This is a genomic window from Halomonas sp. 328, assembly GCF_015645095.1.
GTDB lineage: Bacteria > Pseudomonadota > Gammaproteobacteria > Pseudomonadales > Halomonadaceae > Bisbaumannia.
In genome coordinates, this window is sequence record NZ_JADOTW010000017.1 from 1 (window position 1) to 54,132 (window position 54,132).

56 protein-coding genes are annotated in these 54,132 nt (G+C 68.6%); 39 read left to right on the plus strand and 17 right to left on the minus strand.

Annotation, left to right across the window (positions count from 1 at the left end):
• Positions 1 to 2,603, minus strand: a 2,603-nt coding sequence (gene rne, locus IHD13_RS10020; protein ID WP_195860908.1) for a ribonuclease E, incomplete at its 3' end; no start/stop codon positions are given.
• A 572-nt stretch (positions 2,604 to 3,175) separates the two neighbouring features.
• On the opposite strand from rne, the gene rluC reads away from it, so the two are divergent.
• From rluC to sppA, 3 genes are read left to right on the plus strand one after another with little or no spacing between them, the layout of a single operon-like run.
• Complete coding sequence (gene rluC / locus IHD13_RS10025) at positions 3,176 to 4,123, plus strand: 23S rRNA pseudouridine(955/2504/2580) synthase RluC (protein ID WP_195860909.1); 948 nt, start codon at positions 3,176 to 3,178, stop codon at positions 4,121 to 4,123.
• A 12-nt stretch (positions 4,124 to 4,135) separates the two neighbouring features.
• Positions 4,136 to 4,786 (plus strand): HAD family hydrolase, encoded by a 651-nt coding sequence (locus tag IHD13_RS10030; RefSeq protein ID WP_195860910.1) that lies wholly within the window; start codon positions 4,136 to 4,138, stop codon positions 4,784 to 4,786.
• Positions 4,787 to 4,811: 25 nt separating this feature from the next.
• Entirely contained in the window at positions 4,812 to 5,888 is a 1,077-nt protein-coding gene (gene sppA / locus IHD13_RS10035) for a signal peptide peptidase SppA (RefSeq protein ID WP_195860911.1), read from the plus strand.
• A 122-nt stretch (positions 5,889 to 6,010) separates the two neighbouring features.
• Here the strand turns inward: sppA and IHD13_RS10040 are convergent, their stop codons facing one another.
• On the minus strand, positions 6,011 to 6,592 hold the full coding sequence (locus IHD13_RS10040; protein WP_195860912.1) for a Maf family protein: 582 nt from the start codon (positions 6,590 to 6,592) through the stop codon (positions 6,011 to 6,013).
• Between the two features lie 115 nt (positions 6,593 to 6,707).
• Here IHD13_RS10040 and IHD13_RS10045 point away from each other — a divergent pair, with 115 nt between their 5' ends.
• The 16 genes from IHD13_RS10045 to IHD13_RS10120 all read left to right on the plus strand — a co-directional run bounded on the left by IHD13_RS10045 (position 6,708) and on the right by IHD13_RS10120 (position 20,553).
• On the plus strand, positions 6,708 to 7,235 hold the full coding sequence (locus tag IHD13_RS10045) for a YceD family protein (RefSeq protein ID WP_195860913.1): 528 nt from the start codon (positions 6,708 to 6,710) through the stop codon (positions 7,233 to 7,235).
• A 34-nt stretch (positions 7,236 to 7,269) separates the two neighbouring features.
• Entirely contained in the window at positions 7,270 to 7,440 is a 171-nt protein-coding gene (gene rpmF, locus IHD13_RS10050; RefSeq protein WP_023005526.1) for a 50S ribosomal protein L32, read from the plus strand.
• A gap of 36 nt (positions 7,441 to 7,476) precedes the next feature.
• Positions 7,477 to 8,493, plus strand: coding sequence for a phosphate acyltransferase PlsX (gene plsX, locus IHD13_RS10055; RefSeq protein ID WP_195860914.1), 1,017 nt, complete (start codon positions 7,477 to 7,479; stop codon positions 8,491 to 8,493).
• Between the two features lie 106 nt (positions 8,494 to 8,599).
• The gene (fabD, locus tag IHD13_RS10060; RefSeq protein ID WP_195860915.1) at positions 8,600 to 9,550 is read left to right on the plus strand and encodes an ACP S-malonyltransferase; all 951 of its coding nucleotides are present in this window, start codon (positions 8,600 to 8,602) and stop codon (positions 9,548 to 9,550) included.
• Positions 9,551 to 9,591: 41 nt separating this feature from the next.
• A complete protein-coding gene (fabG, locus tag IHD13_RS10065) occupies positions 9,592 to 10,335 on the plus strand; it encodes a 3-oxoacyl-ACP reductase FabG (RefSeq protein ID WP_195860916.1) in 744 nt (247 codons plus the stop codon).
• 123 nt (positions 10,336 to 10,458) lie between these two features.
• Complete coding sequence (gene acpP / locus IHD13_RS10070) at positions 10,459 to 10,692, plus strand: acyl carrier protein (RefSeq protein WP_016414620.1); 234 nt, start codon at positions 10,459 to 10,461, stop codon at positions 10,690 to 10,692.
• Between the two features lie 228 nt (positions 10,693 to 10,920).
• Positions 10,921 to 12,159 (plus strand): beta-ketoacyl-ACP synthase II, encoded by a 1,239-nt coding sequence (fabF, locus tag IHD13_RS10075; RefSeq protein ID WP_195860917.1) that lies wholly within the window; start codon positions 10,921 to 10,923, stop codon positions 12,157 to 12,159.
• A gap of 8 nt (positions 12,160 to 12,167) precedes the next feature.
• Complete coding sequence (gene pabC / locus IHD13_RS10080) at positions 12,168 to 12,968, plus strand: aminodeoxychorismate lyase (protein WP_195860918.1); 801 nt, start codon at positions 12,168 to 12,170, stop codon at positions 12,966 to 12,968.
• A 29-nt stretch (positions 12,969 to 12,997) separates the two neighbouring features.
• Entirely contained in the window at positions 12,998 to 13,999 is a 1,002-nt protein-coding gene (gene mltG, locus IHD13_RS10085) for an endolytic transglycosylase MltG (protein ID WP_195860919.1), read from the plus strand.
• A gap of 29 nt (positions 14,000 to 14,028) precedes the next feature.
• Positions 14,029 to 14,682, plus strand: coding sequence for a dTMP kinase (gene tmk, locus IHD13_RS10090; protein WP_195860920.1), 654 nt, complete (start codon positions 14,029 to 14,031; stop codon positions 14,680 to 14,682).
• Complete coding sequence (locus tag IHD13_RS10095) at positions 14,673 to 15,662, plus strand: DNA polymerase III subunit delta' (RefSeq protein WP_195860921.1); 990 nt, start codon at positions 14,673 to 14,675, stop codon at positions 15,660 to 15,662. The genes tmk and IHD13_RS10095 overlap by 10 nt, the downstream gene beginning before the upstream one ends.
• Before the next feature lie 25 nt (positions 15,663 to 15,687).
• A complete protein-coding gene (locus IHD13_RS10100; protein WP_195860922.1) occupies positions 15,688 to 16,023 on the plus strand; it encodes a PilZ domain-containing protein in 336 nt (111 codons plus the stop codon).
• A gap of 93 nt (positions 16,024 to 16,116) precedes the next feature.
• The gene (locus IHD13_RS10105; RefSeq protein WP_195860923.1) at positions 16,117 to 16,962 is read left to right on the plus strand and encodes a TatD family hydrolase; all 846 of its coding nucleotides are present in this window, start codon (positions 16,117 to 16,119) and stop codon (positions 16,960 to 16,962) included.
• 11 nt (positions 16,963 to 16,973) lie between these two features.
• Positions 16,974 to 17,540, plus strand: coding sequence for a DUF1285 domain-containing protein (locus IHD13_RS10110; protein ID WP_195860924.1), 567 nt, complete (start codon positions 16,974 to 16,976; stop codon positions 17,538 to 17,540).
• Entirely contained in the window at positions 17,531 to 19,735 is a 2,205-nt protein-coding gene (locus IHD13_RS10115; protein ID WP_195860925.1) for an ATP-dependent helicase, read from the plus strand. The genes IHD13_RS10110 and IHD13_RS10115 overlap by 10 nt, the downstream gene beginning before the upstream one ends.
• Positions 19,732 to 20,553: a sulfurtransferase gene (locus IHD13_RS10120; RefSeq protein WP_195860926.1), complete on the plus strand. Its 822-nt coding sequence runs from the start codon at positions 19,732 to 19,734 to the stop codon at positions 20,551 to 20,553. Before IHD13_RS10115 ends, IHD13_RS10120 begins: the two co-directional genes overlap by 4 nt.
• 275 nt (positions 20,554 to 20,828) lie before the next feature.
• On the opposite strand, the gene IHD13_RS10125 is transcribed toward IHD13_RS10120, so the two are convergent.
• Positions 20,829 to 22,493 carry an electron transfer flavoprotein-ubiquinone oxidoreductase gene (locus IHD13_RS10125; protein WP_195860927.1) on the minus strand — a complete coding sequence of 555 codons (1,665 nt, stop codon included), beginning with the start codon at positions 22,491 to 22,493 and terminating at the stop codon, positions 20,829 to 20,831.
• 462 nt (positions 22,494 to 22,955) lie between these two features.
• Here IHD13_RS10125 and IHD13_RS10130 point away from each other — a divergent pair, with 462 nt between their 5' ends.
• From IHD13_RS10130 to IHD13_RS10165, 8 genes are all read left to right on the plus strand, one after another.
• Entirely contained in the window at positions 22,956 to 23,708 is a 753-nt protein-coding gene (locus IHD13_RS10130) for an electron transfer flavoprotein subunit beta/FixA family protein (protein WP_195860928.1), read from the plus strand.
• On the plus strand, positions 23,705 to 24,631 hold the full coding sequence (locus tag IHD13_RS10135) for an electron transfer flavoprotein subunit alpha/FixB family protein (RefSeq protein WP_195860929.1): 927 nt from the start codon (positions 23,705 to 23,707) through the stop codon (positions 24,629 to 24,631). Before IHD13_RS10130 ends, IHD13_RS10135 begins: the two co-directional genes overlap by 4 nt.
• A 155-nt stretch (positions 24,632 to 24,786) precedes the next feature.
• Positions 24,787 to 25,572, plus strand: coding sequence for a DUF3450 domain-containing protein (locus IHD13_RS10140; protein WP_195860930.1), 786 nt, complete (start codon positions 24,787 to 24,789; stop codon positions 25,570 to 25,572).
• The gene (locus tag IHD13_RS10145; RefSeq protein WP_195860931.1) at positions 25,569 to 26,969 is read left to right on the plus strand and encodes a MotA/TolQ/ExbB proton channel family protein; all 1,401 of its coding nucleotides are present in this window, start codon (positions 25,569 to 25,571) and stop codon (positions 26,967 to 26,969) included. Before IHD13_RS10140 ends, IHD13_RS10145 begins: the two co-directional genes overlap by 4 nt.
• Positions 26,953 to 27,486, plus strand: a complete 534-nt coding sequence (locus IHD13_RS10150) for a MotA/TolQ/ExbB proton channel family protein (RefSeq protein WP_195860932.1) — start codon at positions 26,953 to 26,955, stop codon at positions 27,484 to 27,486. Before IHD13_RS10145 ends, IHD13_RS10150 begins: the two co-directional genes overlap by 17 nt.
• Positions 27,479 to 27,886, plus strand: coding sequence for an ExbD/TolR family protein (locus IHD13_RS10155; RefSeq protein WP_195860933.1), 408 nt, complete (start codon positions 27,479 to 27,481; stop codon positions 27,884 to 27,886). Before IHD13_RS10150 ends, IHD13_RS10155 begins: the two co-directional genes overlap by 8 nt.
• On the plus strand, positions 27,883 to 28,620 hold the full coding sequence (locus IHD13_RS10160) for an energy transducer TonB (RefSeq protein ID WP_195860934.1): 738 nt from the start codon (positions 27,883 to 27,885) through the stop codon (positions 28,618 to 28,620). The genes IHD13_RS10155 and IHD13_RS10160 overlap by 4 nt, the downstream gene beginning before the upstream one ends.
• A gap of 93 nt (positions 28,621 to 28,713) precedes the next feature.
• Positions 28,714 to 29,799 (plus strand): hypothetical protein, encoded by a 1,086-nt coding sequence (locus tag IHD13_RS10165; RefSeq protein ID WP_195860935.1) that lies wholly within the window; start codon positions 28,714 to 28,716, stop codon positions 29,797 to 29,799.
• Between the two features lie 63 nt (positions 29,800 to 29,862).
• Here IHD13_RS10165 and xthA read toward each other — a convergent pair whose 3' ends face one another.
• Together xthA and IHD13_RS10175 are read right to left on the minus strand one after the other, a co-directional pair.
• The gene (xthA, locus tag IHD13_RS10170) at positions 29,863 to 30,690 is read right to left on the minus strand and encodes an exodeoxyribonuclease III (RefSeq protein ID WP_195860996.1); all 828 of its coding nucleotides are present in this window, start codon (positions 30,688 to 30,690) and stop codon (positions 29,863 to 29,865) included.
• A complete protein-coding gene (locus tag IHD13_RS10175) occupies positions 30,690 to 30,926 on the minus strand; it encodes a hypothetical protein (RefSeq protein ID WP_195860936.1) in 237 nt (78 codons plus the stop codon). Before IHD13_RS10175 ends, xthA begins: the two co-directional genes overlap by 1 nt.
• A 169-nt stretch (positions 30,927 to 31,095) precedes the next feature.
• Between IHD13_RS10175 and rhlB the strand changes: the two genes are divergently transcribed.
• Positions 31,096 to 32,382, plus strand: a complete 1,287-nt coding sequence (gene rhlB / locus IHD13_RS10180) for an ATP-dependent RNA helicase RhlB (RefSeq protein WP_195860937.1) — start codon at positions 31,096 to 31,098, stop codon at positions 32,380 to 32,382.
• A 140-nt stretch (positions 32,383 to 32,522) separates the two neighbouring features.
• Positions 32,523 to 34,655, plus strand: a complete 2,133-nt coding sequence (gene dinG, locus IHD13_RS10185; RefSeq protein ID WP_195860938.1) for an ATP-dependent DNA helicase DinG — start codon at positions 32,523 to 32,525, stop codon at positions 34,653 to 34,655.
• A 74-nt stretch (positions 34,656 to 34,729) separates the two neighbouring features.
• On the opposite strand, the gene IHD13_RS10190 is transcribed toward dinG, so the two are convergent.
• Positions 34,730 to 35,806: a 3-deoxy-7-phosphoheptulonate synthase gene (locus IHD13_RS10190; RefSeq protein WP_195860939.1), complete on the minus strand. Its 1,077-nt coding sequence runs from the start codon at positions 35,804 to 35,806 to the stop codon at positions 34,730 to 34,732.
• Positions 35,807 to 36,112: 306 nt separating this feature from the next.
• Between IHD13_RS10190 and rpoE the strand changes: the two genes are divergently transcribed.
• The 10 genes from rpoE (at position 36,113) to recO (ending at position 45,728) form a co-directional block, all read left to right on the plus strand.
• Positions 36,113 to 36,718: an RNA polymerase sigma factor RpoE gene (gene rpoE, locus IHD13_RS10195; RefSeq protein ID WP_195860940.1), complete on the plus strand. Its 606-nt coding sequence runs from the start codon at positions 36,113 to 36,115 to the stop codon at positions 36,716 to 36,718.
• Between the two features lie 181 nt (positions 36,719 to 36,899).
• On the plus strand, positions 36,900 to 37,559 hold the full coding sequence (locus IHD13_RS10200; RefSeq protein ID WP_195860941.1) for a sigma-E factor negative regulatory protein: 660 nt from the start codon (positions 36,900 to 36,902) through the stop codon (positions 37,557 to 37,559).
• Positions 37,559 to 38,527 (plus strand): MucB/RseB C-terminal domain-containing protein, encoded by a 969-nt coding sequence (locus IHD13_RS10205; RefSeq protein WP_230086243.1) that lies wholly within the window; start codon positions 37,559 to 37,561, stop codon positions 38,525 to 38,527. Before IHD13_RS10200 ends, IHD13_RS10205 begins: the two co-directional genes overlap by 1 nt.
• Before the next feature lies 1 nt (position 38,528).
• A complete protein-coding gene (locus IHD13_RS10210) occupies positions 38,529 to 38,975 on the plus strand; it encodes a SoxR reducing system RseC family protein (RefSeq protein WP_195860942.1) in 447 nt (148 codons plus the stop codon).
• A gap of 59 nt (positions 38,976 to 39,034) precedes the next feature.
• Positions 39,035 to 40,450 carry a DegQ family serine endoprotease gene (locus IHD13_RS10215; RefSeq protein ID WP_195860943.1) on the plus strand — a complete coding sequence of 472 codons (1,416 nt, stop codon included), beginning with the start codon at positions 39,035 to 39,037 and terminating at the stop codon, positions 40,448 to 40,450.
• 171 nt (positions 40,451 to 40,621) lie between these two features.
• Positions 40,622 to 42,439 carry a translation elongation factor 4 gene (lepA, locus tag IHD13_RS10220; protein WP_195860944.1) on the plus strand — a complete coding sequence of 606 codons (1,818 nt, stop codon included), beginning with the start codon at positions 40,622 to 40,624 and terminating at the stop codon, positions 42,437 to 42,439.
• Positions 42,440 to 42,449: 10 nt separating this feature from the next.
• Complete coding sequence (gene lepB / locus IHD13_RS10225) at positions 42,450 to 43,253, plus strand: signal peptidase I (RefSeq protein ID WP_195860945.1); 804 nt, start codon at positions 42,450 to 42,452, stop codon at positions 43,251 to 43,253.
• A gap of 71 nt (positions 43,254 to 43,324) precedes the next feature.
• Positions 43,325 to 44,014 carry a ribonuclease III gene (gene rnc, locus IHD13_RS10230; RefSeq protein WP_195860946.1) on the plus strand — a complete coding sequence of 230 codons (690 nt, stop codon included), beginning with the start codon at positions 43,325 to 43,327 and terminating at the stop codon, positions 44,012 to 44,014.
• Complete coding sequence (gene era, locus IHD13_RS10235) at positions 44,011 to 44,910, plus strand: GTPase Era (RefSeq protein ID WP_195860947.1); 900 nt, start codon at positions 44,011 to 44,013, stop codon at positions 44,908 to 44,910. The genes rnc and era overlap by 4 nt, the downstream gene beginning before the upstream one ends.
• 113 nt (positions 44,911 to 45,023) lie before the next feature.
• Positions 45,024 to 45,728: a DNA repair protein RecO gene (gene recO / locus IHD13_RS10240; protein WP_195860948.1), complete on the plus strand. Its 705-nt coding sequence runs from the start codon at positions 45,024 to 45,026 to the stop codon at positions 45,726 to 45,728.
• Positions 45,729 to 45,850: 122 nt separating this feature from the next.
• Here the strand turns inward: recO and IHD13_RS10245 are convergent, their stop codons facing one another.
• The 11 genes from IHD13_RS10245 to IHD13_RS10295 all read right to left on the minus strand — a co-directional run bounded on the left by IHD13_RS10245 (position 45,851) and on the right by IHD13_RS10295 (position 54,068).
• Positions 45,851 to 46,120 carry an HPr family phosphocarrier protein gene (locus tag IHD13_RS10245; protein ID WP_195860949.1) on the minus strand — a complete coding sequence of 90 codons (270 nt, stop codon included), beginning with the start codon at positions 46,118 to 46,120 and terminating at the stop codon, positions 45,851 to 45,853.
• Entirely contained in the window at positions 46,107 to 47,030 is a 924-nt protein-coding gene (gene rapZ, locus IHD13_RS10250) for an RNase adapter RapZ (RefSeq protein WP_195860950.1), read from the minus strand. Before rapZ ends, IHD13_RS10245 begins: the two co-directional genes overlap by 14 nt.
• Positions 47,031 to 47,068: 38 nt before the next feature.
• A complete protein-coding gene (locus IHD13_RS10255; protein ID WP_195860951.1) occupies positions 47,069 to 47,557 on the minus strand; it encodes a PTS sugar transporter subunit IIA in 489 nt (162 codons plus the stop codon).
• A 6-nt stretch (positions 47,558 to 47,563) separates the two neighbouring features.
• Positions 47,564 to 47,872, minus strand: coding sequence for a ribosome hibernation-promoting factor, HPF/YfiA family (hpf, locus tag IHD13_RS10260; protein WP_146802330.1), 309 nt, complete (start codon positions 47,870 to 47,872; stop codon positions 47,564 to 47,566).
• A 165-nt stretch (positions 47,873 to 48,037) separates the two neighbouring features.
• Positions 48,038 to 49,456 carry an RNA polymerase factor sigma-54 gene (locus IHD13_RS10265; protein ID WP_195860952.1) on the minus strand — a complete coding sequence of 473 codons (1,419 nt, stop codon included), beginning with the start codon at positions 49,454 to 49,456 and terminating at the stop codon, positions 48,038 to 48,040.
• A 178-nt stretch (positions 49,457 to 49,634) separates the two neighbouring features.
• Positions 49,635 to 50,360 (minus strand): LPS export ABC transporter ATP-binding protein, encoded by a 726-nt coding sequence (gene lptB / locus IHD13_RS10270; RefSeq protein ID WP_195860953.1) that lies wholly within the window; start codon positions 50,358 to 50,360, stop codon positions 49,635 to 49,637.
• An 8-nt stretch (positions 50,361 to 50,368) separates the two neighbouring features.
• Positions 50,369 to 50,875 (minus strand): lipopolysaccharide transport periplasmic protein LptA, encoded by a 507-nt coding sequence (gene lptA / locus IHD13_RS10275; RefSeq protein ID WP_195860954.1) that lies wholly within the window; start codon positions 50,873 to 50,875, stop codon positions 50,369 to 50,371.
• Positions 50,876 to 50,912: 37 nt separating this feature from the next.
• Complete coding sequence (gene lptC, locus IHD13_RS10280) at positions 50,913 to 51,491, minus strand: LPS export ABC transporter periplasmic protein LptC (protein WP_195860955.1); 579 nt, start codon at positions 51,489 to 51,491, stop codon at positions 50,913 to 50,915.
• Positions 51,478 to 52,047, minus strand: a complete 570-nt coding sequence (locus IHD13_RS10285; protein WP_195860956.1) for a KdsC family phosphatase — start codon at positions 52,045 to 52,047, stop codon at positions 51,478 to 51,480. The genes lptC and IHD13_RS10285 overlap by 14 nt, the downstream gene beginning before the upstream one ends.
• Before the next feature lie 70 nt (positions 52,048 to 52,117).
• On the minus strand, positions 52,118 to 53,098 hold the full coding sequence (locus IHD13_RS10290) for a KpsF/GutQ family sugar-phosphate isomerase (RefSeq protein WP_195860957.1): 981 nt from the start codon (positions 53,096 to 53,098) through the stop codon (positions 52,118 to 52,120).
• Between the two features lie 31 nt (positions 53,099 to 53,129).
• Positions 53,130 to 54,068: a calcium/sodium antiporter gene (locus IHD13_RS10295; protein ID WP_195860958.1), complete on the minus strand. Its 939-nt coding sequence runs from the start codon at positions 54,066 to 54,068 to the stop codon at positions 53,130 to 53,132.
• Between the last annotated feature and the right edge of the window lie 64 nt (positions 54,069 to 54,132).

Consider the following 54,132-nt stretch of genomic DNA (forward strand, 5'->3'; position numbering starts at 1 on the left):
GCCTTCACGTCTTGGGCCTTGGCCTCCGGCTTGGCTTCTTGCTTCGCCTCGGGCTGCTTGGGCGCTTCGGCCTTCACATCTTGGGCCTTGGCCTCCGGCTTAGGCTCTTGCTTCGCCTCGGGCTGCTTGGGCGCCTCGGCCTTCACATCTTGGGCCTTGGCCTCCGGCTTGACGTCTTGCTTCGGCGCCTCGGGCTTGGGTTCGGCCTGCTCGCCTTCCTGTTGCGCCTGGGCCAGCAGTTTCTGCTGCTCGGCCTCGGCCTGGGGGTTGATGGCGTGCTGGCGGGAGCGCTGGCGTGGGTTGTTGCGGATACGCTTGGGCTCGCCGCTACTCTCGACCTTCTCCTGAGGCTTGTCCTGGGCCGTCTCCTGGGGCCGAGCGGCCTTGGGGGCGTCGGCCTTGGCGTCCGGCTTGCCGCCGTCGCGACCGGGGCGGGCGTCCCCGCCCTGGCGACGGTTGTCCTGACGGTTGTCCTGACGGTTGTCCTGACGGTTGTCCTGACGGTTGTCCTCCTGGCGGCCACGACCGCGGCCCCCTCGGTTGTCCTGGCGCGATTCCGCCTCACCGCGCCCGCCGCGGCGGTTATCCCGGCGACCCTCGTCGCGGCGGTTGTCGCCGTCCTGAGCCTGGCGGCGGTTATCGTCCTGGCGGCGCTCCTGACGCCCGTCCTGAGCCTGGCGGCCACGACCGTCCTGGGGCTGACGGCTCTCCTGGCCCTGGCGACCCCGACGGTTGCCGCCGCGGGGCTGGCGGTCGCCGCGATTGTCCTGGCGGGCCTGGGAGTCGTCGCGCTTGGCCGGTGGCTTGGTCTGGCCGGCGTCGCGACTCTCGGCTTCGCCACCCAGCAGCTTGCCCAGCCCCTTGACCAGGCGGGAAATCAGGCCGCCGCTCTCGGCGGGGGCCGCCTGAGGTTTGGGCGGGGCCTGGGGCGCCGGCTGAGCCTGGGGCTTGGCCGGCTCCGGGGTGCTCGGCTCTTCGCGCAGGGAGGCTGGGGCCGGGGCGTTATGGGTCACGCTCTTGACCGCGGCCTCGACGCGGGGTGCCGGCTTCTCGAAGGAGGGATCCGGCTCCTTGCCCACCTCGGTGTCGGTGGAGAGCTCGAAGCTCGACTTGCCGCTGTCGTCCTGCTCGCTCAGGTGGTCGTCGCGCAGGCGCTGGACATCGTAGTGGGGGGTGTCCATCTCCGGGTTGGGCAGCAGCACCACCTGGACGTCCTGACGGCGCTCGATATCCGCCAGCACCTTGCGCTTCTCGTTGAGCAGGTAGGTGGCCACCGGCACCGGCAGGATGGCGCGGATCTGGGCGCTGCGCTCCTTCATCGCCTCTTCTTCGATCAGACGCATGATGGAGAGCGACAGGGAGCGCACGTCGCGGATGGTGCCCTGGCCGTTACAGCGCGGGCAGACCACGCCGCTGGTCTCGCCCAGGGAGGGGCGCAGGCGCTGGCGCGACATCTCCATCAGGCCGAAGCGGGAGATGCGGCCGATCTGCACCCGGGCGCGATCCAGCTTGAGGGCGTCGCGCATGCGATTCTCGACCTCGCGCTGGTTGCGCGCCGGACTCATGTCGATGAAGTCGATCACCACCAGGCCGCCGATATCCCGCAGGCGCAGCTGGCGAGCGATCTCGTCGGCCGCCTCCAGGTTGGTCTGCAGGGCGGTCTCCTCGATATCGCTGCCGCGGGTGGCCCGGGCGGAGTTGATGTCGATGGAGACCAGCGCCTCGGTGTGGTCGATGACGATGGAGCCGCCGGAGGGCAGCTTCACTTCCCGCTCATAGGCGGTCTCGATCTGCGACTCGATCTGGAAGCGCGAGAAGAGCGGCACTTCGTCGGCGTAGAGCTTGATCTTCTGCTGGTAGGAGGGCATCACCTGGCGGATGAAGCCCAGCGCCTCCTGGTGGATCGTCTCGCTGTCGATCAGTACCTCGCCGATGTCCTGGCGCAGGTAGTCGCGCATGGCGCGGATGATGACGTTGGATTCCCGGTAGATCAGGAAGGGGGCGGGGCGTTTGCCGGCCTCCTCGGTGATCGATTCCCATACCTGCACCAGGTAGTCCAGGTCCCACTGCAGCTCCTCGGCGGAGCGGCCGATCCCGGCGGTGCGCACGATCACGCCCATCTTGTCCGGCAGCGTCAGCTGGCCCATGGCTTCCTTGAGCTGGCTGCGCTCCTCGCCCTCGATGCGACGGGAGATACCGCCGGCCCGGGGGTTGTTGGGCATCAGCACCAGGAAACGGCCGGCCAGGGAGATAAAGGTGGTCAGGGCGGCGCCCTTGTTGCCACGCTCCTCCTTGTCGACCTGGACGATCACTTCCTGGCCCTCCTTCAGCACCTCCTTGATGCTGGGGCGGCCGGACGCTTCCTTGACGAAGTAGTCCCGGGAGATTTCCTTGAGGGGCAGGAAGCCGTGACGCTCGGCGCCGAAATCGACGAAGGCGGCTTCCAGGGAGGGTTCGACGCGGGTGATCTTGCCGCGGTAGATATTGGCTTTCTTCTGTTCCCGGGCACCGGATTCGATGTCCAGATCGTAGAGGCGTTGTCCATCGACCAGGGCGACGCGCAGCTCTTCGGGCTGGGTCGCGTTGATGAGCATCCGTTTCATGTCGTCTCGCTTGTTGGGGCGTGCCGGTAGGCAGCCCTCGAGCAACGGCGTCGACGAACCGCTGGGTGCAGCGTGCTTGTGCTCAGCGCATGTCGCGGATGCGTGTGCGCCCGGCCTTACCGGAGCCTTGTAGCGCCGCCGGTACGGCATGACCATGTTGAGTACGGGGTGGAGGCGGAACATGTCTCGGTGAGGTCGTCTCATCCGGTTCCGCGGTCACCACCAACACCTGGCATTCATCGATTCGCCAACGCCGGCCTTCGGCACGCTGTTGTTAACTCCCGTGCCCGGTCGCCATTCCATGCCAGGAAGTGAACGGCCGGGGCGGGCGTGGCGTTGCAATTCTGTTCTTTCGCTATTCGGTGCCGAGATGTCGCCGTGGCGGCATCGCGGTCACTCGATCCGTCGCTCGGGCCTGCGTGTCGATGAGGCAGGCGCAATCGCCGGGCGCTTGTCGCCCATCTGAGCGACTTCGGAATATAACAGCAATAGGGGGGTGCAGCAATTGACCTCAGCGGCCCGGGAGTGCGGTAGACTAGGGGTTTTCCACGGGTTCGACAGGAGTAGAGTGCATGGCCGAAGGGCGCGAGGTGCAGTGGGTGGAAGTCGCCGAGGGCCAGGTGGGTCAGCGCATCGATAATTTCCTGCGTACCCGCCTCAAGGGGGCCCCCAAGACCCTGGTCTATCGCATCGTGCGCAAGGGTGAGGTGAGGGTCAACAAGAAGCGGGTCAAGGCGGACTATCGCCTGGCCCTGGGTGACGTGGTACGCATTCCGCCGCTGCGTCTGGCCCCGGAGGAGGCGGTGCGCGAGGTCAGCGAGAGCCTGCGCAACCTGCTGGCCGGTAACGTGCTGCTCGAGGGGCGCGACTGGCTGGTGATCAACAAGCCGTCGGGGCTCGCCGTGCATGGCGGCAGCGGGGTCAAGATCGGCCTGATCGAGGCGCTGCGCCAGGTGCGCGAGGATCTCGACTTCCTGGAGCTGGTGCATCGCCTGGATCGCGACACCTCCGGCTGCCTGCTGCTGGCCAAGTCGCGCCCGGCGCTGCTCTCCCTCAACAACGCCCTCAAGCAGCGCCAGATGGACAAGCAGTACCTGGCCCTGGTGGCCGGGCGCTGGCCGGCGCGGCGCGATTTCGTCAGTGCACGGCTCGACCGCTATGAGGCGGGCAACGGCGAGCGGCGGGTGCGGGTCGACCCGGAAGGCAAGGTGTCGCGGACTCGCTTCGCGGTGCGCGAGGCCTTCGCCGGCGCGACCCTGGTGGAGGCCGAGCCGGTCACCGGGCGCACCCACCAGATTCGCGTGCACGCCGCCCATGCTGGCCATCCGCTGCTGGGTGACGACAAGTACGGCTCCCGGGAGGGGGCGGTGCTGGCGCGGCGCCTGGGGCTGGGACGACTCTTCCTGCACGCCGCGGCCCTGACCTTCCCCGAGCCCACCAGCGGGCGCCCGGTGCAGATCAAGGCGCCCCTGGGGGACGAGCTGGAGACGGTGCTGAGCCGCGCCCGCCGCCTCTCCTGAATCGAGGATTCCATGCGTTATCGACTGATTATTTTCGACTGGGATGGCACCCTGATGGACTCGGAGTCGCGGATCGTCGGCTGCATGCAGGCGGCGGCCCGGGATGCCGGCTGGGGCGAGCTTTCCGCCGAGAGCGTTCGCGATATCATCGGCCTGGGGCTGCCGGAGGCGATCGCCAGGATGTGTCCGGGCATCGCCGCCGACCAGGCCGAACGCCTGCGCGAGCGCTATACCCACCATTTCGTCGCCGCCGACCAGGCTCCCATGGCCTTCTTTCCCGGGGTCGAGGACGGCATCGCGCGGCTGCGCGGCCGCGCCGAACAGCGCCTGGCGGTAGCCACCGGCAAGAGTCGGCGTGGCCTGAATCGGGTGTTCGCCGCCAACGGCAGCGGCGCCTGGTTCCATGCCAGCCGCACCGCCGACGAGACCCGCTCCAAGCCTCACCCCTTGATGCTCGAGGAACTGCTGGCGGAACTGATGGTGCCGGTGGAGGAGGCGCTGATGGTGGGGGATACCGAGTATGACCTGGAGATGGCCCGGGCCCTGGGGATGGATCGCGTGGCGGTCACCTACGGGGTGCATGCCCCGGAGCGGCTGGCGGCGAGCCGACCCACCTTCGTGGCCGAGCGCTTCGAGGCGCTGATCGACTGGTTGCACCAGTGAGTCGTTGATTGAGGAGCAGGATGCCATGAGCGATGACAAGCCCGATGACCGCTGGACCCAGGGGCCGGAGATCAAGCCCGGCGAGGCGCCGCCGCCGCGAGGGGCGAGCGGCGACGGTGCCGCGCCCTCCGGCGAGGATGCCGAAACCCTGCGCGAGCGCCAGCGCCTGGCCCAGGTGGAGATGCTCGACCGCTGGGTGGGCGGCGTGCTGGCGGAGCAGCGTCGCTCGCGACGCTGGACGCTGTTCTTCCGCTTCTTCTTCGCGGCGCTGATCCTCGCCTCCCTGGGTACCACCCTCTATGGGCTCTTTATCGCCGGCCAGCCGTCGGCGGTCACCGAGCGCCATCTGGGGGTGGTGGAGGTCAAGGGGGTGATCGACAGCGACTCGCCGGCCAGTGCCGAGCGGATCATCGAGGGGCTTAACCGGGCCTGGCGGGCGGAGTCCGCGGCGGCGGTGGTGCTGCGCATCGACAGTCCCGGGGGGAGTCCGGTGCAGTCCCAGCGCATCTACGAGGAGATCCGTCGCCTGCGTGCTCAGGGCGACAAGCCGGTCTTCGCCGTGATCGAGGATATTGGTGCCAGCGGGGCCTATTATATTGCCGCCGCCGCTGACGAGATCTATGCCGCCCCGGCCAGCCTGGTGGGCTCCATCGGGGTGATCTTCGCCAGTTTCGGGCTGGAGGAGGCCATCGATCGCCTGGGGGTGGAGCGGCGGGTCTTCGCCGCGGGGGACAACAAGGCCTTCCTCGACCCGTTCTCGGCCATCGCCCCGGAGCAGGCACGCTTCTGGCAGGAGGTGCTGGAGACCACTCACTGGCAATTTATCGAGGCGGTGCGGGAGGGGCGCGGCGAGCGCCTGGGTGACGATCCGCGACTCTTCTCCGGCCTGGTGTGGAGCGGCGAGCAGGGCGTCGAGCTGGGGCTGGTGGATGGCTTGCAGAGCCTCGATGGCCTGGCTCGGGAGATGGGTATAGAGCGGATGCAGGACTACACTCCGCGGCTGGACCCCTTCGAGCGCCTGACCCGGCACTTCGGCCGTGTCGCCGCCGAGTGGGTCGGCCTGCCCACCACCCAGTCGCCGTTGCGCTACCAACTCCACTAACCGCCCGGACTGCGTCCGGAGCTTGAAGCCTTAAGCTTGACGCTGGAAGAAACATCGCCCCCATGGCCTTGCCATGGGGGCGATTCACATTAGGCGGCTATCCAGCTTCCAGCTTTTAGGCTTTAGCCGAGCGGATCGAGGCCTGCTTCCCGTAGCAGGGCGCAGAGGCGGATCAGCGGCAGGCCGATCAGGCTGTTGGGGTCGTCGCCCTCCAGGCGCTCGAAGAGGGTGATGCCCAGGCCCTCCATGCGGAAGCTGCCGGCGCACTCCAGCGGGCGCTCGCGCTCGACATAGGTGGCGATCTCCGTCTCGCTGAGGCGTCGGAAGTGCACGTCGAAGGGTTCGTGGCAGACCCAGTGGCGGCCGGCGGCGGTGTCGAGCAGGGCCAGGCCGGTCAGGAAACGCACGCGATGCCCGGAGAAGCGTGCCAGCTGAGCCCGGGCGGCGGCCTCGTCGGCGGGCTTGCCGAGGATCTCGCCATCGAACAGGGCCACCTGGTCGGAGCCGATGATCAGGTGGCTCGGGTAGTCATCGGCCAGGCGGCTGGCCTTGGCCAGCGACAGGCGATGCACCAGGGCCTGGGGGGACTCGCCGGGACGCGGTGTCTCGTCGATATCGGGGGTGGCCCAGGCATAGGGCAGTTGCAGGCGGTCGAGCAGCTGGCGACGCCAGCGGGATTGCGAGGCCAGAACCAGGCGCGTCATAGGGGCTCCATCATGGCGGGGCATGACCGCCCCATGGCGAATTGGCCGCAAAGGTCCGATAGGCGGCAATACGCGCTTTGACAGGGGCGGGGGGAGTGCCTATCATTGCGCGCCTATGTCCAAGACTCAACTCCCCCGACAGGTCGAGCCGCACCGGCTGGCCGCCAATGGCGAAAGCCTCCAGGGCCAGCTGGCGCTGGATGCCTTGCTACGCCTGGTGGACGAGGCGGGGCCCCAGACGGGGCACTGCCAGGTGCGCCTCGACTTCGCCATCGACCCTCAGGGGCGGCGTACCATCGAAGGCTGGCTCGAGGCCGAGGTCAGCCTGCCGTGTCGGCGTTGCCTGACGCCGATGGCGACCCGGGTCGAGAGCCATTTCCAGCTGGGGGTGGTCAGCAGCGACGCCCAGGCGGCGAACCTGCCCGGCTACCTCGAGCCGGTCCTGGTGGAGAACGAACAGCTGAACCTCCTGACGGTGGTCGAGGATGAACTCCTCCTGAGCCTGCCCCAGGTGGTTTACCACGACGAGACGCAGTGTCGCGTCTCTCGCGACCAGCTGACCAGCGGGGCGGACTCCGAGGCCTCGGAAAAGCCTGCTGCCAGTCCTTTCGAGGTGTTGCGCACCCTGAAAGGCAAACACTGATTTCATTGACGAAGCACTCTGGAGTGATACACCCATGGCTGTCCAACAGAACCGCAAGACCCGTTCCAAGCGCGGCATGCGTCGTAGCCACGACGCCCTGAGCGCCCCGGCCCTGTCCCAGGACAAGGAAACCGGTACCACTCACCTGCGCCACCACGTCTCCCCGGACGGCTTCTACCGTGGCCGCAAGGTCGTCGACGCTTAAGTCGGCGTCATCCTTGGCGACGCTCGACGCCCGGGCGTGAGACTCGCCATCGATGCGATGGGCGGGGACCTGGGTCCCCGTGCCACCGTGCAGGGGGCGGCCCTGGCCCTGGCGGCCAACCCCGCCCTCGAAGTTTCCCTGTTCGGGCCCGAGCAGCAACTCGCTGCGGAGCTCGATGCCCTGCCCAGGCGACTGGCCCAATACCAGGCGCGCCTCTCCCTTTGTCACTCCCCCCATGTGATCGACCAGGCCATGCGGCCTTCGGTGGCCCTGCGTGCGCCCCGCGACACCAGCCTGGCCATGATGTTGGAGTGGGTGGCCCAGGGGCGGGCCGACGCCGGAGTCAGCGCCGGCAATACCGGGGCCCTGATGGCCCTGGCGCGGCGTGAGCTGGGCATGGTGGCCGGGATTCCGCGCCCTGCCATCAGCACCGCCATCCCGACGCGGCGTGGTGGCCACTGCTACCTGCTCGACCTGGGCGCCAACGTGGATGCGCCGGCGGCGCGCTTGGTAGACTTCGCCCGCCTCGGCGAGGCCATGGCGCGCTGTATCGATGGGCTGGCCGCTCCTCGGGTGGCCCTGCTCAACGTGGGCGTGGAGGGCACCAAGGGGCCGGCCAGCGTGCGCGAGGCGGACGCCCGGCTGCGCGAGCTGGCGGGGCTGGATTACCGCGGCTTCGTCGAGGGCGGTGATATCTTCGCCGGCGAGGTCGACGTGGTGGTCTGCGACGGCTTCGTGGGCAACGCGGTGCTCAAGGCCAGCGAGGGGCTGGCCAGGCTCCTGGTGGAGCGGGTGCAGCGGGCCTTCGAGGCGCGCTGGAGCGGGCGCCTGGTGGCGGCCCTGGCGCGCCCGGCCCTGCGCCAGCTCAAGAATGAGCTCGATCCGGTGCGCTACAATGGGGCCAGCCTGCTGGGCCTGAAGGGGATCGTGGTCAAGAGTCACGGTAGTGCCAGTGCCGAGGGCTTCGCCTATGCGGTGGCGCGGGCCGTCGAAGAGGGGCGCCGTGAGTTGCCGGGGCATCTGGAGCGGGCCCTGGGAGGCCATCGGGCTTGACCGATCCGGGTGGGCGGTCGGCTATCGTCTCGGCCGCGGGCGGTCGAGACGATAGCGGGATCGGAACCTGCTGAATCGACGAATAAAATACGTAAAGGTGATAGTCATGACCCAATCCTTGGCCCTCGTCTTCCCCGGGCAGGGTTCCCAGCAGGTCGGCATGCTGCGGGAACTGGCCGAGCGCTACAGCGTGGTACGTACCACCTTCGAGGAGGCCTCGGAGGCCCTCGGCTACGACCTCTGGCATGTGGTGCAGGAGGGGCCCGCCGAGGCCCTCAATGCCACCGCCTGCACCCAGCCGGCCCTGCTGGCCTCCAGCGTCGCCACCTGGCGGGTCTGGCAGGAGCTGGAAGGCCCGCGCCCCGGTGCCATGGCCGGTCATAGCCTGGGCGAATACAGCGCCATGGTCTGTGCCGGGGTGATGACCTTCGCCGAGGGCATCAAGCTGGTGCGTCTGCGCGGCGAGGCGATGCAGGAAGCGGTGCCCGCCGGCGAGGGGGCCATGGCCGCGGTGCTGGGCCTGGAGAATGCCGCCGTTGAGGCGGCCTGCCGGGAAGCCTCCGGCGCTGGCGTGGTGGCCGCGGTCAACTATAATGCGCCCGGTCAGGTGGTGATCGCCGGGGCCAAGGCCGCGGTGGAGCGGGCCATCGCCCTGTGTCAGGAGGCCGGTGCCAAGCGCGCCCTGCCACTGCCGGTGTCGGTACCTTCCCACTGCGAGCTGATGCGTCCCGCCGCCGAGCGCCTGGCCGCGGCCATGGAGGCCATCGAGCTGCGCGCGCCGCGCTATACGGTGGTGCAGAACGTGGACGCTCGGGCCCACGATGACCTGGACAGCCTGCGCACTCGCCTGGTGGAGCAGCTTTATCGCCCGGTGCGCTGGACCGAGTGCATCGAGGCGATGGCCGGCGAGGGCGCCGAGCTGTTCGTGGAGTGTGGCCCCGGCAAGGTGCTGACCGGTCTCGGCAAGCGCATCGTGCGGGGCAGCAAGGGGGTCGCCATCAATGACCCGGACAGCCTGGATACGGCCCTCGAGCTGGCTCGCGAGCTGGCCGGCTGATCCCTCGACCACTACGGACTCAAACTTTTTCAGGATTGATTATGACGAGCGAACGCAGAATTGCCCTGGTGACCGGCGCCAGTCGCGGCATCGGTCGTGCCATCGCCCATGAGCTGGGCCGCCAGGGGCGCATCGTGATCGGTACTGCCACCAGCGAGGCGGGCGCCGAGAAGATCGCCGCCGACCTGAAGGCTCAGGGCATCGAGGGCACGGGCCTGTGCCTGGACGTGACCGATCCGGCCAGCGTCGATGGGGTGATCAAGGCGATCAACGAGACCTATGGGGCGCCCACCATCCTGGTCAACAACGCCGGCATCACCCGCGACAACCTGCTGATGCGCATGAAGGAAGACGAGTGGGATGCGGTGATGGACGCCAACCTCAAGTCGGTCTACCGGGTCAGCAAGGCGTGCCTGCGCGGCATGACCAAGGCGCGCTTCGGTCGCATCGTCAACATCAGTTCGGTGGTGGCCACCATGGGTAACCTGGGGCAGGCCAACTATGCCGCCGCCAAGGCCGGCATGGAGGGCTTCGCCCGCGCCCTGGCTCGGGAGGTGGCGAGCCGCGCCATCACCGTCAACTCGGTGGCCCCGGGCTTTATCGCCACCGACATGACCGAGGCCCTGCCCGAAGCACAGCATGAGGCCCTGCTCACCCAGATTCCCCTCGGCCGGCTCGGCCAGCCCGAGGAGATCGCCGCCGCCGTGGGCTTTCTGACCAGCGAGGCGGCGGGCTATATCACCGGCGAGACCCTGCAGGTCAACGGCGGGATGAATATGCGCTGATCCATCCGGGGGACGCATCTGTTGCGTCCCTCAGGTGCGGTCTATAAACTACCCCGCAGCTTCGCTTGCGGATTTCGTACGGGGTTCCGTGCGGCTTATTTGAACGATTGGAGTGACTTGAGAATGAGCACTATCGAAGAGCGCGTGAAGAAGGTTGTGGCCGAGCGCCTGAACGTCAAGGAAGAAGATATCCAGAACACTTCTTCTTTCACCGAAGACCTGGGTGCCGACTCCCTGGACACCGTGGAACTGGTGATGGCGCTCGAAGAGGAATTCGACACCGAAATCCCCGACGAAGAAGCCGAGAAGATCACTACCGTTCAGGAAGCGATCGACTACGTCAACGCCCACCAGTAAGCCTGGGCGTGCCGCCTTCGTCGCGGCGTAACGGAGCCCCGTCAGGCTTCGTCGCGGGAGCCGTCCTGAATCTCAGGGCGGCTCCCGCGCGTTTTTGTGCTCTGCCCGCGCCTCGGTACGACTCCCCATCCCATGCGGGACGATGGTCGGGTATAATGCGCGCAGATGCGGCACGCTGCCGGTAGTAGCGTCTTGGCCGTGCCACCCAACACGTCTGGAGGAAAGCAGATGCCTCGTAGAAGGGTCGTGGTGACCGGGCTCGGTCTGGTGACACCCGTAGGTAACAGCGTCAAGGAGAGCTGGGACAATATCGTCGCCGGCAAGAGCGGGATCGCCCCCATCGAGCACTTCGATGTGAGCGGTTTCAATACCCGCTTCGGGGGATCGGTCAAGGACTTCGACGTGAGTCCTTACATGAACCCCAAGGATGCCCGCAAGATGGACCTGTTTATCCAGTACGGCATCGCCGCTGGGGCCCAGGCCATCGAGGATGCCGGCATCGAGTGCAGCGAGGCCAATGCCCACCGCATCGGTGTGGCCATCGGCTCCGGCATCGGCGGCCTGCCGATGATCGAGCACAACCATAATGCCCTCAACAAGGGCGGTGCGCGGCGCATCTCGCCCTTCTTCGTGCCGGGCTCCATCATCAACATGATTTCCGGCAACCTGGCCATCCAGCATGGCTTCCAGGGCCCCAATATCGCCATCACCACCGCCTGCACCACCGGGACCCATAACATCGGCTATGGGGCGCGCACCATCGCCTACGGCGATGCCGACGTGATGATCTGCGGCGGCGCCGAGATGGCCACCACCCCCCTGGGGCTGGGCGGCTTCTCCGCGGCCCGGGCGCTCTCGACCCGCAACGACGATCCCCAGGCCGCCAGCCGCCCCTGGGATCGTGACCGGGATGGCTTCGTGCTCTCCGACGGCGCCGGGGTGCTGGTGCTGGAAGACTACGAGCACGCCAAGGCGCGTGGCGCCACCATCTATGCCGAGGTGGCCGGCTTCGGCATGAGCGACGACGCCTACCACATGACGGCGCCGCCGGAGGACGGTCGCGGCGCGGCGGCGTCCATGCGCAACGCCATCCTGGATGCCGGTATCGATGCCTCGCGCATCGACTACATCAATGCCCACGGCACCTCCACCCCGGCCGGAGACCTGGCCGAGAGTCGTGCCGTGGAGCAGGTGATGGGGGACGCCGCCAAATCGGTGGCGGTGAGCTCCACCAAGTCGATGATTGGTCACCTGCTGGGAGCCGCCGGGGCAGTGGAGGCGGTGTTCAGTATCCTGGCGATCCGTGACCAGGTGGCGCCGCCGACCATCAACCTGGATAACCCCCAGGAGGGCTGCGTGCTCAACTATGTGCCCCATAGTGCCCAGGAGAAGCGCATCGAGGTGGCCCTGTCCAACTCCTTCGGCTTCGGCGGCACCAATGGCTCCCTGGTCTTCACCCGCGTCTAGGGGACGTCATGTGGGAAGATGCCCGGGCTCCGCTGCCCCTGGATGACCGGGGGCTCGCCTATGGCGACGGTCTCTTCGAGACGGTGCTGGTGCGCGACGGCCGGCCGCTGCTCTGGGAGGCCCACCTGGCGCGCCTGGCGCGGGGCTGTGCGCGGCTCGGCTTCCCCATGCCCGAAGGCCTGGCGGCCCTGCCCGCCCAGGCCGGTCCCGGCCTCAAGGTGCTCAAGCTGATCGTCACCCGGGGCGGGGGTGGGCGCGGCTACCTGGCGCCCGAGACGCCCAGCCCGCGGCTGCGCTGGCAGCTCTCTGACTTCGCCCCCCGTCCCGAGCACTGGGCCGGGGTGCGAGTGCGCCACTGCGCGTTGCGCCTGGGCATTCAACCAGCCCTGGCGGGGCTCAAGCACCTCAACCGGCTGGAGAATGTCCTGGCCCGGGGCGAGTGGTCGGACCCGGCCATCGCCGAGGGGCTCCTCTGCGACAGTGACGGCCGGCTGGTGGAGGCGACCTGCATGAACCTGGTGTGGCGGCGGGGCAGTCGGCTCGAGACCCCGGACCTGAGCCGCTGCGGCGTGGCCGGGACCCTGCTCGCCGAGCTCCATGAGCGCCATCCCATCGCCCGGGTGAGCGTCGGGCCCGAGGTGCTGGAGCAGGCCGAGGCGGTGTGGCTGCTCAACTCCGTCCAGGGGGTCTGGCCGCTGACCCGGCTCGATGCCGCCGATGGCCGCTGCCTCAAACGCTGGTCCCCGGGGGCGGCGTTGCGGGAATTGCCGGCCCTGGCTCACCCGCTGCTGGGCTATCCCGTTCCCTGATCTCTGCCCATCTGTTCGAGGTGTCTTGCATGCGTGTGGTGAAATTTCTGGTGATCCTGCTGGTGCTGGGTGCGGCCCTGCTGGCAGGAGGCCATCAGTATTGGCAGAGTCGGCTCGCGGCGCCCATCGCAGTCGAGGAGCCGACCCTCTATGAGGTGCCCCGGGGCGCCGGCTACCAGCGGGTGGTCAGCGAGCTCGCCGCCCGCGAGATCATCGCCGACGAATGGGCCTTTCGGCTGCTCACCCGGCTGGAGCCGGAGAGCGTGCCCCGGCTGCGGGTCGGCGAGTACCTGCTCGAGCCGGGCATGAGCGGCCGCGAGCTGATCGACCTGCTGGGTAGCGATCGGGTGGTCACCTACCCCTTGACCATTCCCGAGGGCTGGACCTTCCGCCAGCTGCGTCAGGCCCTGGCCGAGGCGCCCAAGCTCGCCCAGGAGACCGCCGAGCTTGGCGACGACGAGATCATGGCCCTGATGGGGCGCGAGGGGGAACACCCCGAGGGTTGGTTCTTCCCCGATACCTACCGCTACCACAAGGGGCTCAGCGACCTGGAGATCCTGCGCCAGGCCCATCGCCGCATGGAAACCATCCTCGAGGAGGTCTGGGCCGAGCGGGTCGATGGCCTGACCATCGACTCCCCCTACGAGGCGCTGATCATGGCTTCCCTGATCGAGCGGGAGACCGGGGCGCCGGAGGAGCGTCGCGAGATCGCCGGGGTCTTCAAGCGACGCATGGAGCGGGGCATGCGCCTGCAGACCGACCCCACCGTGATCTATGGCATGGGCGAGCGTTATGACGGGCGCATCACCCGCGCCGACCTGCGCGAGGCGACCCCCTACAACACCTATGTGATCGATGGCATGCCACCCACCCCCATCGCCATGCCGGGACGAGCGTCCCTGGAGGCGGCGGTGGATCCGCTGCCCGGCGAGACCCTTTATTTCGTCTCCCGGGGTGACGGCACCCATCATTTCTCACGCACCCTGCGCGAGCACAACAACGCGGTGAACCGTTATATCCGCAACCGGTAACATCGTAGACACTCAGCCAAGGAGCCCGTATGTCGAGGCGCGGACGCTTTATCACCCTGGAGGGCGGCGAGGGGGTCGGCAAGACCACCAATGGCGCCCTGATCCGCACCTGGCTGGAGGCCCGGGGCATCGAGGTGGTGGCCACCCGGGAGCCTGGTGGCACCCCCGGCGCCGAGCGCATCCGCGAGCTGCTGCTGGCCGCGGATGGCGACGATCCCCTGTGTGATGAGGCCGAGCTGCTGCTGGTCTTCGCCGCCCGGGCCCAGCACCTGGCGCGCAAGATCCGCCCGGCCCTGGAACGCGGCGCCTGGGTGCTCTGCGACCGTTTCACCGACGCCACCTATGCCTACCAGGGGGCCGGCCGCGGCGGCGATATCGCCCAGATCGCCGTCCTCGAACGGCTGGTGCAGGGCGAGCTGCGCCCCGACCTGACCCTCCTGCTGGATATGCCGCTGGCCGCCTCCCAGGCGCGCCTGGCGAGCCGCCTGGCGGCCCAGGGGGAAGAGCGGGATCGCTTCGAGCAGGAGCGCGGTGCCTTCTTCGAGCGGGTGCGTCGGGGCTACCTGGCCCGGGCCGAGGCGGAACCGGAACGCATCGCGGTGATCGATGCCGCCCGTCCCCTGGAGCGGGTCCAGGCCGATCTCCTCGAACGCCTGGAAGCCGAGGTGGCGACATGGCGTTGATGCCCCGGCCCCTGCCCTGGCAGCAGACGCTCTGGCGTGGCCTGGTCGAGCGCCAGGATGCCGGGCGCCTGCCCCATGCGCTGCTCCTGGCCGGGGTGCCCGGGGTAGGCGGCGAGGCCCTCGCCGAGGCCCTGGTGGCGCGTAGCCTCTGTCAGTCACCGGGGGAGGTCGCCTGCGGCGAGTGTCATGGCTGCGCCATGCTGGCCTCCGGCTACCACCCCGACCTGTTGCGCGTGAGCCCCGCCGAGAAGAGCCGGTTGATCCGCATCGATGCGATTCGCGAGGTCAACGCCTTCGTGACCCAGACCGCCCAGCAGGGCGGCTACCGGGTGATCGTGCTGGCCCCGGCGGAGGCCATGAACCTGGCCGCCGCCAATGCCCTGCTCAAGAGCCTGGAGGAGCCGGGGGGCCGTACCCTCTTTATCCTGCTGGCGGAAGTGCCGTCGCGGATCCTGCCAACCATCCGCTCCCGCTGTCAGCAGCTCGCCCTGGGGTTGCCGGAGGCGGCGCCGGCCCGGGAGTGGCTGGGCCGGGAGCTCGGCGACCCGCAGCAGGCCGAGTTCTGGCTGCGGGTGGCGGGTGGTGCGCCCCTGCTGGCGCGTCAACTGGCCGCCCCCGAGGCCCGCACCCTGCGCCAGGACCTCCACGAGGCCTTCGACGCCCTGGTGCGCGGCGCCGAGCCGGTGGCGGAGGCGACCCGGCTGGGCGGTCATCCGCTGGAGCAGCTGCTGTGGTATGGTATCGACTGGCTCGAGGACCTGATTCGCTTCGGCCTCTCCGGGGATGAGCGGCGCCTGCGCAACCCGGATCTGCTAGCCCTCTATCGCCAGGCGGTCAAGAACGCCCGGGTGCAGGACTGGTTCCGCCTGCTGGACTACGCTCGAGAACAGCGGCGCCTGGTGGTCAGCGGCGGTAACCCCAATCCCCAACTGGCCCTGGAGGCCTGGCTGATTCGCTGGTCGGCGCTGCTGCGTTCCTGATTTCCTGCCCTGCCGGAGGCGTGCCATGAGTGGACAGAAGGCCCTGTCGTTGACGATTCATGATGTGCCGACCCTGCTGTCGGCCTATATGCCCTCCCTGGAGCGGGGCGGTATCTTCGTGCCCACCAAGGAGCGCTACGAGCTGGGGCAGGAGGTCTTCCTGCTGCTGACCCTGCCCGGCGAGAGCGAGCGCCTGCCGGTCACCGGCCAGGTGGTGTGGATCTCGCCCCCGGGGGTCAGTGGGCGCCGGGTGCCGGGCATCGGCGTGCACTTCCGCGCCGAGGACCAGGCGGTGCGCGACCGCATCGAGACCCACCTGGCCGGCCAGCTCGACAAGGGCGCCCCGACCTATACGCTCTAGCCCTGTCAACGAGTGGCTAGCAGCGCCTCATTACTGGTTATCGCCCGCCGCTTATCGTCGGCGCGATAGGATTTTTCTCTTCGGTGTTTTCCCATGTTTGTTGATTCCCACTGCCATCTCGACCGCCTCGACCTGAGCGCCCACGACGGCGACCTGAATGCCGCCCTGGACGCCGCCCGGGCCCGGGACGTGCGTCAGTTCCTGGCCATCGCCGTGACCCTCGACGAGGTGCCGGGCATCGCCGAGATCGCCCGCGCCCACGACGACGTGGTGATCTCCGCCGGCGTGCACCCGCTGCACGGCGTCGAGCGCGAGCCCGAGGTGAGCGATATCGTCGAGTGCGCCGAGCGCTTTGGCGCCGTGGCCATCGGCGAGACCGGCCTCGATTACCACTACCTGGACAAGACCCCGGACAAGGTGCCCTCCCGGGAACTGCAGCTCGAGCGCTTTCGCCGCCACCTGGTGGCGGCCCGGGAGCTGGAGCTGCCGGTGATCATCCATACCCGGGAGGCCCGGGAGGATACCCTGGCGCTGATCCGCGACGAGGTGGATCCGGCGGTGGGCGGCGTGCTGCACTGCTTCACCGAGGACCTGGACATGGCCCGGGAGGCGGTGCGCCATGGCTTCTATGTGTCGCTCTCCGGCATCGTCACCTTCCGCAACGCCACCGCCATTCGCGAGCTGGCCCGGCGCATCCCCCTGGACCGGCTGCTGATCGAGACCGACAGCCCCTACCTGGCCCCGGTGCCCCATCGTGGCAAGCCCAACGAGCCCCAGTGGGTGGTGGAAGTGGCCGAGGCGATCGCCGCCGAGCGCGGCATCAGCGTCGACGAGGTGGCCATGCAGACCACCGCCAACTTCTATCGGCTGTTCCGCGCCGCCGCCCCGGAGGCCCCCGCCGAGGTACGCCAGTCGCTGGCCCAGGCGGGCCTGATATAAGGAGCCGCCCCATGTCCCTGGAACCCCTGCTGGCCCATCTGGCGCCCCTGGGCTCGACGCCGCCCCTGGAACGCTGGGATCCGCCCCTGAGCGGCGACATGGACCTGACCATCGACGCCGAGGGACACTGGATCCATGAGGGGGTGCCGATCCGCCGGGCGGCCCTGGTGCGGCTGCTGGCCAGCATCCTGCGCCGCGAGGCGGACGGTCACCACTACCTGGTGAGCCCCGAGGAGAAGTGGCGCATCCGGGTGGTGGATCGGCCGCTGCTGATCGTCGACGCCGACCGGGACGAGAGCGGCGACTGGTGGCTGACCACCCAGGTGGGGGAGCGGGTGCGCCTGGATGGCGAGACCCCCCTGAGCCTGAGCCGGACCCCCGAGGGCACCCGGGTGCCGGAGCTGGCCCTGCGCCATGGCCTGAGCGGGCGCCTCAATCGGCCCCTCTTCTATCGCCTGGTGGAGGCCGCCGAGCAGCGCCGGCAGGGCGAGATCCTGGCCCTGGGGCTGACCAGCGGCGGTCACTGGCACCCCCTGGGCTGTCTCGACGCGGAGGGGAACGAGGTGGCATGCGACTGACCGAGGAGCAGCGGGCGGTGGTCGCCCACCGGGGCGGGCATGCCCGGGTCGCCGCCGTGGCCGGGGCCGGCAAGACCACCACCCTGGTGGCGCGGGTGCTCGAGCTGCTGGCCCGGGGCGTGCCGCCGGAGCGAGTGCTGGTGCTGATGTTCAACCGCTCGGCGCGGGAGGACTTCACCGCCAAGCTGGCCCGCCACGCCCCCGCCGGCCAGCGGCTGCCGGACGTGCGCACCTTCCACTCCCTGGGCCATCGACTGACCCAGAGCCTGACCCGCTGGGGCGTGCTGGCCCCCCGCCAGCTGCTGACCCAGGAGTGGCAGCGCGAGCGCCTGCTGCGCCAGGCCACTCTCCAGGCCCTGGGGGAGGGCACCGAGGTGGAGGGCGCCCTGGAGCCGGAGACCCTGGAGGCCTTCGGTCACTTCTGCGAGCTGGTCAAGGCCGAACTGGTGGCCCCGGAGCGGCTCTACGAGCGGCTCGCCCTGGGCCCCGAGACGCGCCACTTCGTCGCCGCCTATGGCCACGCCGAGCAGCTCCTCGCCGATCATGGCCAGATGACCTACGCCGACCTGCTCTATCGGCCGCTGACGGCGCTGGCGGCGGATCCGCGGCTCCAGGCCCGGGTACAGGGCTACCTGGACGAGGTGATCATCGACGAGTACCAGGACATCAACGCCGCCCAGCAGCGCCTGCTGGCGATGCTGGCCGGCGACCGGGCGGCGGTGATGGCGGTGGGCGACGCCAATCAGTGCATCTACGAGTGGCGGGGCGCCCATCCGGACACCATGCTGGAGGACTTCACCGCCACCTTCGGTGCCGCCCGGGACTACCCGCTCTCTACCACCTTCCGCCACGGCCATGCCCTGGCCCTGGCCGCCAACCACGCCATCGCCGCCAACCGGCGCCGCCCGAACCAGCTCTGCCTGGCGGCCCCGGACAACCCCCAAACCCGCCTCGACCTGGCCCAGGGCAGCGCCCGCCTGGTGGAGGCCCTGGGCGACTGGCAGGGTGGGGGGCGCGGCCTCGACGAGGCCTGCGTGCTGGTGCGTAGCTGGGCCCTCTCGGTGCCGGTGCAACTGGCGCTGCTGCGCGCCGGCATCCCCTTCCGGCTGAGCCGGGAGGACCGCTTCGTCTTTCGCCTGCCCCTGGTGCAGGCCCTGGCCGGTTACCTGGAGGTAGCCCGGGACGGGCGCCACCTGCGTGATCCCGAGCGCCTGGCCCTGCTGTTCGCCCAGCCGACCCCCTTCGTACCCCACGAGCGCCTCCATGCCCTGGTGCGTCACCTGGCCGAGACCCAGGCCTACCCGGAACGCCATGACCCGCTGCTGGCCGGCCTCAAGCCGATCCAGCGGCGCAACCTCAAGCGCCGCTGGGAGCTGCTCTGCGACCTGCCGAAGCGGGGCCGCTGGCCGGCGGATCGCCTCTTGACCCATGTGGTGGAGCGCCTGGATGCCGAGAAGGTGCTCAAGCGCGCCGCGGCGCGCCGCGAGAAGGGCGAGGAGGACGTGCGCCTGCTGGACGTGCTGGTGGAGCAGGCCGCCGAACTGGGCAGCGACCCGGAGGCCTTTATCGCCCTGCTGCGCAGCCCGGTGGAGAACCGCGACGATGGGGTGCTGATCACCACGGTGCATGGCGCCAAGGGTCTGGAGTGGCCCCTCGTCGCCCTATGGGGCGCCAACGAGGAGGACTTTCCCCACTACAGCCGCGACACCCCCCTCGACGAGGCGCGCCTGGAGGAGGAGCGGCGCCTCTACTACGTGGCCATCACCCGGGCCAGGGAGCGGCTGCTGCTGCTCCACGATGGTGGGGCGCATCCGCCCAGCCGCTTCCTGGCCGAGACCCACTGGGCCCAGTGCAATCGCCTGGCCGAGGCCCTGGCGGCGCCCCAGGCGATCACCGAGCCGTTGCCGGTCGCCGCGGCGCCGCTGGTGGCGGACTACCTGCGTCGCCAGGGGATCGAGCTGCCCCTGGAAGCGGCGGCGTCCGGCGTGGCCAGTCCCGCCGCCGACTACCGGGGCGAGGCGCCGCCGCGGCCCGGTCAGCGCCTGCGCCATGCGGTCTTCGGCGAGGGCGAGGTGCTGGTGGTGGAGGGGGAGCCCCATGACCCGGTGATCGAGGTACGCTTTACCCAGGCCGGCCGGCGGCGCCTGATCGCGCGCCGTGCCCCCATCGAATGGTTACCCGGAGCCCCCGCATGAGTTATCCGCTGATTACCGCCGACGAATTGCGTGGCCTGATCGAACGCCAGGCGCCGCTGCGCATCCTCGACTGTCGCGCCCGCCTGGGCGACCCCGAGGCGGGGCGCCACCTGTGGCGGCAGGGCCACCTGCCGGGCAGCCAGCACCTGGACCTGGATCGCGACCTGGCGGCGCCGCCGGGGGAGGGCGGTCGCCACCCCCTGCCGAGCCGCGACGCCTTCACCGCCAGCCTGCAACGGCTGGGCCTTGGTCCCGAGGCGACGCTGGTGGTCTATGACGATAGGGGCGGCCAACTGGCGGCGGCCCGGGCCTGGTGGATGCTGGCCCGCTGGGCGGGGCATCCGGCGGTGCGGGTGCTGGATGGTGGCCTGGCCGCCTGGCAGGCCGCCGGCGGTGTCTTGGAGATCGAGGTGGAGAGCGAAGCGCTCCCGCTCGAGCCAAGCGACTGGACGCCGTCTTTCGACGATGGCGCCTGGGTCACCGCGGACGCCCTTCTGACCGAGTCGCCGCGCCTGGTGGATGCCCGAGGCGAGGCGCGCTTTCGCGGCGAGGAAGAGCCCATCGACCCGGTGGCGGGGCATATCCCCGGCGCCCGCTGTCACCCCAGCGCCGCCAACCTGACCGCCGAGGGGCGCTTCCGGCCCGCCGAGGCGCTGGCCCGGGCGCTGCCCGAGGCCGAGGTGGCCTACTGCGGTTCCGGGGTCACCGCCTGCCATAACATCCTCGCCTATGCCGTGGCCGGGCGGCCCCTGCCGCGCCTCTACGCGGGTTCCTGGAGCGAGTGGATCCGCGATCCCGACCATCCCATCGAGCGCTGATAAAGCAACGCCTCCCCGGGTGTTGGCCGGGGAGGCGTTGTACATGGTGTCGGCGGGCATCGGGAAGGGTGGGCTCGCTTCGCGCCGGGACGAAACCCCGACGCTGCGCGAGCCGGCTGACGCGCACAAGGCCGGATCAAGGTCCCTCTTGCCGGCCAAAATCGACATCCCTGTCGATTTGCGCTAGCCGGCTCGCTTGGCATCGGCATCCCGGCGAACCCGCTCGCCAACCTTTCCCGATGCGCTATCCTGCGTCGCCTTCCGGCGAAGCCGGGTTACATATTCGGGTAGTTGGGCCCGCCGCCGCCTTCCGGCGCCACCCAGGTGATGTTCTGGGCCGGGTCCTTGATATCGCAGGTCTTGCAGTGCACGCAGTTCTGGAAGTTGATCTGGAACTGCGGCTTGCCGTCGTCGCCCTCGACCACCTCATAGACCCCCGCCGGGCAGTAGCGCTGGGCGGGCTCCGCGTATTCGGGCAGGTTGTCGCGGATCGGCAGCTCGGGATCGGCGAGCCGCAGGTGACAGGGCTGATCCTCCTCGTGGTTGGTGTTCGACAGGAACACCGAGGAGAGCTTGTCGAAGGAGAGCTTGCCGTCCGGCTTGGGGTAGTCGATCTTCTCGAACTCGCTGGCCGGCTTGAGCCGGGCGTGATCCTCGGTGGTGTCGTGGACATTGGGCAGCTTGCCACCGAGCAGCTGGTTGACGAAGTTGTAGGCGCCGCCGCCGACGGTGCCGTACTTGTGGATCGCCGGGCCGAAGCTGGCGGATTCCTTGAGCTCGGCGTAGGCCCAGCTGGCTTCCCATTTCTCGGTGAAGGCGGTGAGCTCCTGGCCGCCCTCGTCGCCCTTGGCGATGGCCTCGAAGACCGCCTCGGCGGCCACCAGGCCCGACTTCATGGCGGTATGCAGGCCCTTGATCTTGGCGAAGTTGAGGGTGCCGGCGTCGCAACCGATCAACAGGCCCCCGGGGAAGGTCATCTTTGGCAGGCAGTTGAGGCCGCCCTTGGTGATGGCCCGGGCACCATAGGCGACCCGCTTGCCGCCGGAGAGGTGCTTGGCCAGCACCGGGTGGTGCTTCATGCGCTGGAACTCGTCGAAGGGCGAGAGCCAGGGATTCTGGTAGGAGAGGTCCATGATCAGGCCGACCACCACCTGGTGGTTCTCGGCGTGATAGAGGAACCAACCGCCATGGGTGGACTTGTCCAGGGGCCAGCCGGAGCCGTGCAGCACCAGGCCGGGCTCGTGCTGTTCGGCGGGAATGTCCCACAGCTCCTTCAAGCCGATGCCGTAGTGCTGGGGATCGCGACCGGCCGCCAGGTCATACTGCTGGATCAGGCGCTTGCCGATATGGCCCCGGGCGCCCTCGGCGAAGAGGGTGTACTTGGCGCGCAGCTCCATGCCGGGCATATGGCCGTCCTTGGGCTGGCCATCGGCGCCGACGCCCATATCGCCGATCAGGATGCCCTTGACCACGCCGTCCTCGACGATCGCCTCCTGGGCGGCGAAGCCGGGGAAGATCTCCACGCCCAGCCCCTCGGCCTGCTCGGCCAGCCAGCGGCAGAGGTTGCCGGCGCTGATCACGTAACGTGTCAGGTCGCCGCCGGTGTTATGCATGGACTTGGGCACCAGGGCATTGGGCAGCCTCAATGCCTTCTCGGCATCCTTGAGCAGGTAGACCTCGTCACGGGTGGCCGGGGTGGTCAGGGGCGCGCCGCGCTCCTGCCAGTCGGGGAAGAGCTCGGCCAGGGCGCGGGGCTCGAAGACCGCCCCGGAGAGGATATGGGCGCCCACCTCCGAGCCCTTCTCCACCACGCAGACCGTCAGTTCCTGACCGGCGTCATTGGCCTGCTGCATCAGCCGGCAGGCCGCCGACAGGCCCGAGGGGCCGGCGCCGACGATCACCACATCGAATTCCATCGAATCGCGTTCTACCTGTTCCACCTTGTTCTCTCCTCGAATGCGTCGGGTAACCCAGCGCCCCTGGCCATGGCCGTTGCATCAGCGTCGGGAGGCGTCAGCGTTGCTTGTAAAGTCACTGTCCCCGGGGCGTTTCTCGTGTCGCCTGACCGATATTGTGCGGGATTCCGCCGGGCCTTGATAGGTCGTGGTGTGTCCAGCGTAATTTAAAACGGTCGTTTGCTTCTAGTCTTTGCCCATGATATGCATAATAGAAATTCCGAGACACCCCTACCAAGGGCGACCTCGGAAGGGTGGCCAGGCGAGATCCGGGCCCTCCCGGGCGGCGCGGCCGTTGTCGTCACCCCGCCCGCTGTGGCAGATTGACAACACTTTACCCGGGCGGCCTATCAAACGCTCGACCGAATATCTAACGAAGGGTTACAAGAACCAGCCCTCCGGTTCTAACCACACGGGTTCGACTTTCCTGAACCAAGCGAGGACACCATGAAAGTACTCGTCGCGGTCAAACGCGTCATCGATTACAACGTCAAGATCCGCGTCAAGCCGGATCACTCCGACGTCGACCTCACCAACGTCAAGATGGCCATGAACCCCTTCTGCGAGATCGCCGTGGAAGAGGCGGTGCGCTTGAAGGAGAAGGGCGTGGCGACCGAGGTGGTGGCCGTGACCGTGGGGCCCAAGGCGGCTCAGGAGCAGCTGCGCACCGCCCTGGCCCTGGGGGCCGACCGGGCCATTCATGTGGAGACCGACGTTCCCGTCGAGTCCCTGGCCGCCGCCAAGGTATTGGCCAAGGTGGTCGAGGAGGAGCAGCCGGGGCTGGTGATCCTCGGCAAGCAGGCCATTGACAGCGACAACAACCAGGTGGGCCAGATGCTGGCGGCGCTCGCCGGCCTGCCCCAGGGCACCTTCGCCTCGGAAGTCGTGATCGAGAACGACAAGGCCCAGGTGACCCGCGAGATCGATGGCGGCCTGCAGACCGTCGAGTTGACCCTGCCGGCCATCGTCACCACCGACCTGCGCCTGAACGAGCCGCGCTACGCCAAGCTGCCGGACATCATGAAGGCCAAGAAGAAGCCGCTGGACGTCAAGTCGCCGGCCGATCTCGGCGTCGACATCGCCGGCCGCGTCAAGCTGCTCAAGGTCGAGCCGCCGGCGGAGCGTCAGGCCGGCATCAAGGTGGGCTCCGTGGACGAGCTGGTCGAAAAACTGAAGAATGAAGCGAAGGTGATTTCATGAGCATCCTGGTACTCGCCGAACATCATGACGGCCAGCTGAGCAGCGCCACCGCCCATGTGGTCGCCGCCGCGAAGCAGATCGGTGGCGATATCCACGTCCTGGTGGCCGGTGAAGGCGTTGCCGCCATCGCCGAGGCCGCCGCCAAGCTCGATGGCGTGGCCAAGGTGCGCGTCGCCGATCACGCCGTCTATGCCCACCAGCTGGCCGAGCCCCTGGGCGACCTGCTTGTCGAGCTCGCCGGCGACTATGGTCATGTATTGGCTGCGGCCTCCACCACCGGCAAGAACGTGCTGCCCCGCGTCGCCGCGCTGAAGGACGTCGGCCAGCTCTCCGAGATCATCGCCGTGGAGAGCGCCGATACCTTCCGCCGCCCCATCTACGCCGGTAATGCCATCGCCACCGTGCAGAGCGAGGATGCCCTCAAGGTGATCACCGTGCGCGCCACCGCCTTCGATGCGGTGGGTGAGGCGGGTGGCGCCAGCATCGAGGCCGTGGAGAGCGTGGTCGACAACACTCGCTCGACCTTCGTGAAAGAAGCCCTGGCCGAGTCCGACCGCCCCGAGCTGGGCAGTGCCCGGGTGGTGATTTCCGGCGGCCGCGGCATGGGCAACGGCGAGAACTTCAAGCTGCTCGACGGCATCGCCGACAAGCTGGGCGCGGCCATCGGCGCGTCCCGGGCCGCGGTGGATGCCGGCTTCGTGCCCAATGACATGCAGGTGGGCCAGACCGGCAAGATCGTCGCCCCGGACCTCTATATCGCCGTGGGCATCAGTGGTGCCATCCAGCACCTGGCGGGGATGAAGGACTCCAAGGTGATCGTCGCCATCAACAAGGACGAGGAGGCGCCGATCTTCCAGGTTTCCGATTACGGCCTCGTGGCCGATCTCTTCCAGGCCCTGCCGGAACTCGAGCAGAAGCTGTAAGAGCGATCGAGCGCAGATCGAGGCTTCAAGCTGAGCCGGCCCCCAAGCGGGGCCGGCTTTTTACTGGGTGGCGCATCATGATGATTGATAATTATTATTGTTCGGGTTAGCGTATTGCACCGCTCGATCATCATTTCAGGGAGGCGAGAGTGAAGATGACCGCCAGAGAGTCATGGCGTGCCCGCGGGCTGGGGGGAATCCTGTTCCTGACCCTGGCCCTGCCTACGTTGGCGGAGACGCCCCTGGCCGAGAGCCTGGAGGCCCAGCGGACTCAGGCGGCGCTGCAGGCGCGCATCGATGGCGCCGATGACGAGAGTCGCGCCATGCTCGAAGAGCTGCGCCGCCTGGAGGGGGAAACCCGCCGCCTGAGGCAGGCAAGCGAGCGCCTGGCGCCGGGACTCGAGACCCGCGCCGAGCGCCTCGATCGGCGCGAGGCGGCCCTCGATGCCCTGCATGACACCCGTGACGCCCTGCCCGAGTTGCAGGAGGCCCTGATCGAGCGCCTCGACGCCTGGATCGACGCCGACCTGCCTTTCCTGGTCGAGCAACGCCGAGCCCGGGTCGCCAGCCTGGAGGCCAGCCTCGTCGACCCCGACCTCAATGACGCCGAACGCCTGGAACGCATCCTGGCCGCCTGGCGCAGCGAGCTCGACTATGGGCGCGAGATGGATGCCTGGCGTGGCTACCTGAACGACGATCAGGCGCGCCGCGAGGTGGACTTCCTGCGCCTGGGGCGCGTCGGTTTCTACTACCTGACACCGGACGGTCGCCAGGGCGGCGTCTGGCTGGCGGAGTCGGGGGAGTGGGCTGCCCTGGAGGACGCCGAGCGACGCCAGGTGCGCCAGGGGTTACGCATGGCCCGTGACCAGAGGGCGCCGGAGTTGCTACGGCTGCCGGTTTCTCAGCCCCTGGAGAATCAGCTGGCGGAGGATGACGCATGACCCTGTTGCGACGTGGTGCCATCGGGTTGCTGAGTGCCTGGCTGGTCATCGGCTTGCTGGCGCCGGCCCAGGCCCAGGCCCAGGTGGGCGGCGAGCCGGCGAGTAGCCTGCGTGCCGAGCGAGAGGCCGCCGAGGCCCGCGACCAGGCGCGTCTGGCCGAGCTGCTGGACGACCGGGAGGCCCTGGGTGAGGCCCTGCAGGCGGCACGGGAGCGTCATGCCGAGGTCGAGGCGCGCCACCAGGCGCTCGCCGAGCGCGAGGCGCGGCTCGAGGCCCGTCGCGAGGCCCTGGCCGAGCGTCAGGCCGAGCAGGATGCCGGGCTCTCCAGCATCCTCGCCAGCCTGGCTCGCCATAGCGGTGAGCTGCGCGATGACCTGGCGGAGAGCTGGGTCGGTATCGCCGGTGCCGACTTGCCGCCGCGCCTGGAAGGGGAAGAGGTGCTGGCGCTCAGCGATGTGGAAGCCTTCGCTGATGCCCTGATGGGGCTGACCGCCGAGACCGCCCGCGTGGTGCGTTTCGAGGCGCCGGTGGCCGGGGTGGACGGCGAGATTCGTCAACGCCCGATCGTGCGCCTGGGCGATTTCGCCGCCTTTACTCCCGAGGCCCTGTTGCGCTTCGGGGCGGGGGATGCGGCCCTGGCGATCGCCGAGGGCGCCCCGCGTGATGTCGTCGCGGAGCTGGCCGCCTTCCACGCCGGCGAGTCGCGGCGGCTTGCCATCGATCCCACCCATGGGCAGGTACTGGCGGCCCTGGCCCAGCAGCCGAGCCTCTGGGAGCGTTTCCATCAAGGCGGTGCGGTGGGCTATGTGGTGGTAGCCCTCGGCATTGCCGGCTTGCTGGTGGCGGTACTGCAGTACGCCTACCTGCTGCGGGTGAGCCTGGCGGTGCGTCGCCAGCGTCGCGACCTGGGCGAGTTGCGTGACGACAACCCCCTGGGGCGGGTGCTGGCACGTTTCCGCGCCCTCTCCGGTGAGGAGTCTCGCCCGGTGCCGGAGGCCCTGGAGGCGCGCCTCGACGAGGCGGTGCTGGCCGAGCTGCCGCGCCTGGAGCGGGGCCAGCCGCTGGTCAAGCTGCTGGCCGCGGTGGCGCCGTTGCTGGGGCTGCTGGGCACCGTGACCGGCATGATCGTCACCTTCCAGGCGATCACCGTCTTCGGTACCGGCGATCCTCAGTTGATGGCCGGCGGCATCAGCCAGGCCCTGGTCACCACCGTGCTGGGGCTGATCACCGCCGTGCCGCTGCTCTTCGCCCATACCGCCCTGAGCGCCCGCAGTCGTCAATTGGCCGGGGTAGTGGAGGGGCTGGCCAGTGCCGCCCTGGCCGAGCACCTCGAGGGGCGTGGCGACGTTGCCCCCCAGACCCGGGAGCGCGAGCGTCGTGATGCCGCTCTGGCTTGAACCCCTGGAACGCCTGGTCGAGGCGGGCGGGGCGGTGCTGGTGGTGATTGCCCTGGTGGCCATGCTGCTCTTCGCCATGGCCGTGGAGCGGGTCTGGTACTTTCGCATCACCTACCGCCGCGCCCGGCGCGAGTTGATTCGCGGCTGGGTGGCGCGGCCCGACCACACTAGCTGGAGCGCCCTGGCCCTGCGCGAGGCCTGGACCCAGGCGTTGCTGCGCCGCCTGCGTCGCCCGCTTCCCTGGCTCAGGCTGTTGGTGGGGCTCTGTCCGCTGCTCGGGCTGCTGGGCACCGTCACCGGCATGATCAGCGTCTTCGACAGCCTGGCGCTGAGCGACAGTGGCCAGGCTCGGGCCATGGCCGATGGGGTGGCTCGGGCCACCCTGCCCACCCTCACCGGCATGGCCGTGGCGGTGGTGGGACTGCTCTTCACCAGCCGCCTGGAACATATCATTCGCCGCGAGGACCAGCGTCTGCACGATCGCCTGGCTCGGGCCGTGGAGGAACGTCATGCGTAGGCGCCGTCTCGTCGCCGATGGCGGCGACGCCAATGAAGTCAACCTGACCCCCATGCTGGACGTGGTCTTTATCATGTTGATCTTCTTTATCGTCACCACCAGTTTCATCAAGGAGAGCGGGGTCGAGATCCAGCGCCCCGAATCGAGTGCCGCCTCGCCCCAGGCGGATGCCCAGGTGATGGTGGCCATCACCGCCGAGGGGGCGGTCTGGGTGGATGGGTGGGCCGTGGACCGGCACCGGGTCGGCGACAGCGTGGCGGGGCTGGTCAGCGGCGATGGCTCGGTGGTGATCCAGGCCGATCGCGAGGCCGCCACCGGCCTGCTGATCGAGGTGATGGACCGCATTCGCGAGGCCGGGGTGGAGCAGGTGGCGGTGGCCGCCACCCGGAGTGGTTCATGACCCGGGTGCCCGTCTCGGCGCTGGGCGGAGCCGCCCTGGCGCTGCTGCTGTTCTGGCTGCTGGCGCTGCTGGTGGCGCCGCCGGAGGCGGAGATCGACGTCCTCGATGCCCCCCTGAGCATGAACCTGGTGGAGGCCCCCGAGGCCGTGCCCGAGGAGGTCGCCGCCGAGGCGCCGCCGCCGGCGGAGGTCGCGCCGCCCCCACCGCTGCCCGAGCCGGCGCCCCCCCAGGCGAGTCCGGTCAGCCTGCCGGAGCCGGAGCTGCCGCCCCAGGAGGTCGAGCCGGTGGAGTTCGATGAGCCCTTGCCGGAGCTGGTGGAGGCGCGCCCTGATCCCGTGCCCGAGCCGAGCCCGGAACCCACGCCCGAGCCGAGCCCAGCGCCGGCGCCGAATCCGGCGCCTAGCCCCAGCGAGGCGCCGGCCGAACCCGCCGGGGCCCCGGCCCAGGGCCAGCCCAGTGCCGCCCCGGTGGAGGTGGGGGCCCTGGCTCCCACCAGTCGCGTGCCGCCGGATTACCCCAGCCGGGCCCAGCGGCGTGGCATCGAGGGCCATGTGGAACTGCGCTTCTTGATTCGTGCCGATGGCAGCGTGGATGCCGACTCCATTCAGGTGATCTCGGCCCAGCCGCGTAACGTCTTCGATCGCGCCGCTCGTCAGGCGGTGGCCCGCTGGCGCTTCGAGCCGGCCCAGGGGCTGCGTCGGGCCCAGCAGCGGCTGGAATTCCAGCTAAGGTAAGCCTGCCGGTGTTCCGATCGCTTTCGCGCCCCTGGTGGCGGCGCTCGCTGCCCCCATCCATGGGCTGGAATTCCAGCTAAGGTAAGCCTGCCGATGTTCCGATCTCTTTCGCTCTCGATACTGCTGATACTTAGCCTCCTTGCCACCCCGGCGTTGGCCGAGCCGGCGTTGCCCGGGGCCACCATCCGTGATCTGGAGGCCTTGCAGCAGCGCCTGTCGGCGGGGGAGGGGGCGGCGGTGGCCGAGCGCGCCGCCGCCCAGGTCGAGCGCTTGGTGGCCGGCAATGCCGCCGACCGGTGGGCCGCCGCCCTCTATGCTCAGCTGGCCGCCCGTGGCGAGGCCAGCGCCGGTCGCCACGCCGCCGCCGCCGATCACTTGGCCCAGGCGCGTGCGCTGGTCAGCGACGGCGAGCGCCGTGGCCGCTGGTTGCGCCAGGAGGCCGAGCTGCGGCTGGCCGCGGGGCAGACCGCCCAGGGCGCCGAGCTGCTGGAGGCCTGGGTACGGAATCACCCTGGGGAGCGGGCGCCCCGCTGGCGCCTGGTGCGTGCCCTGGCCGAGCTGGAGCGCTGGGAGGCCGCCGCCGACTGGTTACCGGAAGGCGGCTCGCCCCGCCAGCAGGCCCTGGCCGCCACCGTCTACCAGCGCGCCGGCCGTGGAGGCGAGGCCCTGGCACGCCTGGAGGCGCGGCTCGAGGAAGGGGCCGACGCCGAGACCTGGCGCCGTGCCGTGGGGCTGGCCCAGCGGCTGGGTCGCCATGTCCAGGCCGCGGCCCTCTGGGAGGCGGCCTGGCGGGAAGGCATCTTCGCCGGCAGCGAGGATCTCGAGCAGCGGGTTCGCCTGCACCTGGCCGGGGGCACCCCGGCCCGGGCCGCCGAGCTGCTGGAGGCCGCCCTGGCCGAGGGGGCCCTGGAGGAGCGTCTCGAGTATCGGCGCCTGCTGGCCCAGGCCTGGGAAGCGGCCCGGGACCGCGAGCGCGCCCTGGATGCCTGGCATGCGCTGGCCGAGGCCAGTGGCCTGGCCGAGGATTGGCTCGACCTGGGGCGGCTGGCTTATGCCTGGGGGCGGGACGAGGTCGCCGCCGATGCCTGGGGGCGGGCGGCGGCCCTGGGGGAGGCGCGGGCCGAGGCCTGGCTGGCCGCTTTGGCTCCCGCCGAGACCCTTGATCAAGCCCTGGATTAGGCCCCTAGTGGCATGTCGCAGGTCGGGTAAGCGAGCCGAGGCGAGCGCGCCCGACGGGGTCGATTAGAGGGCCAGCTCGGTCCACACCGGGGCGTGATCCGAGGGCCGCTCCATGCCGCGCAGGACGTAGTCGATGCCGGCATCCTCGACCCGCTCCGCCAGGGGCGCGGTGACCAGGATATGGTCGATGCGCAGGCCCCGCTTGGGCTCGCGATCGAAGCCCTTGGAGCGATAGTCGAACCAGCTGAAGCGATCATCCACTTCCGGGTAGCGGATCCGGTAGCTGTCCACCAGGCCCCAGGCCTTGATGCCCTCGAGCCACTCCCGCTCCACCGGCTGGAAGCTGGTCTTGCCTTCGCGGAGCCAGCGCTTGCGGTTGGCCTCGCCGATGCCGATGTCGATATCCTCCGGGGAGATATTGAAGTCGCCCATGATCGCCAGGCGCTCCTCCGGGCGGTGATCCTCGGTCAGCAGCCGCTTCAGCTGAGCATAGAAGTGGCGCTTATGGGGAAACTTCACCGGGTGGTCGACATTCTCCCCCTGGGGGAAGTAGCCGTTCCATACCGTCAGCGGCTCACCGCCGCCGGGGCGCAGGCGGACCCCGATCATCCGTCGCTGGGCCTCGTCGGCATCATCCGGGAAACCGTAGTGGATGGCCTCCGGCTCGCCACACTGGGCGAGGTCGATCATCAGCGCCACCCCGTAGTGCCCCTTCTGGCCATGGTAGACGACGCGATAACCCAGGGCCTCCACCGCCTCGCGGGGAAACTCCGGATCATCCACCTTGGTCTCCTGCAGGCCGATCAGCGCCGGGCGCTGATTCGTCACCAGCGCCTCCAACTGATGGAGGCGGGCACGGATGCCGTTGATATTGAAGGACACCAGGCGCATCATTCGTCGTCCTTGGCGGGGCGCTGTGGGTGAATCTCGATCCGCGGGGCCTGCTCCTGGCGGGCCTGCTTGCGCTCCGCCTGACGCTTGCGCTGGTCGGCCTTCTTCTGCTGGAAGCGTTGCGACGACCCCACCTCGTCGGGGTTCTCGTGGCGCCACTTCTTGTAGTCCTTGCGCCGGCCGGTGCGGATGGTCACCCGGTCGGCCAGGGAGCGAGTCTTCTTCTTGCGGGTCATGAGTAGCGGCTCCATTGCGCGTTGGCCGCCTATTCTAGCAGGGCGGCCGGTGCCTGAGACAGCTTGGCGAGCCCTGACGGCCAAGCCCTGCTACAATAGCGGGCTTGGAATCGCCCGGGCATGTCGCCAGGCCACATCCACTGAACGATTTGGGACAGAATCACAGCCTATGAGCGAGTCGGATAACCCCACAGCAGCGGCGCCGCAGTCGGCCCAGAACCGCAAACCCAAGCGTCGGCGTCGCAAGCCGCGCAAGTCCGGATCCGGCTGGGACCTGCGCCAGTTCCAGGTGCCGGCGGTGGCGGGCAAGTGGCGCTTTCATGATTTCGATCTGCCGCTGCCCCTGATGCGGGCCATCCACGCCCTGGGCTTCGAATACTGCACCCCGATCCAGGCCGAGGCCCTGGCCAAGACCCTGCTGGGGGGCGACGTGGTGGGCAAGGCCCAGACCGGCACCGGCAAGACCGCGGCCTTCCTGATCTCGATCCTTGCCTATTTCCTCGAGGAGGAGGCGCCGGATGGCCAGAAGCCCGGCGCGCCCCGGGCGCTGATCGTCGCGCCGACCCGTGAGCTGGCGCTGCAGATCGAGAAGGATGCCAAGGCCCTGGCCCGCTTCACCCAGCTCAATGTGGCCAGCGTCGTCGGTGGCATGGACTACCAGAAGCAGCGCGACAGCCTGGGCAAGAAGCTCGATATCCTGGTCGCGACGCCGGGGCGGCTGCTCGACTTCCACGAGAAGCGGGACGTCGACCTGACCCAGGTCGAGGTGCTGGTGCTCGACGAGGCGGATCGCATGCTCTCCATGGGCTTTATCCCCGACGTCAAGCGCATCATTCGCCATACCCCCAAGAAGGAGGAGCGCCAGACCTTCCTCTTCTCGGCCACCTTCACCGAGGACATCCTCAACCTGGCCAGTCAGTGGACCCACGAGCCGGCCCAGGTGGAGATCGCCGTCACCGTCGATAATCAGGCGGATATCGACCAACGCGTCTATATGCTCAGCGATGCCGACAAGCAGCGCCTGCTGGTCAAGCTGCTGCAGCAGGAGAGCTTCGAGCGGGTCATCGTCTTCGGCAACCGCCGCGACCTGGTGCGCAAGCTCGACGAGCTGCTGCGTCAGGCCGGCATCAACGTGGCCATGCTCTCCGGCGATGTGCCCCAGAATCAGCGCATCACGACCCTGGAGCGTTTCCGCGAGGGGGAAGTGCAGGTGCTGGTGGCCACCGACGTGGCCGGCCGCGGCCTGCATATCGATGACGTCAGTCACGTGATCAACTACACCCTGCCGGAGGATCCGGAGGATTACGTTCACCGTATCGGCCGTACCGGCCGGGCCGGCGCCAAGGGCGTCTCGATCAGCTTCGTGGGCGAGGAAGATGCCTTCTCGCTGCCGGAGATCGAGCGCTATATCGACGCCAAGCTGCCCTGCGAGCATCCGCCGGAAGGCCTGCTCTAACGGCAGCTGGAAGCTATAAGCTGTAAGCCTTAAGTAAAGGGCTTGCAGCTTCGGCGTATCCGCTTATTCAGCCAGGTTGGGCTCTGCTGGAATGTGTTTCTCTTACGGCTTAAGGCTTAAGGCTTACAGCTTGGATGCTTATGCTTGACGAGGCCTTGAAGGGCGAGATCCAGACCGCCTACCGGCGCCTGCTGGAGGGGCTCGAGCTGACGCCCCGCTACGGGCAGCGGCTGATGATCGCCGAGATCGCCCGCACCCTGGCCGGTATCCAGGCCGATGAGGCCGGCAAGCGGCTCAGCGACGAGCACATCTGCGTGCTGGAGGCGGGCACCGGCACCGGCAAGACCCTGGCCTACCTGCTGGCGGCCCTGCCGGTGGCCAAGGCTCGCGGCAAGCGCCTGGTGGTGGCCACCGCCACCGTGGCCCTCCAGGAACAGGTCCTGCACCAGGACCTGCCGCTGCTCAAGACCCATAGCGGCCTCGAGTTCGACTTCGCCCTGGCCAAGGGGCGCGGGCGCTACCTCTGCGTGGCGCGCCTCGACCAGGCCCTGGAGGGCGGCGAGGAGAATCCCACCCTGGCGCTCTTCGAGCAGGCCCTCGACAGCGGCGACGACTTCCAGGCCCTGGCCAAGGCCATGGGCGAGTCCTATGGCGGCGGGCACTGGGAGGGCGATCGCGACGCCTGGCCCGAGGCCATCGACGACGCCCACTGGCGGCGCCTGACCATCGACCATCGCCAGTGCACCAATCGTCGCTGCGGTCACTTCTCCGCCTGCGCCTTCTTCCGCGCCCGGCGGCGCCTGGAGGGCGCCGATGTCATCGTCGCCAACCACGACCTGGTGCTGGCGGACCTGGCCCTGGGCGGCGGGGTGGTGCTGCCGGCCCCCGGCGAGTGCATCTATGTCTTCGACGAGGGGCACCACCTGCCGGACAAGGCGGTCGAGCACTTTACCCATCGCTTCGCCGTCAACGGCGCCCTGCGCTGGCTTTCCACCCTCAAGAAGTCGCTCACCGAGCTCAATGCGGCGCTCGCCGTGCAGCCCACCCTGGCGCGCCTGCTGGCGACCCTGCCGGAGGCCCTGGCGGTGCTGGAGCCGCGCCTCGGCGAGGTGTTCGGCCTGGCCCACCAGCTCGCCGAGCTACCGGAGGGGGCCGGCGAGAGCGCCCAGCACCACCGCTTCCCCATGGGCGAGGCGCCCCAGGCCCTGCGCGATCAAGCCGCCGCCCTGGTACCGGTATTCGCCGAGATGAGCCGCACCCTGGAGAGCATGGCGGATATCCTCCGCGAGAGCCTCGACCCGGAGAAGTCCACCGGCCTGCCCCGGGAGCAGGCCGAGGCCTGGCTGCCCCTGGTGGCCCTGCTGCATGGCCGGGCCCTGGAGGCCCATGCCCTGTGGCTGGCCTTCGCCGAGCAGGACGACCCCGCCGAGCCGCCCCGGGCCCGTTGGCTGACCTTCGAGCGCTTCCAGGGGGAGCCGGAGCTGGCGATCTCGGCGAGCCCGGTGTCGGCGGCGTCGACCCTGGCCCGGCACCTCTGGGGCAGCTGCTATGGCGCCGTGGTCACCTCGGCCACGCTGACCGCCCTGGGGCGCTTCGAGCGCCTCCAGGAGCGCGCCGGCCTGGCCAATCGCTACCGCTACCAGCGCCTGCCCAGCCCCTTCGACTACTCCCGGGCGGTGCTCAGCGTGCCCCGGGAGGCGGTGGACCCGGGCAATCGCGAGGCCCACGAGGCGGCGATCCTCGACTTTATCGGCGGTCTCGGCGCCGACGAGGCGGTGCTGATGCTGTTCTCCTCCCGGGCCCAGCTGCGCGCCGTGGAGAAGGCCCTGCCCAAGTCGCTGGCCGAGCGGGTGCTGGCCCAGGACCGCCTGCCCAAGCGCGAGCTGATCGAGCGCCACCGGGCGCGGGTGGATCAGGGGCAGGGCAGCATCATCTTCGGCCTGGCCAGCTTCGCCGAGGGCATCGACCTGCCCGGCGCCTACCTGACCCATGTGGTGATCACCCGGCTGCCCTTCGCGGTGCCCGACGATCCGGTGGGGGCGACCCTGGCGGAGTGGATCGAGAGCCGCGGCGGCAACGCCTTCATGCGCATCAGCGTGCCGGACGCCTCCATCAAGCTGGTGCAGGCCTGCGGGCGGTTGATTCGCAAGGAGGCCGACGCCGGGCGCATCACCCTGCTCGATCGCCGGGTGCTGACCCGCCGCTATGGGCGTGCCCTGCTCGATGCCCTGCCGCCCTTCGTGCGCGAGATCGACGGGGTGCGCCAGGGCTAGGCCCAGCTCGTTGCCCTGGCCGAAAACGACAGGGCCCGCCAGTTGGCGGGCCCTGTCGTTAGGGGGGGGAGGGATCAAGCGCGCTGGCGCGTCGGCAGCACCGGCTTGAGCTTCTCGTCCATGCGATGCATGGCCTCTTCGGTGGCATCCCAGTCGATGCAGGCATCGGTGATGGAGACGCCGTACTGCAGTTGGCTGCGATCCGCCGGTACCTTCTGGTTGCCCCAGCCGATATTGGACTCGACCATCAGGCCCATGATGGAGTGGTTGCCCTCGAGGATCTGGTTGGTGACGTTCTCCAGGACCAGGGGCTGCAGGGCCGGGTCCTTGTTGGAGTTGGCGTGGGAGCAGTCGACCATGATGTTGGGCTTGAGGCCGGCCTTCTTCAGTTCCTGCTCGGCGAGTGCCACGCTGACGCTGTCATAGTTGGGCTTGCCGTTGCCGCCGCGCAGCACCACATGGCCGTAGGCGTTGCCGCGGGTGCGGATGATCGCCACCTGGCCCCCCTGGTCGATGCCCAGGAAGTTGTGCGGGTGGGCCACCGACTGCAGGGCATTGATGGCCACGTCCAGGCTGCCGTCGGTACCGTTCTTGAAACCGACCGGGCAGGAGAGCCCCGAGGCCATCTCGCGGTGAGTCTGGGACTCGGTGGTACGGGCGCCGATGGCGGACCAGCTGATGCAGTCCTGCAGGTACTGGGGAGAGATCGGGTCCAGCGCCTCGGTGGCCAGGGGCAGGCCCATCTCGGAGAGCTCCACCAGCAGGCGGCGGGCGATATGCAGCCCCTCCTCGATCTCGAAGGAGTCGTTCATATGGGGGTCGTTGATCAGCCCCTTCCAGCCCACGGTGGTGCGCGGCTTCTCGAAGTAGACGCGCATCACGATCAGCAGGCTCTCCTTGACCTCGTCGGCCAGGCGGCGCAGGCGGCGGGCATAGTCCAGGGCGGCGTCCACGTCATGGATGGAGCAGGGCCCCACCACCACCAGCAGGCGCGGGTCCTCGCCGTCGAGGATGCGCTGGATGGCCCGGCGTCCCTCGATCACGCTGCGTTCGGCCTCCTCGGTCAGGGGAATCTCCTGCTTGAGGGCCTCGGGGGTGATCAGGACGTCCTGGGCAAGAACATTGAGATTGTTGACCTGCTGTTGTGACATGCGGCTACCTGTGATGAATCGCGCGGTAATATAAGGGTGTGTCCGAGTAGGCTTCTACTATCGCTCGCCGTCTAGGCGGAAATCAATCGTACCATGGAACTCGCCGCCGTCGGCGCAGTCCCACCCCCTCGTGAGTTGCGCGCATGCCGCTTGATGGAATGCCGATAAACAGGAACACTTACGCTAATCCATCACTCCTGCCAGGTTAAGGTCGACGTCTATGATGCCCCCCCTTGTCACTCTCCCCATCAGTCAGGCCGCGCCATCTCCCCTGGCGCCATGCGCCGCCCGGATGGGGAGGGGGTAATGGGCAACCGGGAAACCGACCAGCGCCTCGTCGAGCGGGCGCAGCAGGGCGACACTCGGGCCTTCGATCTGCTGGTCAAGAAGTACCAGCACAAGATTCTTGGCCTGATCGGGCGCTATGTGCACGATCAGGCCGAGGTTCAGGACGTGGCCCAGGAGGCCTTTATCAAGGCCTACCGGGCGCTGGGCAAGTTCCGCGCCGAGAGCGCCTTCTATACCTGGATGTACCGCATCGCCATCAATACCGCCAAGAATCACCTGGTCTCCCGGGGGCGGCGGCCGCCGGGCAGCGATCTGGATATCGTCGATGCCGAGATCCTCGATCATAGCGGCCGGCTCTCCGATACCGAATCGCCGGAGGCTTCCATGGCTCGGGATCAACTGGAGGCGGCGGTCTTCGAGGCCATCGAGCAGCTCCCCGAGGACCTGCGCACCGCCATCACCCTGCGCGAGTTCGATGGCCTCTCCTACGAGGATATCGCCAATGTGATGGACTGCCCGGTGGGCACGGTGCGCTCGCGGATCTTCCGCGCCCGGGAAGCGGTGGATCGTCATATTCAGCCGTTGGTGACCACCTCGCGGACCCAGGACATGATCTCCGAGTGAGGCGAGGCGAATCTTTTGCCAGGTGGCTGAACTGTTGGCGGTCCTTGGCGTCAGAGGAAGTGCCAAAGGTTGCGACAATTTCGCGCAGGGTGACCCGGTCGCCCGCGAGTAACGCTGGGGGGCCGTCGGGCCCGGGACCGTTCATAGGCATTATGCCGTGTCGAGTGTGAGGGTAGAGGTAATGAAGCAGAACACGCGGGAGTCATTGTCCGCCTTGATGGACGATGAGGGTGACGATCTGGAGTTGCGCCGTGTCCTGAAGTCGCTGGAGAGCGAGCCGCAAGCGGCCGATGCCTGGCGACGTTATCATCTGGCCCGCAGCGTCATGCGCCGTGAGCCCGAAGTGGCCTCCGATACTGACCTCTCCGCCGGTATTCTGGCCCGCCTCGAAGGCGAGCCGGCGCCCGGTCGAGCGGTCGCAGCACCGCGGCGAGGCCTCTTCTCCTGGGCCGGTCGCGCCGCCGTGGCCGCCGGGGTCTCCCTGGCGGTGATCACCGGGGTGCAGGTCTATAACAGCCAGGAGGTGGCCGGTCCCGAGATGGCCGCCAGCGAGGCGCCCGCCGCGGCGAGCCCCGCGACGGCACGTCCCTCTCTGGTGGACCTGCCGCTCTTCCAGGGGCAGGGCGGCGCTCAGGCCGCCGGCTCGCCGCTGATGACGGTGGGCGCCGAGTCTCCCTGGCTGACGCCCAATTCGCGGCAGTCCCAGCGCAATGACCAGCAGCAGGCGTTGATCCTGCAGTCCTACCTGGATCGCCACGCCCAGGGCAGTGCCTATCGCAGTGGCGATGCCTGGATGCCCCTGTTGCGCGCTTCCGGTAACGAGTGGCAAGGGCAGCGCTGATGCAGGCATGGCCATGGAAGCGGCTCGGTCAGGGCATGTTGCTGGGCCTCTCCCTGGGTTGGGGGAGCCTGGCCCAGGCCGATGAGCCCGGTTTCGACTGTCGGGTACTGGATGCCACGCCGGTCCCGGACACGCCGGCGGCCTGGTTCGAGCGCAGCCTCTGGGCCAATCACTGTTACCTCTTCGAGGCGCGGGCGGTGCGTATCAGCGGCGAGGGGGTGCGCGCCCTGGCGCTGAGCCATCAGGTCGAGGATGGCCTGCAACGGGAGGTGGCCCACTACCTGGACGGGCCACCCCAGACCTATGAGCGCCTGGGGCGCATCGGCCGTGGCGGCTGGGCCGAGCCCGGCAGCGAGGTCCCCGCCTCGCCGGATGCCATCATGGCCCATCTCGATAATTTCTACCGCCTGCGCCTGGCCGGCGACGAGCGGGTGGCCGGTCGCGATGCCCAGCGCCTGGATATCGAGCCCCTGGATGCCATGCGCTATGGGCAGCGCCTGTGGCTCGATCGCGACACCGGCCTGCCCCTCAAGCAGGAACTCCTCGACGTGGAGGGGCGGGTCCTGGAGACCTTCCAATTGACCGAGCTCGAACGGCCCCGCCTCTATGATGGCCGGGTGCGTCTCGACGCCTTGCGTGAAGCCCCCCCCGAGACCTGGCGCCCCGGCTGGTTGCCACCGGGCTATGTGGCTCAGCCGGTGGTCACCACCAGCAGCCTGCATGGCGAGCGGGTGGGGCACCGGGTCTATAGCGATGGCCTCTCCAGCCTGAGCCTCTTCGTCGAACCCTTGACCGATGAGCACCCGCGCCTGGCCCCCGGGCTGCATCGCCTCGGGATCTCCTATGCGGCGGTTCATCACCGCGAACTGGGGGGACGCCCCATGCAGATCGTGGCCCTGGGCGAGGTGCCGCCCCGGGTGCTGTTGCAGGTGGTGGAGCGCCTGCGATGGCAGAGCGAGGAGCCGTGAGATGGACGCCGCGTCTCGGTTACTGATCGCCGAGGGGCAGGTGGTGGCCCCCTTCGAAGGGGGCGCCTGGGTCGAGTTCACTCCCCTGGCGGGCTGCCGGGGCTGTGCCGCCAGCCAGGGGTGTGGCACCGGTCTCTGGGCCCGCTGGCGGGGTAGTCGCCCCCGGCGCCTGGCCATCGATAGCGACCGGCCCCTCGCTCCCGGGGAGCGGGTACGGGTGGCCCTGCCGGCCCGAGGCCTGGTGCAGGGGGCTCTCGTGCTCTATGGCTTGCCGCTGGTCGCTGCCCTGGGGGGCGGCGCCTGGGGCGAGGCGCGCTTCGGTGCCGACAGTCCCGTGGTGATCCTGGCCCTGGGGGCCGGGCTGGCCCTGGGGGCTGGCCTGACTCGCCTGGTGGCCCGCTACCATGGTGCCCGCTACCGACCCCGGCTGCATGAGCCGCCCGGCTAGGCGTTTTCCCTTGGTGTTGGTCGTGGTTTCTCTCGTCTCGATTATCGCAGGAGCCTTTCATGCAACCCATTCGCCATCTCGTCTCCGCTTGGCTACTGATACTGGTCACCCTGTTGGCCTGGTCTTCGGCCCAGGCCCGTGAGTTACCCGATTTCACCACCCTGGTGGCGGAGGCCGCCCCCGGAGTGGTGAACATCTCCACGACCCGGGTGGTGCCCTCCCGGCAGCAACAGTTCTACGGGCCCGGCGAGGAGCTGCCGGAGATCTTCCGGCGCTTCTTCGGTGACCAGTTCCCGATGCCCCCCGGGGGCTCCGGGCGCGAGCGGGGCCAGGAGCGCCACTCCCTGGGCTCCGGCTTTATCATCGATGCCGACGGCTACATCCTGACCAATGCCCATGTGGTGGAGGGCGCCGACGAGATCCTGGTGCGCCTCAATGACCGTCGCGAGCTTCCGGCCGAGGTGGTGGGAGCCGATCCCCAGACCGATGTGGCCCTGCTCAAGGTGGCGGCCGAGGGGCTGCCGACCCTGGCCCTCGGCGATTCCGATGCCTTGCAGGTGGGCGAGTGGGTGGCCGCCATCGGCTCGCCCTTCGGCTTCGATCACTCGGTGACCGCGGGTATCGTCAGCGCCATCAACCGCACCCTGCCGCGGGATGCCTATGTGCCCTTTATCCAGACCGACGTGGCCATCAACCCGGGCAACTCCGGGGGCCCCCTGTTCAACCTGGATGGTGAAGTGGTGGGCATCAACTCCCAGATCTTTACCCGCAGCGGCGGCTTCATGGGGCTCTCCTTCGCCATTCCCATCAATGTGGCGATGAATATCGCCGACCAGCTGCGTGCCGATGGTCGCGTCAGTCGCGGTTGGCTGGGCGTGGTGATCCAGCCGGTCTCCCGTGACCTGGCCGAGTCCTTCGGCCTCGACTCGCCGCGGGGCGCCCTGATCGCCGATCTCGACCCCGAAGGGCCGGCACGCCGCGACGGCGTCCAGGCCGGGGACGTGATCGTCGCCGTGGATGGCGAGGAGGTGGAGCGTTCCAGCCACCTGCCGCGGCTGATCGGCCGGGTCAGCCCGGGCAACGAGGTGGCGCTGACGGTGATGCGCGATGGTGCCGAGCAGGAACTGACGGTGACCGTGGGCGCCTGGCCGGATGCCGAGTTGGCCAGCGCCGCCGGCAAGGAAGAAGGCGCCGGACGGCTGGGCCTGGTGGTCGGTGAGGTCGGCGCCGCCGAGCGCGAGCGCCTGGGCATCGAGGCCGGCGTCCGGGTGCGCCAGGTCGATCCCGATGGCGCCGCCTACGAAGCGGGCATTCGCGGTGGCGATATCATCGTCTCGGTGGATCACCGCCCCATTGCCTCCGCGGATGACCTGGTCGCCGCGGTGGCGGATCAGGAGGGCGGTCGCGCGGTGCCGGTGCGCCTCTATCGAGACGGGCGCTCCCTCTATGTGGCGCTGCGCCTCGAGCGGCGCTGAGTCGCTCCTGGTGAGTCATCGGGGCCCCACGGGGCCCCGATGCGTCTCGGGCCTCGCTGTCCAAGCCGCGGCCATGCCGGTACAATGCGCGCATCGCTTTCGGCGCGATCCCCCGGACAGGTGGCATGGTCGTCACGGACAGGAGCGCCCACACGAATCGGATCCGAGTGCATGAGCAGCCAAGACACCCGTAAAGAACTCAGTCATATACGCAACTTCTCCATCATCGCCCACATCGATCATGGCAAGTCCACCCTGTCGGATCGGATCATCCAGCTGTGTGGCGGCCTGAGTGATCGGGAGCTCAAGGAGCAGGTCCTCGACTCCATGGACATCGAGCGGGAGCGGGGCATCACCATCAAGGCCCAGTCGGTGACCCTCGACTACCAGGCCGAGGACGGCAACACCTACCAGCTCAACTTCATCGATACCCCCGGGCACGTGGACTTCTCCTACGAGGTGTCCCGCTCGCTCTACGCCTGCGAGGGGGCCCTGCTGGTGGTGGACGCCGCCCAGGGCGTCGAGGCCCAGTCGGTGGCCAACTGCTATACCGCCGTGGAGCAGGGCCTCGAGGTGCTGCCGGTACTCAACAAGATGGACCTGCCCCAGGCCGACCCGGACAAGGTCTCCCAGGAGATCGAGGAGATCATCGGCATCGATGCCACCGACGCCTGCCAGGTCTCCGCCAAGAGCGGCCTCGGCATGGAGGCGCTGCTGGAGCGCCTGGTGCGCGATATCCCGCCGCCCAAGGGGAATCCCGATGGCCAGCTGCAGGCGCTGATCATCGACTCCTGGTTCGATAACTACCTGGGGGTGGTGTCCCTGGTGCGGATCTTCGACGGTACCCTCAAGAAGGGCGAGAAGATCCGCATCAAGTCCACCGGCCGCGACTGGCAGGCCAACGAGGTGGGCATCTTCACGCCGCTGCGCAAGGAGACCAATGTGCTGCGGGCCGGCGAGGTGGGCTTTATCGTCGCCGGCATCAAGGACATCCACGGGGCCCCGGTGGGGGATACCATCACCCACGCCAAGACCCCGGACGTGGAGCGCCTGCCCGGCTTCCAGAAGGTCAAGCCCCAGGTCTATGCGGGGATGTTCCCGGTCAGCGCCGACGACTACGAGGACTTCCGCGACGCCCTGGAGAAGCTGGCGCTCAACGATGCCTCCCTCGAGTACGAGCCGGAGAACTCCGATGCCCTGGGCTTCGGCTTCCGGGTCGGCTTCCTCGGCACCCTGCACATGGAGATCATCCAGGAGCGTCTCGAGCGCGAGTATGATCTCGACCTGCTCACCACCGCGCCCACCGTGGTCTATGAACTGGCCATGAAGAATGGCGAGGTGCGCTACGTCTCCAACCCCTCCAAGCTGCCGGACATGGCCGACGTGGAGGAGATGCGCGAGCCCATCGTCCGGGCCAGCATCCTGGTGCCCCAGGAGTTCGTCGGCAACGTCATCGCCGAGTGCGAGAATCGCCGCGGCACCCAGAAGGACATGCAGTTCCTCGGCAGCCAGATCCAGCTGATCTACGAGCTGCCCATGTCCGAGGTGGTGATGGACTTCTTCGATCGCCTGAAGTCGATCTCCAAGGGCTATGCCTCCCTGGACTACAACTTCGAGCGCTTCGAGGCCGCCAAGCTGGTGCGCCTGGATGTGCTGATCAACGGCGACCGGGTGGATGCCCTGGCGGTGATCATCCACCGGGATCATGCCCACTCCCGGGGGCGCATCCTGGTCGAGAAGATGAAGGAACTGATCCCGCGGCAGATGTTCGACGTGGCGATCCAGGCCGCCATCGGCGGCCAGGTGGTGGCCCGCTCCACCGTCAAGGCGCTGCGCAAGAACGTCACCGCCAAGTGTTACGGTGGCGACGTATCCCGCAAGAAGAAGCTGCTCGAGAAGCAGAAGGCGGGCAAGAAGCGCATGAAGCAGGTGGGCCGGGTGGAGATTCCCCAGGATGCCTTCCTGGCGGTACTCAAGGTCAATGACTAGGAAACATTGAATGGACTTTTCGCTGTTGCTGGTGGTGGCCGTGGCCGTCACCGGCCTGATCTGGCTGGCCGATCGGCTGTGGTGGCGGCGTGGCCGCCTGGCGCGTCTGAGCGCGGTGGAGGCCGAGGCCCAGGAGCCCCTGGCGGGCGAGGCCCGCGAGCGGTTGCTCAAGGAGCCCTGGCCCGTCGACTATGCGCGCTCCTTCTTCCCGGTGCTGCTGGTGGTGCTGGTGGTGCGCAGCTTCCTGGTGGAGCCCTTCCAGATCCCCTCCGGTTCCATGCGGCCGACCCTGGAGGTGGGCGACTTCATCCTGGTCAACAAGTACGCCTATGGCCTGCGGCTGCCGGTGACTCACACGCGTATCGTCGAGCTGGGCGAGCCGCAGCGGGGCGATGTGATGGTGTTCCGTTTCCCCAGTGAGCCCTCGGTGAATTTCATCAAGCGGGTGGTGGGGCTGCCCGGCGATCGCGTGCGCTATGAGGGCAAGCAGCTCTACATCAACGGCGAGGCGGTGCCCAAGACGCTGCTGGAGGAGGGGCCGGCCACGGCGCCCCGGGAGCTGCTCCTCGAAGAGCGCTTAGGCGAACGCGGTCACCTTATCTACAATAATCCTCAGGACCCTGGCCCGCAGGTGCGGGAAGTGGTGGTGCCCGAGGGGCACTACTTCACCATCGGCGACAATCGGGATCACTCCAACGACAGTCGCTACTGGGGTTTCGTGCCGGAAGCGAATATCGTCGGCCGTGCCTTCGCGGTATGGATGCACTGGGACGGCGGCCTGCCCAGCTTTACCAGCGTGCGGCGGATTCAGTAATCAGGGGGGGAGCCCCCGATGGTTCGCGGCCCGACCGCGAGCCATCCGACAAGCAACAGAGCAGGAGTTTCGTGAGCAACCCCCTGAAGGATTTCAGCCGTCGCATCGGCCACTCGTTCGGCGATATCGCCCTGCTGGAACTGGCCATGACCCATCGCAGTTACGGCGGCAAGAACAACGAGCGGCTCGAGTTTCTCGGCGACTCCATCGTCAACTTCGTGATCGCCGAGGCGCTCTTCCGGCGCTTCCCCGAGGCCCGCGAGGGCCAGCTGTCGCGGCTGCGGGCGCGACTGGTCAAGGGCCAGACCCTGGCCGAGCTGGCCCGGGAGTTCGAGCTGGGCCAGTGCCTGCGGCTCGGCTCCGGCGAGATGAAGAGCGGCGGACACCGCCGCGACTCCATCCTCGCCGATGCCGTGGAAGCGGTGATCGGCGCCATCTTCCTGGATGCCGGCATGGACGTGGCCAAGGCCCGGGTGCTGGCCTGGTACGGGACCCGCCTGGAGGCCATCGACCTGCAGGATACCCAGAAGGACCCCAAGACTCGCCTGCAGGAGTTCCTGCAGTCCCGCCAGTCGCCGCTGCCCCGCTACGAGGTGCTGTCGGTGGAGGGCGAGGCCCATGCCCAGACCTTCACCATCGAATGCCAGGTGGAGATGCTGGATGTCCCCACCGTGGGCGTCGGTTCCAGCCGTCGCTTTGCCGAGCAGCAGGCCGCCGAGCAGGCCCTGGCCCAACTCGAACCCAAGGGAGCCCGGTCATGACCCAGACCTGTGGATTCGTGGCCATCGTCGGTCGCCCCAATGTGGGCAAGTCGACGCTGATGAACCGTATCCTCGGCCAGAAGGTGTCGATCACCTCCCGGCGACCCCAGACCACCCGCCATCAGGTGATGGGCATCAAGACCGAGGGGGAGGCGCAGTTCATCTACGTGGACACCCCGGGGATGCATATCATGGCGAAGGATCGCAACAAGGCGATCAATCGCTTCATGAACCAGGCCGCCACCCAGGCGCTGCGGGACGTGGACTGCGTGGTCTTTATCATCGATCGCACCCGCTGGAGCGACGAGGACCAGGTGGTATTGGACAAGCTGGCCCAGGTCAAGGCGCCGGTGATCCTGGCGGTCAACAAGGTGGATTGGCTGGAGGACAAGGCCAGCCTGCTACCCTGGCTGGCCAAGGTGGGCGCCAAGCGCGATTTCGCCGCCATCCTGCCGATCTCCGCCAAGCACGGCACCAATGTGCCGGAGCTGGAGGCGGAGGTGGCCAAGCACCTGCCGGAGAGCATCCACTTCTATCCGGAAGACCAGATCACCGACAAGAGCCAGCGCTTTCTGGCCGCGGAGCTGGTGCGCGAGAAGATCATGCGTCAGCTGGGCGACGAGTTGCCCTACCAGATGACGGTGGAGATCGAGGAGTTCCGCGACACCGGCAAGGTGATCCATATCAGTGCCCTGATCCTGGTGGAGCGCCCCGGGCAGAAGAAGATCCTGATCGGCGACAAGGGCGAGCGCATCAAGCAGATCGGTCGCGAGGCGCGTCTGGAGATGGAGCGGGCCTTCGGTGCCAAGATCATGCTCAATCTCTGGGTCAAGGTGAAGCGCGGCTGGTCCGACGATAGCCGGGCGCTCAAGAGCCTGGGCTACGATCTGGACTAAGCCCCAGCGACAAGAGGCGAGGACCCCCGAAAGCCACAAGGGGCGACAAGGCCCCTTGCCCATAGGGCTGGATGCAGGCTGCCTTGTCGCTTGCTGCTACCGAAGGATCGTCCATGCAGCCACAACCCGCCTTTCTGCTGCATAAGCGCCCCTACCGGGAGACCAGTGCCCTGGTGGAGCTGATCACCCTGGACCACGGTCGGGTACGCGCCGTGGCGCGGGGCGTGCAGCGTCCCGGCAGCCGCAGCCGTGGGCGCTTGCAGCCCTTTACGCCCCTGCACCTGACCTGGAGCGGTCACGCCGAGCTCAAGCGCCTGGGACTGATGGAGAGCCGTGGTGCGGCGGCGCTGCTGGCCGGCGAGGCCCTGTTGTGCGGTTTCTATGCCAACGAGCTGCTGACCCGCGCCCTGCCGGTGGAGTTGCCGGTGGCCGAGGTGTTCGCCTTCTATGGGGCGCTGCTCGAGGCGTTGCCCTATCCGGAGCGTCGCGCTCCGGCGCTGCGGCGCCTGGAGCTGAGCCTGCTGGAGGCCCTGGATGCGGCGCCGATCTATGTCGACGAGCGGGGCGCCGAGCTGGACCCCCAGGGGCGTTACGGCTATCGGGCCGAGGCGCGTCACTTCGTGCGCCTCGGAGAAGGGGGCCTGGATGGGCGTACCCTGCGCCTGCTGGCCCAGGGTGACTGGAGCGAACCGGGGCTGGCGGGGCCCGCCAAGGGGCTGGCTCGGGCGGCCCTGGCCCCCCTGCTGGGCAGCCGCCCGTTGCGCTCCCGGGAACTGATGCAGCGCCTCGCCGCGACACGGGCTGCGCCCGGAGCTTGACACCACCCGGGCTGCGCCCGGAGCCGTCAGCGTCAGCCTGACGCTGGAAACGAATCGCCCCCATGACCTGGCCATGGGGGCGATTCACCTTGGGTGGCTACCCAGCTTCGGCGCGGCCGGCACTACTCCCCTTCGTCGAAGCGGGCCTCGACCAGGGCCTCCAGGGCCTCGAGAACCGCCTCGGCGTCATTGCCCTCGGCGCTGATGGTAAGGCGGCTGCCGCAGGGGGCGGCCAGCATCAGCAGGGCCATGATATTGGCGGCGTCGGCGTCACGGCCCTGGTGGGAGACCGTGACCCGGGCGTCATGCTCCTGGCAGCACTGCACCAGGCGGGTGGCGGCGCGAGCGTGGAGGCCGCGCTTGTTGATCAGGGTCAGCTCACGGCTCGGCATTCCTCGAGCTTCCTTGCAGGGGGCTGGCATCTGGCTCTCCCAGGTCGGTGTGAATGCCCAGTTCCCGATGGCGAAGACGCAGGCCCGGATAGGTGGCCGCGAAGTGTCGCGCCAGGCGCTCGGCCAGGTAGACCGAGCGGTGCTGGCCACCGGTACAGCCCACCGCCACCGTCACATAGCTGCGCCGGCTGGCCTGGTAGGCGGGCAGCCAGCGCTCCAGCCACTGCTGGATATCCAGCGCCATGGTTTCGACCTCCGGGTAGCCCTCGAGGAAGCTCACCACCGAAGCGTCGCGGCCGGTGGCCTCGCGCAGGCGCGGATCCCAGTAGGGGTTGGGCAGGCAACGGGCATCGAAGACGGTATCGGCATCCAGGGGCACGCCGCGCTTGAAGCCGAAGGACTCCAGGGTCAGGGTCAGTTGGCCGGCCTGGTGGCCCGCCACCTGTTCGGTGATGCGCGAGCGCAGGTCGTGAAGCGACAGCCGTGAGGTGTCCACCACCAGGTCGGCCAGGTCGCGGATCTCCCCCAGGGCCTGCTCCTCCCGCTCGATCGCCTCGGCCAGGGTCATCTGGCTGTTGCGGGTCAGCGGATGGCGGCGCCGGGTATGGGAGTAGCGCTCCAGCAGGATGCGGGCATCGGCGGTCAGGTAGACGATCTGGGGCTGGATGCCGCGATCGCACACCTCATCGAGCAACTGCGGGAAACGCCGCAGGGCGCCGGGCAGGTTGCGGGCATCGATGCTGACCGCGATGGCATCGTAGCGCGCCTCGTCGGCCTGCAGTTCGTCCACCAGGGAGCCCAGCAGCATGGCCGGCAGATTGTCGATGGCGTAGAAGCCCAGATCTTCCAGGGCCTGGAGGGCGATCGATTTCCCCGACCCGGAACGGCCGCTGATGATCACCAGTTGCATGGCACTCTCCTGGCTGCCTGTGTAGTGGCGCGCGTCCTTCAGGGGGCGGCGGGGGGGCCGGCGTCGTCCTGGCGCTCGATGGCCTCGATCAGGGTGTCGTAGAGCTGGCGCTGACTCTCGCAGCGGCGCAGCCGCTGGCGGGTCTCGGCGTCGTTCATGACCCCGGCGACCTGGGCCAGCAGGGCCAGATGAGTGTCATCGGCCTCCTCCGGCACCAGCAGCACGAAGACCAGGTCGACGGGCTCGCCGTCCACGGCGTCGAAGTCCACCGGCTCGGCCAGTTTCAGGAAACCGGCCAGGGGCGCCTTGCAGTGGGCATTGCGGGCATGGGGGATCGCGACGCCATGGCCGATGCCGGTACTGCCCAGGCGCTCGCGACCGATCAGTCGGCTGAAGACTTCTTGGCTATCGAGGCTGGGGGTGTTCTGAGCAATAAAGGTGCTGAAGAATTCCAGCACCCGTTTCTTGCTCCCCCCGGGGACATCGAACAGCGCCCGCTCGGGGGGAAGGATGGATTGCAGAGTCATGGAGGGTTAGCGGGCACCGGCGCCCTGGGCGCGTGCCTGAGCCTTTTCCTTGTGTTTCACCAGTTGACGGTCGAGCTTGTCGGCGAGCGCATCGATGGCGGCATACATGTCGCCATCCTGGGCTTCGGCGTGCAGGTCGGCACCGGCAGCGTGGAGTACGCAAGCGGCTTGTTGGCGTTCCTTCTCGACGGACAGGGTAAACTGTGCCGTGGTGATATTGTCGTAATGCCGCTCCAGTCGTGCGAGCTTCTCGTTCACATAGTCACGCAGTGCATCGGTCAGTTCGACGTGATGGCCGGTGATATTGACTTGCATGGCACGCTCCTCTTCCTGCGGGTGACATCTCGATTGTAACCCTTTTTCCGGCCCTGCAAACCCCTTGGCGTCGGGGATTTCCAACGCTATCGATGAGATTTTATTATCCCAATCTCATCAATGGCTTAGGGAGTATTTTTCGAGCATTGACGATGCGACTGTCGGTCAGGAGAGACGTTTTCGCTCGCTGGACGGAGGAATTCCCATGGCCTCGCGATACTTGGCCACGGTGCGTCGCGCCACCTGGATGCCGTCGTCGGCGAGCAGGGCCACCAGCTTGCTATCGGAGAGCGGCTTGCGCGGCGGCTCCTCGCCAATCAGCTTCTTGAGGCGGGCGCGGATGGCGGTGCTCGAGTGGGCGTCGCCTTCGCCACCGCCGCCGCCCACCTGGCTGGAGAAGAAGTACTTCAGCTCGAAGACCCCCCGGGGGGTGTGGATGAACTTCTGGGTGGTCACCCGGGAGATGGTCGATTCATGCATCTCTACTGTCTGGGCGATATCGGCCAGTACCAGCGGCTTCATGGCCTCCTCGCCCTGCTCCAGGAAGTCGAGCTGGCGGGTCATGATCTCCTGGCCCACCCGCAGCAGGGTGTCATTGCGGCTGGAGAGGCTCTTGAGTAGCCAGCGTGCCTCTTGCAGGTGCTGCTTCATGAAGGTGTTGTCGTCGCTCTTGTCGGCGCGCCGGATCAGTGCCGCATAGTCGGGCTGGATGCGCATGCGCGGCAGCGCCTCCGGATTGAGCTCGATGCGCCAGCCGTCGCGGGTATGGCGGGCGATCAGGTCGGGGATCACATAATCGCTGCCGGTCTCGGCATAGGCCTGGCCGGGGCGTGGGTCGAGGGCGCGAACCAGCTGGATCACCGTATCCAGCTGCTCCTCCTCGAGGCGCAGGCGGCGCCTGAGCAGCTTGCGATCATCCCCGGCCAGGGCCTCGAGAAACTGGCGCACCAGGCGCTTGGCCTGGGGCAACAGGGGCGTGTCGTCGGGGAGGGCGCCGAGCTGTAGCAGCAGGCACTCGCGCAGGTCCCGGGCGAAGACCCCGGTGGGTTCGAACTGCTGCAGGCGCATCAGCAGGGCCTCGACCTCGGCCGTCTTGAGGCCGGTGAGCCCCTGGCCACGCAGCCCCTCGGTGATCTCCTCCAGGGGCGAGGCGAGGTAGCCATTGCTATCCACGGCGTCGATCAGGCTCTCGGCGATGGCCCGCTCCCGGGGGGGCTCCAGGTCGGTCATGGCCAGTTGCCAGGCGAGGTGGTCGCGCAGGCTGGGGGTGTCGGCGTTGCGCTCGAAGTCCGGCGCCTCGCCGCCGCCGCTGGGGGCCATGTCCTGGTAGGTGTCGGACCACTCGCTGTCCACGGAGAGCTGTTCGGGGATGCCCTCGGACCAGTCGTCCTCCTTGGGCGCTTCCACCGCCTGTTCCCCATAGGCCTCGTCCAGTTCCAGCATGGGGTTGGACTCCAGCGCCTGCTGGATCTCCTGGCGCAGGTCCAGAGTGGAGAGCTGCAGCAGGGCGATGGCCTGCTGCAGTTGTGGGGTCATGGTCAGCTGGGTGCCGACTCTAAGCTGCAACGAGGGTTTCATTGCCATGGTGAGCTAGGGTTCCGTGACAAGCGTGGGACACACCCTAGCCCGCCACCGGGGTCCTTGCAAGCCTATTAGCGATGACTTCTTAGCAAGTTATGTGCCAGCCGCAATGACTATGCCAAATCGATCTTGATACTAAGACTTTCAGCGAATTGGCAGCGCCGATGGTCAGTGATGGGGGCTAGAGGCGGAAGTCCTCGCCCAGGTAGACCTCGCGTACCCGGCGATTGGCGAGGATCGCCTCGGCATCGCCCTCGGCGATGATCTGGCCGTCGCCGACGATATAGGCGCGATCGCAGATATCCAGGGTCTCGCGAACGTTGTGGTCGGTGATCAGTACGCCGATATCGCGCTGCTTGAGGGCGCGGATGATGCCCTTGATCTCGCCTACCGAGATGGGGTCGACCCCGGCGAAGGGCTCGTCGAGGAGGATAAAGGTGGGCTCGGTGGCCAGCGCCCGGGCGATCTCCACCCGGCGCCGCTCCCCCCCGGAGAGGCTCATCCCCAGGTTGTCGCGGATATGGGTGATATGAAAGTCGTTGAGCAGGGCCTCCAGGCGAGCCTGGCGGCCGGCCCGGTCCAGGTCCTTGCGGGTCTCGAGGATCGCCAGGATATTGTCGGCCACCGACAGTTTGCGGAAGATCGACGCCTCCTGGGGCAGGTAGCCGATGCCGGCGCGGGCCCGCTCGTGCATGGCCGCCTCGGAGAGGTCCCGGTCATCGATGGCCACCTGGCCCGCATCGGCGCGCACCAGGCCGACGATCATGTAGAAGGAGGTGGTCTTGCCGGCGCCATTGGGGCCCAGCAGCCCCACCACGCTGCCCTGCTCGATGGCGAGGCTGATATCACGCACCACGCGGCGGCGCTTGTAGCTCTTGGCCAGATGACTGGCGGTCAGGGTCTTCATGGCGGCCCTTACTGCTGTTCCGGGGTGAGGGTCATGCGTACCCGCTGGCGGTCGGTGCCCTCGGCGTCGGCCCGAGCCTCCACCAGGCGGCGGTCGATCCGGTACTCCACATAGGCGCCGTTGAAGGTATCGGCGCCGCGGTGCAGTTCGGCGCGGTCGATCAGCTCCACCCGCCGCTCGGCGGTATGGTAGACGATGGTGCGCCCCCAGCCCTGGATGAGGTCACCCTCGGCGGGGCGCTGCTCCAGGTAGGCGCGTTCGCCGATGGCGGTCAGGCGCGAGACCTCGCCGGCGTCGTTGCGCTGGATCGTCACCCGGGCCCCGGTGAGGCGCAGGTCGCCCTGACGGATCTCCACCTCGCCGCTGTAGACGGCGGTGCCGGCGCTTTCGTCCAGTTCCAGGCGGTCGGCTTCCACCTCGATGGGCTGGCCCTGCTGGGCCAGGGCGGGGGTGGCCAGGGCCAGCAGGCCGGCGGCGAGCCAGCCGATCAGGCGCTGGCGGCTTGGGTAACTCATGATGTGGTCCTCGTGGCAGCGGCGGGAGGCATGACGCCTACTCCTGGGCGGGCGGGTGGCTGCCGCGCACCCGGCCTTCCAGGTGCAGGCGTCCCTCGGAGAGCCAGGCCTCGAAGCGCTCGCCCTCGGTGACTTGGGGCGGGGCCTCGAAACGTGCCGGGGTGTCGCTCCAGGCGAACTGGGTGTGCGTATCCAGGTGCAACTCCTGGCTGCTGAGTTGCCAGCCGGCCTCAGGCGCATTGAGCCTGGCATCGCCACTCAGCGTCAAGCGACGATCCACCAGGAGGCCGCGCTCGCCGCGGGCGATCCAGTGGCGTCCCTCGTTATCGTAGAGGTGCGCTACCGGTGTCTGGGCACGCAGCACCTCGTCATGGGGCGTATGGGCCAGGCGCGGGCTGACCAGGCGCTGGTGGGGAAAGCCTGCGGCGTCGTAGCGCACCAGCTCTGCCTGTTCCAGGTAGTAGTCGGGCTCGCCGGCTTCGTCCTGGGGCACGGGGCCGGGCTGGCGGGGCGCGCGATCGGTGAGTATCACCAGAACGCCCCCCAGGGCCAGCAGCAGGATGAGCAGGCCCAGGCGCCGGGCCAGGGGCGTGGCCAGGCGCTCAGTGATCGTCATGGCCCTGGCCATGCAGGTAGGTGTCGATGACCGCCCCCCAGTGCCCCTGGGCCTCGAGCAGGGTGTCGCAGATTTCGCGCACGGCGCCGTGGCCACCGACCCGCTCGGTAACCCAGTCGGCCTGGCTACGGATATAGGCGGGGGCATTGGGCACGCTGATGCCGAGGCCGGCACGACGAATCGCTGCCAGGTCCGGCAGGTCGTCGCCGGCGTAGGCGATCGTTTCCCACTCCAGCTCCAGGCGCTCGACGAGCTGGGCCAGGGCGGCAAGCTTGTCCTCGCGGCCCTGGAAGACATGGGGAATGCCCAGGGCGGCGGCGCGGCGGCTGACCATCGGCGAGTCGCGGCCGGTGATCAGGGCCACCTCGACGCCGGCGCGGCGCAACAGCTTGATGCCCTGGCCGTCCTGGGTATGGAAGGCCTTGATCTCGACGCCATCGGCCTGGAAATAGAGGCGGCCATCGGTGAAGACGCCATCCACGTCCAGGGCGAGCAAGCGGATCCGGCGGGCGCGGTCCAGCAGGGTCGGGTCGAGCAGGGGAGAATCAAACGTCATGTCAGGGGTTCCTTGAGCCGAGTCGTGTCTGGTCGAGCCGGGGAGCGTCGAGCGTCATATCAGAGGCTCCTTAGATCACGCCGCTGGCCAGCAGGTCATGCATATGCAGGGCGCCGACCGGCCGGCCGGCGTCGTCCACCACCGCCAGGGCGGTGATGCGATTGTCTTCCATGACCCGGACCGCCTCGGCGGCCAGCACCTCGGCGCCGATGCGTTTGCCGGGACGGGTCATGACGTCGTCCACCTTGAGCTGGCTGAGGTCGTTGTGCTGGTCCAGGGTCCGGCGCAGGTCGCCGTCGGTATAGACCCCGGCGAGGCGGCCGTCACTGCTGACCACGCAGGTGAAGCCCAGGCCCTGGCGGGTGATCTCCAGCAGGGCGTCGCGCAGCGGGCTGCCCAGGGGCACCGTCGGCAGGCGCTTGCCCTGGTGCATCAGGTCGCCGACCTTGAGCAGCAGGCGGCGGCCCAGGCTGCCACCCGGATGCGACAGCGCGAACTCCTCGGCGGTGAAGCCGCGGGCTTCCAGCAGGGCCACCGCCAGGGCGTCGCCCATGGCCAGGGCCGCGGTGGTGGAGGCAGTGGGGGCCAGGTCCAGGGGGCAGGCCTCGCGCTCGACGCCGGTGTCCAGGTGGGCATCGGCGTGGCGGGCCAGGGTCGAGGCGGGGCGCCCGGTGAGGCTGATCAGCGGCGTGCCCAGGCGTTTGAGCAGCGGCAGCAGGGCGGTGACCTCGCCGGTCTCCCCGGAGTTGGAGAGGGCGATCACCACGTCGCCACGGGTGATCATGCCCAGGTCGCCGTGGCTCGCCTCGCCGGGATGCACGAAGAAGGCCGGGGTGCCGGTGCTGGCCAGGGTGGCGGCCAGCTTGCCGCCGATATGGCCGGACTTGCCCATGCCGGTGACCACCACGCGGCCGCGGCAGCCCAACAGCAGGCGGCAGGCCTGGTCGAAGTCGCCATTGAGGCGGGGAATCAGGGCGCCGAGGGCCTGCTGCTCCAGCTGCAGGGTGCGGCGGGCGCTGGCGCGGAAGTCGAAGTCGGGTGTCGGTGTCATGGGGGAATTGTTGCCGGTTGCGGGTCTGGGCTCAAGTGAGGTCGAAGGCCAGCAGGCCGAGGTAGCCGAGATAGGCGACGAGCATCAGGGCCCCGGGCAGGCGCCCCAGGCGGCCATGGCGTTGCCATAGCAGCCAGGCGCCGAGCAGCAGGGTCAGGGCCAGCATCACCGGGAAGTCGCGGCTGCCGGCGGCGCCATCCACCGGGCCGGGGGCCAGCAGGCCGGGGATCGGCAGCACCGCCAGCATATTGAAGAGGTTGGAGCCGATGACGTTGCCGATGGCCAGGTCGTGATGACGACGCAGGGCGCTCATGATGCAGGCCGCCAGCTCCGGCAGGCTGGTGCCGATGGCCACCAGGGTCAGGCCGATCACCAGTTCGCTGACGCCGAAGCCGGCGGCAACCTGGCTGGCCCCCCACACCAGCAGGCGCGAGCTCACCACCATCAGTACCAGGGTCGCCAGCAGCCAGGCCAGGGCCGGAGGCAGGCGCATGGCGGGGATCTCTCCCTCGAAGGCGTCGTCGGGGGTGTCGGCGCGGAACAGCCACCAGAGGCTGAAGCCCAGCAGGGCCAGCAGGAAGAACGCATCGAAGCGACCGAGAATGCCGTTGGCCAGGGCATAGCCGGCCAGGCCGGTGGCGCCCAGCAGCAGGGGCAGCTCGCGGCGCACCAGGGAGAAGCGCACCGGGATGGGGGCCACCAGGGCGGTGGCGCCGAGCACCAGGGCGATGTTGGCGATATTCGAGCCCAGGGCGTTGCCGGTGGCCAGGTCGGGGAGCCCATCCAGGGCGGCCATGATCGCCACCAGCATTTCCGGAGCCGAGGTGCCGAGGGCGACGATGGTCATGCCCACCAGCAGTCGGCTCATGCCCGCCCGATAGGCCGTGGCGGCGGCCGCCCCGACGAAGCGGTCGGCGCTCCACAGCAGGCCGGCGAAACCAAGCAGCACGGCGAGCAGGGCGATCAACATCGAACGTATCCTTGGTGGGCGAGGGCGCCCATTAAACGCCTGAGCGACGGCCGAATCAAGGGCG

Excerpts from the sequence above, each read along its gene's own strand:
- rluC (WP_195860909.1), top strand. The coding sequence starts at position 3,176 with ATGGCCGAAGGGCGCGAGGTGCAGTGGGTGGAAGTCGCCGAGGGCCAG.
- IHD13_RS10030 (WP_195860910.1), top strand. The coding sequence starts at position 4,136 with ATGCGTTATCGACTGATTATTTTCGACTGGGATGGCACCCTGATGGAC.
- sppA (WP_195860911.1), top strand. The coding sequence starts at position 4,812 with ATGAGCGATGACAAGCCCGATGACCGCTGGACCCAGGGGCCGGAGATC.
- IHD13_RS10040 (WP_195860912.1), bottom strand. The coding sequence starts at position 6,592 with ATGACGCGCCTGGTTCTGGCCTCGCAATCCCGCTGGCGTCGCCAGCTG.
- IHD13_RS10045 (WP_195860913.1), top strand. The coding sequence starts at position 6,708 with ATGTCCAAGACTCAACTCCCCCGACAGGTCGAGCCGCACCGGCTGGCC.
- rpmF (WP_023005526.1), top strand. The coding sequence starts at position 7,270 with ATGGCTGTCCAACAGAACCGCAAGACCCGTTCCAAGCGCGGCATGCGT.
- fabD (WP_195860915.1), top strand. The coding sequence starts at position 8,600 with ATGACCCAATCCTTGGCCCTCGTCTTCCCCGGGCAGGGTTCCCAGCAG.
- fabG (WP_195860916.1), top strand. The coding sequence starts at position 9,592 with ATGACGAGCGAACGCAGAATTGCCCTGGTGACCGGCGCCAGTCGCGGC.
- acpP (WP_016414620.1), top strand. The coding sequence starts at position 10,459 with ATGAGCACTATCGAAGAGCGCGTGAAGAAGGTTGTGGCCGAGCGCCTG.
- fabF (WP_195860917.1), top strand. The coding sequence starts at position 10,921 with ATGCCTCGTAGAAGGGTCGTGGTGACCGGGCTCGGTCTGGTGACACCC.
- pabC (WP_195860918.1), top strand. The coding sequence starts at position 12,168 with ATGTGGGAAGATGCCCGGGCTCCGCTGCCCCTGGATGACCGGGGGCTC.
- mltG (WP_195860919.1), top strand. The coding sequence starts at position 12,998 with ATGCGTGTGGTGAAATTTCTGGTGATCCTGCTGGTGCTGGGTGCGGCC.
- tmk (WP_195860920.1), top strand. The coding sequence starts at position 14,029 with ATGTCGAGGCGCGGACGCTTTATCACCCTGGAGGGCGGCGAGGGGGTC.
- IHD13_RS10095 (WP_195860921.1), top strand. The coding sequence starts at position 14,673 with ATGGCGTTGATGCCCCGGCCCCTGCCCTGGCAGCAGACGCTCTGGCGT.
- IHD13_RS10100 (WP_195860922.1), top strand. The coding sequence starts at position 15,688 with ATGAGTGGACAGAAGGCCCTGTCGTTGACGATTCATGATGTGCCGACC.
- IHD13_RS10105 (WP_195860923.1), top strand. The coding sequence starts at position 16,117 with ATGTTTGTTGATTCCCACTGCCATCTCGACCGCCTCGACCTGAGCGCC.
- IHD13_RS10110 (WP_195860924.1), top strand. The coding sequence starts at position 16,974 with ATGTCCCTGGAACCCCTGCTGGCCCATCTGGCGCCCCTGGGCTCGACG.
- IHD13_RS10115 (WP_195860925.1), top strand. The coding sequence starts at position 17,531 with ATGCGACTGACCGAGGAGCAGCGGGCGGTGGTCGCCCACCGGGGCGGG.
- IHD13_RS10120 (WP_195860926.1), top strand. The coding sequence starts at position 19,732 with ATGAGTTATCCGCTGATTACCGCCGACGAATTGCGTGGCCTGATCGAA.
- IHD13_RS10130 (WP_195860928.1), top strand. The coding sequence starts at position 22,956 with ATGAAAGTACTCGTCGCGGTCAAACGCGTCATCGATTACAACGTCAAG.
- IHD13_RS10135 (WP_195860929.1), top strand. The coding sequence starts at position 23,705 with ATGAGCATCCTGGTACTCGCCGAACATCATGACGGCCAGCTGAGCAGC.
- IHD13_RS10140 (WP_195860930.1), top strand. The coding sequence starts at position 24,787 with ATGACCGCCAGAGAGTCATGGCGTGCCCGCGGGCTGGGGGGAATCCTG.
- IHD13_RS10145 (WP_195860931.1), top strand. The coding sequence starts at position 25,569 with ATGACCCTGTTGCGACGTGGTGCCATCGGGTTGCTGAGTGCCTGGCTG.
- IHD13_RS10150 (WP_195860932.1), top strand. The coding sequence starts at position 26,953 with ATGCCGCTCTGGCTTGAACCCCTGGAACGCCTGGTCGAGGCGGGCGGG.
- IHD13_RS10155 (WP_195860933.1), top strand. The coding sequence starts at position 27,479 with ATGCGTAGGCGCCGTCTCGTCGCCGATGGCGGCGACGCCAATGAAGTC.
- IHD13_RS10160 (WP_195860934.1), top strand. The coding sequence starts at position 27,883 with ATGACCCGGGTGCCCGTCTCGGCGCTGGGCGGAGCCGCCCTGGCGCTG.
- IHD13_RS10165 (WP_195860935.1), top strand. The coding sequence starts at position 28,714 with ATGTTCCGATCTCTTTCGCTCTCGATACTGCTGATACTTAGCCTCCTT.
- xthA (WP_195860996.1), bottom strand. The coding sequence starts at position 30,690 with ATGCGCCTGGTGTCCTTCAATATCAACGGCATCCGTGCCCGCCTCCAT.
- IHD13_RS10175 (WP_195860936.1), bottom strand. The coding sequence starts at position 30,926 with ATGACCCGCAAGAAGAAGACTCGCTCCCTGGCCGACCGGGTGACCATC.
- rhlB (WP_195860937.1), top strand. The coding sequence starts at position 31,096 with ATGAGCGAGTCGGATAACCCCACAGCAGCGGCGCCGCAGTCGGCCCAG.
- dinG (WP_195860938.1), top strand. The coding sequence starts at position 32,523 with ATGCTTGACGAGGCCTTGAAGGGCGAGATCCAGACCGCCTACCGGCGC.
- IHD13_RS10190 (WP_195860939.1), bottom strand. The coding sequence starts at position 35,806 with ATGTCACAACAGCAGGTCAACAATCTCAATGTTCTTGCCCAGGACGTC.
- rpoE (WP_195860940.1), top strand. The coding sequence starts at position 36,113 with ATGGGCAACCGGGAAACCGACCAGCGCCTCGTCGAGCGGGCGCAGCAG.
- IHD13_RS10200 (WP_195860941.1), top strand. The coding sequence starts at position 36,900 with ATGAAGCAGAACACGCGGGAGTCATTGTCCGCCTTGATGGACGATGAG.
- IHD13_RS10205 (WP_230086243.1), top strand. The coding sequence starts at position 37,559 with ATGCAGGCATGGCCATGGAAGCGGCTCGGTCAGGGCATGTTGCTGGGC.
- IHD13_RS10210 (WP_195860942.1), top strand. The coding sequence starts at position 38,529 with ATGGACGCCGCGTCTCGGTTACTGATCGCCGAGGGGCAGGTGGTGGCC.
- IHD13_RS10215 (WP_195860943.1), top strand. The coding sequence starts at position 39,035 with ATGCAACCCATTCGCCATCTCGTCTCCGCTTGGCTACTGATACTGGTC.
- lepA (WP_195860944.1), top strand. The coding sequence starts at position 40,622 with ATGAGCAGCCAAGACACCCGTAAAGAACTCAGTCATATACGCAACTTC.
- lepB (WP_195860945.1), top strand. The coding sequence starts at position 42,450 with ATGGACTTTTCGCTGTTGCTGGTGGTGGCCGTGGCCGTCACCGGCCTG.
- era (WP_195860947.1), top strand. The coding sequence starts at position 44,011 with ATGACCCAGACCTGTGGATTCGTGGCCATCGTCGGTCGCCCCAATGTG.
- recO (WP_195860948.1), top strand. The coding sequence starts at position 45,024 with ATGCAGCCACAACCCGCCTTTCTGCTGCATAAGCGCCCCTACCGGGAG.
- IHD13_RS10245 (WP_195860949.1), bottom strand. The coding sequence starts at position 46,120 with ATGCCGAGCCGTGAGCTGACCCTGATCAACAAGCGCGGCCTCCACGCT.
- rapZ (WP_195860950.1), bottom strand. The coding sequence starts at position 47,030 with ATGCAACTGGTGATCATCAGCGGCCGTTCCGGGTCGGGGAAATCGATC.
- IHD13_RS10255 (WP_195860951.1), bottom strand. The coding sequence starts at position 47,557 with ATGACTCTGCAATCCATCCTTCCCCCCGAGCGGGCGCTGTTCGATGTC.
- hpf (WP_146802330.1), bottom strand. The coding sequence starts at position 47,872 with ATGCAAGTCAATATCACCGGCCATCACGTCGAACTGACCGATGCACTG.
- IHD13_RS10265 (WP_195860952.1), bottom strand. The coding sequence starts at position 49,456 with ATGGCAATGAAACCCTCGTTGCAGCTTAGAGTCGGCACCCAGCTGACC.
- lptB (WP_195860953.1), bottom strand. The coding sequence starts at position 50,360 with ATGAAGACCCTGACCGCCAGTCATCTGGCCAAGAGCTACAAGCGCCGC.
- lptA (WP_195860954.1), bottom strand. The coding sequence starts at position 50,875 with ATGAGTTACCCAAGCCGCCAGCGCCTGATCGGCTGGCTCGCCGCCGGC.
- lptC (WP_195860955.1), bottom strand. The coding sequence starts at position 51,491 with ATGACGATCACTGAGCGCCTGGCCACGCCCCTGGCCCGGCGCCTGGGC.
- IHD13_RS10285 (WP_195860956.1), bottom strand. The coding sequence starts at position 52,047 with ATGACGTTTGATTCTCCCCTGCTCGACCCGACCCTGCTGGACCGCGCC.
- IHD13_RS10290 (WP_195860957.1), bottom strand. The coding sequence starts at position 53,098 with ATGACACCGACACCCGACTTCGACTTCCGCGCCAGCGCCCGCCGCACC.
- IHD13_RS10295 (WP_195860958.1), bottom strand. The coding sequence starts at position 54,068 with ATGTTGATCGCCCTGCTCGCCGTGCTGCTTGGTTTCGCCGGCCTGCTG.